We start from the raw sequence: 55,633 nt of genomic DNA, 5'->3' as shown, positions 1-55,633 counted from the left end.
GAGGTCCAGCAGGCCGGGCGCGACCTCCGCGTCGCCGTGATGGCCGAGGTCGGGCCCGGCGGGGGTGGGCACGGGTGCCTGCATGGGGATGATCCTGCCGGGGCGCCACCGGCGGCGGCCAGCGGGCGACTCGGGCGGGATCGGAGGCGATCGACGCGATCGGCCCGAGGACTGACACATTCGCGAATCTTTATCATGTTTTTCTGGGCTTTGTCATACCTTGAAAAGGTGACCAATCCCACCCGCCCCTCCTCCGGTCGAATCGTGTACCTGCTCCGCGCCGGGCTCATCGCCGGAGTCGTCGTCGCGGCGGCGGCGTTCCCGCTGGTCGCGGTCGGCGGACTCGCCGCGAAGGCCGGCGCCGACCTGGTGGACAAGACCCCGGCCGACCTGCTCGCCTCGGCCCCCGCCCAGACCAGCTACGTCTACGCCGCCGACGGCACCACCCTGATCACCACCTTCTACGAGGAACACCGGCGGTACGTGCCACTCGCGCAGATGTCGCCGTACATCCAGCAGGCGATCGTGGCCTCGGAGGACTCCCGGTTCTACGAACACAACGGGGTCGACCCCAAGGGTGTGGTCCGGGCCTTCGTCGCCAACCAGCAGGCCGGCGGCGTGTCCCAGGGCGCCTCGACCCTGACCATGCAGTACGTCCGGATGGCCCTGCGGGACAGCGCGAAGACCCCGTTCGAGGTCCAGCAGGCCACCGAGCAGACCCCGCTGCGCAAGCTCCGCGAGATGCGCCTGGCACTCGACCTGGAGAAGGAGGCCAGCAAGGCCCAGATCCTGGAGCGCTATCTCAACTCGGCCTACTTCGGCCACCGGGCGTACGGGATCTACTCCGCGTCGGAGATCTTCTTCTCCAAGCTGCCGAAGGACCTCACCCCGGTGGAGGCGGCCACCCTCGCCGGCCTGGTGAAGGCGCCCACCGCGTACGACCCGGCCAGCTCGGACCGGAAGGCCGCGACCGACCGGCGGAACTACGTGCTCGACCGGATGCAGGCGATGGGGTACCTGTCCCCGCAGGCGACGGCGACGGGGAAGGCCGAGCCGATCCAGCTCCAACTGAGCAGCCCACCCAACGACTGCATGTCGGTGCCGGAGGAGCACAACAGCTGGGGCTTCTTCTGCGACTACCTGAAAGCCTGGTGGAGCGCCCAGCCCGCGTTCGGCGCCAACCCGCTGGAGCGGCTGGACAAGCTCCGCCGCGGTGGGTACACCATCATCACCAGCCTCGATCCCAAGATCCATGATGCGGCCGAGGATCGAGTGCTGACCTCGGAATCCGCGGGCAGCCCGTTCGCACACGGTCTGGTCGCGGTCGAGCCGGGAACCGGGTACGTCCGGTCGATGGCGGTCAACCGGGTCTACTCGCTGGACCAGAGCGGGAACGGGGCACACTCCGACCCCAGCAGGCGCGGCCGGATGAAGGGCAACTACCCGAACACGGTCGTTCCACTGCTCGGCGGCGGCGACCTCCCCGGCTACCAGGCCGGATCGACGTTCAAGATGTTCACGATGGTCGCCGCGCTGGACGCTGGGCTCGGCCTGGGCACCGCGTTCGACTCCCCGCACAAGATCGTGTCGATCTACCCGGACGGCAGCGGCGGGCCGACCGACTGCGGTGGATTCTGGTGTCCGTCGAACGCCAGCGGCGCGATGAGCGGCCGGCAGACCATGTGGTCCGGATTCGGCAAGTCGGTCAACACCTACTTCGTCTGGCTGGAACAGCAGGTGGGTGCGGAGAACGTGGTCCGGCTGGCCGAGCGGTTGGGCCTACAGTGGCGCACCGACATCGACAAGCGGCAGGCCTCGCCCAGCCAGGCGAACAAGTGGGGCTCGTTCACCCTCGGGGTCTCCGACGTGACACCGCTGGAGATGGCCAACGCGTACGCCACGATCGCCGCCGACGGACGGTTCTGCGAGGCGCTGCCGGTGGTCTCCATCACCAGTCCGGACGGAACGCCCGCGACGTACCGGAGCGGGTCAGGAATGGATCTGGAGATCGCCCAGCCCCGGTGCAACCAGGAGATCGATCCGGACGCGGCGCGGGCCGCCACGGACGCCGCCCGGTGCCCGACCGGAGACACTCCGGCCCGGGGCTCCTGCGGAGGCTGGTCCACCGCCGACCGGGTCCGGGGCATCGTCGGCAGGCCGGTCGCCGGCAAGACCGGAACCACCGACAGCGACCGGGCCGCCTGGTTCGTGGCGTACACCCCCGAACTGGCCGCGGCGAGCTTCCTCTCCGACCCGGACAGCCCGATGAACCCGGTGGGGTCGGGGCAGGCGAACAAACCGATCGACGCGGTAGCCGGATTCCTCAAGGACGCGTTGAAGGACCAGCCGGTCCGTCAGTTCACGCCACCGTCACCGGAGATCAGTGCCTGACCGAGGTCGACGGTCGACCGCCCGATGCCTGACCGAGGTCAGCGGTCGAGCGCCCGATGCCTGACCGGTGCCCGGCCGCGACGCTCAATGCTGCAGGTCGGCCGCCACCAAGGACCAGACCTCCAGGTCGACCCGGCCGCTGTGTACGTACCCGGCGTTGCGCAGCAGCCCCTCGTAGGTGAAACCGGCCTTCTCGGCGACCCGGCGCGACGCGGTGTTCCCGGGCGCCACCCGTAGTTCGAGGCGCTGGAAGCCGTGCTCCAGGATCAGTGCCACCGCCAGCGCGTCGACCGCCTCGGCCGCCATACCGAACCCGCGCGCCTCCGGTGCGATCGCGTACGACACCTCGGTGACCCGGCCGCCCCAGTCCGTACGCTTTGTCCAGAGGCAGCCGACCAACTGCTCGTCCTCGCGCCTGATCACGCCGTAGTGATCGCCGCTTCCGCTGTCGCGCCGCTCCTGCGCCATCTCGGTGCACCAGGCCTCGCCGTCGATCTGTCCGAGTTCCCGTTGGAACGGCAGCCAGCGCTGGGTCTGCTTGTCGGCGAAGATCGCGGAGACCGGCTTCGCGTCGACGGCGAGCAACGGTCGTACGTGCACCCGCGGCGTCGACACGGTCAGGGTCGGAAAGCGGCGAATCGCCACCTCGCCGCTCATCGCGCCGAATCACCCCACTCCACGTCGGAACAGGGCACGACTCCGCAGAGCCGGCCGGTCACGTCGTCGGCCGCACGGGTTGTCCGGACTGCGCCGATCCGGCCCTCGGGTCCGGTCCGGACGACGGCACCGGCCCGGACGCGTTGACCGTCGGGTCGGAGTCGGACCTGGTGCCTGCCGACGTCCCGTCCGATCCGTTCGCTCTCGCGGACGTCCGGTTGGCGCCGGCCGACGACGGCGGTCCGTGATCGGCGGGTGCCGCACCCGGCCCCGGCACCGTGGACGCGGCAACCGGCATCGACTGCGCCGGCACACCGGACGGCGGGGCGGCAGCGGGGCCGACGGGCCGCGCCCCCGGTCCTCGACCCCCGGCGATCCGGTCCGCGACGACCCGCTCGTCGACCATCGGGGCGGGCGGTCCGGCCGGAGAGGTCGGTACCGCGTCCGCCGGTGCGGCCGACACCGGCCTGGCCGGGATTCCCGAGGTCGGGGCGACCACCGGAGCGAACGCCGCAGGAGCGGGCACGGGCGCCGGAGCCGGCCGGGTCGGAACCGGCCCGGCCGAACCAGCTGGCGCGGCCATTGCCGGATCTGGCGTTCCGGTCGGAGTGGGCGTTCCGGCCGGAGCCGGCTGCGCGGGCGACCCGGCCGGGCCAGCCGGCCCGGACGATCCCACCGGCCCGGACGACGCGGATGACCCGACCGGCGTGGGTGCCCCGACCGGCGTGGGTGCCCCGACCGGCGAGGGCGACCCGACCGGCGAGGGGGAGGGGGTCGGCGACGGCGACGGCGACCCGGAGGATCCGGCCGGAACGGCTGGTCCCGGCCCGGCTGGCCCGGTCGGGGTGGACTGGGCGGATCCGCCCACGCCCGGAGATCCGGCCGGCGCCAGCGGACCGGTCTGACCTGACGGTGCGGCCGAGGCCATGGCCGCCACCAGCCGGCGGGCGATGGCGGGGCTGCTCGCCCAGTGCAGGGTCAGCTGAGACGCGTGGACCCGCCGCCACACGAAGCCCTCCGGCGGTCCACCGCCCCAACTCCACGCCGGGGTCTGCCCGGCCCGGGGCGTCAACACCCCCCGATGGTGTTTGTAGCCGACCATCCGGGCGCCGAGCCGGGCCACCGGCGTGTCGGCGCGAGCCGTCGCCTCGCGGTAACCGACCACGGTCCGGTCCAGGCTCACCCCGGTGGCGTCCAGCACCCCACACATCGGGCGGCCGTCGAGTTCTCGGGCCAGCCACAGCAGGCCAGCCCCCTCGGCGATCACCGGCCGACCGGTACGGGCCAGTTCCGCGACGGCGATGCACAGCCGACGGTTCGCCGACAGTTCCTCGGCGTACGCCTCCGGAAGAGCGCCACCGATCACCAGGGCGCCGGTGTCGGCCGGCAACGTCTCGTCGCGCAACGGGTCGACGGTCACCACTTCGGCACCAGCCGCAGCCAGCAGCTCGGCGGTCTCCGCGTACGAGTACGACAGCGCCGGTCCGCCGGCCAGCGCCACCACCGGGCGCCGGGCCGGGGCATCGCCGGCCGCCCCGGACGGGTCCAGATCGCCGAGCGCCTCCGCCGCCGACCACGCCGTCACCGAGACCCGGGGCGCCGACCGGGCCAGCGCCAGCAGCCGGTCCAGGTCGACCGCGCCCCCGATCGCCTCACCGAGCCGACGCACCCCCCGGTACGCCTCCACGCCGAGCTGCATCACCGGCACCACCCCATGCTGCCGGGACGGCAGGACGGACGGCAGATCCCGGCGGCGCAGCGCCCCGAACACCGGTACGCCGATGTCGTCGAGCGCGTCGCGGAGCAGTTGCTCGTGCCGGTCCGAGGCGACCCGGTTCAGGATGACGCCACCGAGCCACAGCATCTCGTCGTACGCCCGGAAGCCGTGCGCCAGCGCCGCGACCGACTGGCCCATCGACCCCACGTCGACGACCAGCACCACCGGCGCGCGCAGAGTCGTCGCGATCGCGGCGGTCGAGTCGCTCTCGGGCCTGCCTGCCAGGCTGTCGAAGAGGCCCATCGTCCCCTCCACCACCGCGACCTCGGCACCGGCCACGCCGTGGGCGAAGAGTGGGGCGATCCGCTGTGCGCCGACGAGCCGGGGATCGAGGTTGCGGCCCGGCCGCCCGGCGGCCATTCCGAGGTAGGCGGCGTCGGTGTGGTCGGGGCCGACCTTGAACCCGGCGGGGTTCAGTCCACGGGCGGCGAGCGCGGCGAGCAGGCCGACCGTGATCGCGGTCTTGCCGTGCCCGGACGACGGTGCGCTCACCACTACGCGCGGCACGGCGATCATGGTCGGCTCCTCGGTACGCGGACACCAGCCCGGTGCGGGCGGTGCGAATGACAATGACGGCAGGTTGGTGCTGCGGACGGTGGTGCTGCGAAGCTGGCGCGGCCCGACCCGTCGATCGGACCGACGCGCGTGAGGATACCCGGCGACGGGCGTCGGGCTGGACCGCCGAGCCGGCCACCTGGGGAACCGCCCTGACCGTCCGGGTAGCCTCATCGGTGTGTACCGGTTCCTGCTCACGCCCCGCTGGCTGGGCATTCTCGCCCTGACCCTGGCTGCGGCCGCGGTGATGGTGCTGCTCGGCAACTGGCAGCTGAGTCGCTACCAGGAACGGGCCGCGATCAACGAGCGGATCGACACCACCGCGAAGGTCCCGCCGGTACCGGTGGACCAGGTCCTGCCCGACCCCGGCGGCACGGCCGGCACGGCGGGTCAGGCACCCCCGGCCGACGCGGCGTGGACCCGGGTCACAGTCACCGGGCGGTACGACAACACGAACGTGATCCTGATCCGCAGCCGTACGGTCGAGAGCAAGGTCGGATTCGAGGTGCTCACCCCGTTGCTCCTCACCGACGGCAGTGCCGTGCTGGTGGACCGGGGATGGATCCCACCGGCTCCGGGCGGTAGCGCGCTGGCCCGGCCCGAGGTGCCCACCGCCCCGTCCGGCGAGGTGACCGTGGTCGGCCGGGTGCACCTGTCGGAGAGCAAACCCGACGCCATCGTCCGTCGGGACGGCCGGATCGAGACCCGGCGGATCGCCGTACCCGCGTTGGCGCGCGAGCTGCCGTACCCGATCTACCACGGCTACCTGCTGCTGGACGAGCAGACGCCGGCCGCCGACCCGATCTTCTCGGCGATACCGATCCGGCACGAGAACGACTGGCAGAACGCCGGGTACGTCGTCCAGTGGTGGCTGTTCGCGGTCCTGGCGCTGGTCGGGTTCGGCTGGGCGGCCCGCCGGGAGGCACGCGGCGGCCCTGGCAACGACAGCGGCGATCGGGACCGGGCAGGCCGGGACCGGCTGGGCGAAGACCGGCTGGGTCAGGACCGACTCGGTCGGGACCGACGGGGCGAGGACCGGCTGGGTCAGGACCGACTGGGTGAGCCGGCTTCCACCCCTCGGCCCTGAGCATCCCCTTCCGAACTACTCGTCTTCCCCGTTCAGCCTGATCCGGACGCCGGGCGCATACCTACCGATGTCACAGCACGCCGGCCCGGGTTAGGGTCTGCGGAGCGCGTGGTGACACGGGTAGGTGGGACAGGAGCGAGCGGAGCGAGGTGGGGGCATGAGCGTGGACCCGACCGGGTCGGCGGATGTTCCGCCACCTACGGATCCGTGGCCGACCGACGCCTCGGTCTCGCCGGCGTATCCGCCCACCGAACCCCTACCGGCGACCCCACCGGATCCGCAGCCGCCGGCTCCGCCGTCCTCGTACCCGGGGACCGGTGACCCGTACGCCGGATCGGCACCGCGGTATCCCGCCCCGACGCAGCCGTACCCCGTTTCCGCGCAGCCGTACCCCGGTGGTGGGCAGCCGGTCGGTGGCCCGCCGTGGCAACCGGCGACCGGGCCGGAACCGGTCATCGCGCAGATCGGTGAGATCGCGGTGACGTCGTCCACGGTGCGGACGCCGAGTGGCGACATTCCCCTGGCCGGCACGCAATGGCACGTCGCGGACTACTGGCAGAGCGAGCAGAAGACTCCGACCTGGGCGATCGTCGTAGCGGTCGTGGGCTTCTGCGTGTTGACGGTGTTCAGCCTGCTGTTCCTGCTGATCAAGGAGACCGTCCACCGTGGCACGGTGCAGGTGACCGTGACCAACGGACCGAGGCAGTACGTCGCCCGGATCCCGGTCGCCAGCGAACCGCAGGTCCAGCAGATCCATCAGCAGGTCAACTACGTGAGGTCGCTGGCCGCGATCTGAACGACCCGGTGCCCGGGAAGACCCGTCAAGCGGGGCGCTGACCGGCGTGGATGGCCCGTACGGTGTCGATGGTGTCCGCCTCCGCCGCGGTCTTGTCGTCGCGGTACCGCAGTACCCGCGCGAAGCGCAGCGCCACTCCACCCGGGTAACGCGGGCTGCTCTGCACCCCGTCGAACGCGATCTCCACCACCTGCTCGGGCCGTACCCGGACCACCCAGTCGCCCCGGTCCACCGCCAACTCCTGGAACCGCTCCGTCTGCCAGCGCAGCAGCTCGTCGGTGAGCCCCTTGAACGTCTTGCCGAGCATCACGAAGCCGCCGCTGTCCGGGTCCCGTGCGCCGAGGTGCAGATTCGACAACCAGCCCTTGCGCCGCCCGTTGCCCCACTCGACGGCGAGCACCACGAGGTCGAGGGTGTGCCTCGGCTTCACCTTCACCCAGGCGGAACCCCGCCGCCCCGCGTCGTACGGCGCGTTCGGGTCCTTCACCACGATGCCCTCGTGGCCGGCGTCGACCGCGTCGGCGAACGCCCTGGATGCCTGCTCCGCCGTGTCGACGGTGATCCGCTCGACGAGTTGGGCCGGCGACAGGATGCTTGCCAGCGCCGCCCAGCGCTCGTGTCCCGGCGCGTCGAGCAGGTCGACGCCGTCCAGGTGGAGCAGGTCGAAGAAGTACGGGGTCAGCACCGTCGCACCGCTCGTGGTGGCCGCCGCGAGCACCGACGGCGCGGCTGCCACCGGTCGGTCCGGCCCGGGAATCGTCGCGGGCGCCGTTCCGGAGGTGCCGATCCGGGGCAGCTCGGAGATGTCCACCGGCGCCCCGCCCGACGTACGTGCCGAACCGGCTTCTGGCGATTCGACCGGTTCGGCCCCGAAGCTCCGCGCCCCGTCCTCGGCGCCACCGCCGCTGCCGTGGGCGCCCGCCGACTCCTCCCGGACGGCCCGCCGGGCGCCTCTGGTGGCTGCCCGGCTGGCGGTCTCCTGGAACGGTCGTGGCCGCCCCGAGGCGTCGAGCGCGATCGCCTCGCCGTCGAGCACCAGCTCGCGGGCCGGCAGGGCACGCACGGCCGCCACCACCTCCGGAACCCGGGAGGTGATCTCGTCAAGGCTGCGGGTGAAGACCGCGATGTCCTCGCCGGAGCGGTGCACCTGGATACGGATCCCGTCGAGTTTCACGTCGACCACCGCCGGCAACCCGACCGAGGTGAGGGCGTCGTCGACCGACGCCGCGCTCTGGGCGAGCATCGGAGAGAGTGGCCGACCGACCTGCAACGCGAACTCGGTCAGCGCTCCCGCGCCCGTGGTGAGCGCGGCCACCGCCACCGTCTTCAGGTCACCGGCCAGCAGCAGAGCCCGGCGGACCGTGGGGAGCGGCACCTCGGCCGCCCGGGCGATGGCCTCCGTCAGCAGTCCCGCCTGGGCGCCCTGGCGGATTTCGCCGCTGAACAGGCCGAGCAGCATCCGGCGCTCGTCGGCGGTGGCGGCACCGAACAGCGCGGCCAGCAGCTCGCGGCGGCGGGACTGGGAACCCGGCCCACGGACCTCGGCGAGCCCGGCGATGGCGGCGTCGACGCCGGCCACCGTCAGCGAGGGCTGCTCGGCCGCCGGAGGTAGCTCGCGGAGGCTGGCGTACCCGACACCCGTCTGCCGCTGCCGCACCTCCCCCGCCAGGTACGCCGAGCCGGCCGCGATCTCGTCGGGCGCGAGATTCCGCAACGCTCCGGCGAGCAGCTCGACCTTGGCACGCCGGCCGGAGGTCGCGGCGACGGCGGTGGAGGTGGCTGCCAGGTCAGCGAAAAGCACGGTTCCATCCTGGCAGCACCGACCGACAACTTCCCGCTGGTCCGGCATCGCTGGTCCGGACCGCAGCGTCAGGCGGGAACCGGCTCCTCGATGCGTAGGCCACGGGCGCGAACGCCGTCGGCCACCCGGGCGAGGGCGGCATCGAGCGCACAGAGAACGGTGGAAAGCTCGCCTAGCTGGTCCCGGAGCGCATCCTCGGACCACGCGGAGACGTCGACGTCCCGCAGCGCACTGACCGCGGCATCGAGCCGCGCGATCGCCTCGTTCGTACTCATGTTCGAAATCCTACCGGCTCGACGTCCCGCCCGGGCGCTTTCTCCACTTTCTCCCCACGGGTACCCGGAGATTGAGAAATTCGACTATCTTCCCTCGTGGACGTACCTGTCCCAGTCGAGTCCCCTCAGCCGAAAGACGCGTCCGTCGATCGGAGGCGCTTCGGCCACCGGATACCGGAGCGTCATGACCATCTCCATGTTCCGCCCGGGCAGGCGTGTCGCCGCGGGCGTCGCCGCGATACTCGCGGCGCTGGCCCTGACCGCCGTACCGAGTCCGGCGCACGCCGAGGACGGCCAGCCCGTACTGGCACTGTCCAATGCCAACGACGCCAACATCGACAACGTCGGCACCTCGATCGGCTTCTACCTCTACAACTACGGAGACGCCCCGGCCACCGACGTCACCGTCACCTATGACGGCAGCAGCCTGACCGACGACGTCGTCGTGACGGTGGAGGACTTCGTCGAGGGATGCCGCCAGACCGGCAAGACGGTCACCTGTGACCACGGCGACCTGCAGCCGGGACAGACCGAGCTGGTCTACTCGATCAACCTCGCCAGTCGGCCGGGCTCCACGCCGGGAGACGCCGGCAAGGTCGACGTCACCCTCAAGGGCAGCGGTCCCGACGGCACCGCCTCCACCGCCACCTGGGCGTTGCCGGTCATCATCATGCCGGCCGGCCCGAACCTCGTGGCGTCCGCCGAGGACATCGGATCGGAGCAGGCCCGGGTCGGCCCCGGAGACACCCGGCCGCTGACCGCCTCCCTGGTCAACAAGGGGGACACGGCGGCGGAGGGCTTCTACGTGACGTTTGACCTGCCGACCGGCGCGACCTTCGCGGAGCGGTACTCGGACTGCGTCTACAGCAACGACTGGCCCGGCGAGCCGCCGGCGGGATACGTCTACGGTCCGACCAGCGTCACCTGCAAGACGACCCTGGACCTCCAGCCCGACGAGGGGCTCGCGCTCTTCGATCCGGAGACCGGCGAGGCGGTCTTCAACGCCACGTTCGGCAAGAACCTGTCCGGACCAGAGCGGCACCAGGGCTACTTCGCGGTCGGCCTGCTCGACGAGCAACAACTGCCCGACGTGAGGGCCAGGGCCAAGGCGGCGAGCGGCGGGCCGTCCTTCGCCGACAGGGTGGCCGAGCTGCACGCCCAGGCCAAGGATTCCCGCACGGTCGAACCCAGCGAGTCGGCGCCGGCCAGCAACTCGGAGCCGGCCAGCAACTCGGAGCCGGCCAGCGAGACGGCGGCGGCCAGCAAGCCGGCCAGCGAGTCAGTGGCGGCCAGCGAATCGGCGGCGAACGGCAACCTCGCCGAGTTCGACATCTGGGCCAAGGCCAACAGCCACGACTTCGAGGTCTCGACCACCGCGGTCACCGGCGATGTCGGTGACACCGTCGAGGTGCCGTACACCATCACCAACCACGGCCCGTCGGACGGCGGCGCCGGATGGCGGATCGTCGCCCCGAGTGGCACGGTGCTGCTGCCCAGCGACTGGTGCTCCTTCCACGACGAGGACGGCGACCCGGTCGCCGAACTCCCCGAGGTGAACTGCCACACCGAGAGCGAGTGGCCGGCCAAGGCCTCTGGTGCCGGCGTCGTCTCGTCCACCATCCGGGTGAAAATCAACTCCACCCCGGGCACGAACGGGACGATCACGGTCAACCCCAGCGGACCGTCGGAGGAGCTTGAGCCGGAGAACAACACCGCCAAGATCGTGATCAACGGGTCGAGCGGCGGTGGCGGTGGCGAGCTGCCGATCACCGGTGTCCAGGTCAGCCTGATCGCCGCCATCGGTGGAGGCGCGCTGGCGCTCGGCGTGGTGCTCTTCCTGGTGACCCGCCGACGCCGCGACGTCGTAGTCCCGCCGTCGGAGTAGTCCGCCCTCGGAGTGGTCTGCTGACGTTCCACCCGACGACACCGCCCGGGGTCGTGATCGGCATCAGCCGGTCACGACCCCCGCGCGTCAAGCCCTGCTCAGCGCGTCAAGCCCTGCTCAGTCGGCCGCGACCGTTTCCGCGACCTCCGCAACCTTGGCCAGCAGCAGCGCCTCGGCCAGGCAGACCCGGGCGAACTCCCCGAGGTTCAGGCTCTCGTTCGGCCCGTGCGCCCGCGCGTACGGATCCTCGACCCCGGTCACCAGGATCGCCGCCTTCGGGAACATCTGCCGGAAGGTGTCGATGAACGGGATCGACCCGCCGACGCCGATGTCCACCGGGGCGACGCCGTCCCAGGCGGTCTGGAAGGCGGCCCGTGCGGCGTCGTACATCGGCCCCGTCGCGTCGATCACGCACGGCTCACCGTCGTGCTCCAGCGTCACCGTCACCGAGGCGCCGAACGGGGCGTTCCGGCGCAGGTGCTCGGTCAGCGCCGCGTACGCCTTCGCGGCCTCGTCGCCCGGCGCGAGCCGTACGCTGAGCTTCGCCTTCGCGGTCGGCACCAACGCGTTCGGCGCCTCGCCGGTGGCCGGCGCGTCCAGCCCGATCACCGAGATCGCCGGCTTGGTCCAGATCCGTTCGGTGAGCCGACCGGTGCCGATGAACGACACTCCGTCGAGCATTCCGGCCTCGGTCCGCAACCGGTCCTCCGGATAGTCGACGGTCGCGCCGCCCGTGCTGACCAGTCCCTCCACCGCGACGTCACCGGCGTCGTCGTGCAGGGTGGCGAGGAGCCGGCAGAGCGTGGTCAGGGCGTCCGGTACGGCGCCGCCGAACATCCCGCTGTGCACGGCCTGCGACAGGGTACGGACCTCCACGAAGCAGTTGACGACGCCGCGCAGCGAGGTCGTCAGCGCCGGTACGCCGATGTCCCAGTTCATCGAGTCGGCGATCACGATCACGTCGGCCGCGATCTCCTCCCGATGCTCCTTGAGCAGCCGTTCCAGGGAGTCGGAGCCGTACTCCTCCTCGCCCTCGATGAACAGCACCACGCCGACCGGCAGCGCGTCGCCGAAGGCCCGCAGCGCGGCGATGTGCGCCATCACGCCGGCCTTGTCGTCAGCGGCGCCCCGGCCGTAGAGCCGGCCGTCGCGTTCCACCGGCTCGAACGGGTCGCTCTGCCACAGCGACAGGTCGCCGACCGGCTGCACGTCGTGGTGCGCGTACAACATCACCGTGGGGGCGCCGGGCGGCGCCGGGCGACGGCCGATCACCGCCGGCTGGCCACCGGACCGCACCACCCGCACGTCGAGGGAACACCCGCGCAGCAGTTCGGCGACCGCCTCCGCCGAACGCTCGACCTGGGAGTGGTCGAAGCCGTCGAAGGCGATGCCGGGGATCCGGACCAGCCGCTCCAGGTCGGCCCGTACGCCGGGCAGCTCGCGCTCGATCGCGGCGCGCAGTTCGGACTCACTGCGGATAGTCGTGGTCATGGGAAGGATCGTAGGCGCCGTGACGGCCGTCGATCGGCCGAGCCCTGCACCGCAAGCCGATGGCGGCGTCGGCGGGCTAGGAGCGGTCGTCAGGCTAGGAGCGGTCGTCGGGAGCGTCCCGGCCGGTCGAGTCGGCCCCGTCGTCCGGTTCCGGGTCGCCCGCGCCCGACGTACCGGCATCCGGTCTGCCGCCCCGGCGGGTACGTCCGGCGGCCCGGGCGGCGGCTTCCCCGGCAGCGTTCATCCACGAGCGAGCCCGTCCGGCGCCCCCACCGGCCCACTCGCCGACATCGCTGGCGCCGTCGCCGAGCCGGCGCAGCAGCCCGACGAGCGGGTCCTGGGAACGGCCGAAGGCCTCCCGGTACGACTCGGCGGCCGCCTTGATCTCGGCGGAGACGGACGTCAGGCCGTCGTCCTCCCGGCGCGGGTAGTCACCGCCGAGCAGTCGGGCGTACTCGCCGGAGTCGACCCACCGCCGTGAGTCGGCGGCTCGCGCCACCGGAACCGGGTGGGTGCTCCAAGCGGTCATCCGGACCTTGTGCAGGCTGTCCCGCAGGTCGCCGCCCCCCTCGTACTCCGAAGCCTGCTCCAGGAAGGCGGTGGTGTCGATCTGGGTCAGGTCACCGCCGCCGGCCATCTTCATCAGCACCCGCAGCGCCGCCGCCGGATCCTGCCCGGCGAGCAGCCCGGCCCGGTCGCCCGACAGCTCCGCCTTGCGCCACCATTCCAGCATCGCGGCGATGATCGCCCGGAGCGCGATCGCTCCGACCGGCAGCCAGCTCAGGTTGGCGGCCCACCGGGTCAGGATCGTCAGAATGGTCTTGTAGACGGCGTGGCCGCTGCCCACGTGACCCAGTTCGTGGCCGAGCAGGAACCGCAGTTCGTCGTCGTCGAGCTGGTTCACACAGCCCGAGCTGATCACGATGAACGGCCGGTCGAGGCCGATCGCCTCGCCGGTCAGCCACGGTGACTGCGTCACGAAGAGTTCCGGCAGTTCGGCCACGTCGAGCGCGGCGCCGGCCTCGGCGTAGAGCCGGTAGACCCGTGGATACTGCCGGTGGTCGACCCGGATGGCGGCGGCCAGGTAGGAGAGCCGGAAGCCCCGCTCGTTCCACATCCCGAAGAACGCCTTCACGACGTCGTCGAAGCCGCGCAGCTCCCGCAGCGCGGTCAGCGCGCCCCGATCGGCCGGGTGCTCCCAGGCCCGGGAGCTGATGCCGGTGAGTACGACCCGCCGCCGGGCCGGAGTGCCGGCCGTACCGCCTGTCGTCATGCTGCGCCCCCCGCTCGCGGTACGTCGGCCTGTCCTGCCGATCGTGCCGCAGTGGCCCGGATACGTCCATGGGCCGGCACGGGTCAAGTCTGTCCAACAATCCGGACGAACCGCCCGGCGGCGTCCTGCGCCGGGCCGGCGGCGCCGTCCACCACCAGGTCGGCACGCTCGGCGGTACGGTCCGCCGCGAAGTGCACACGCTCGGCACGCCGCCAGACGGTGAGCTGTGGCAGTAACGCGGCGCCGTCCCGGGCGAGCGTACGGCTGCGCCGCAGTCGCGCGGGAGCGGTCACGAAGACGGCGAAGGTCAGCTCGGCGGCGATGGCGGTCCGGGCGCTGGACACACCTTCGAGGATCACCACCGGGGCGGGTGGGACCGGAATCCAGTCCTCGGTGAAGCAACCGGCGTCCCAGTCGTAGCGGCGGTAGCGCCCCGGCCTGCCGGCGCGGAGCGGGGCGAGGACCCACTCGTCCAGTCGGGGCCAGAAGCTGAACTGGTCCGCCCAGCCGTCGAGCAGGTCGTCGGTGTTCACCACGGGTGCCCCGGGCAGCTCCGCCGCCAGCCGTCCGGCGAAGCTGCTCTTGCCGGCGCCGCTCGGCCCGTCCACCGCGACCAGCCGGGTACGCCCCAGCCGGGCGGCCCGGCCCAGGATCCGCGCGGCCAGGTCCGGGTACGACTCGACCACGTACGGCATCTGCCCGACCCTACTGCCCGGCCGTCCTGACCAGGGAGAGAATGGCTCGGTGGAAGATCAGGATCGGGGTGTGGCGGCGCTGCTGGCCCACGCCCGCGCGGGGGTACGTCGGCTGACCCCGGAGGAGACAGTGGCGGCGATCCGACGCGGGGCGCTGCTGGTGGACACCCGGACCGACCCACAGCGTGCCGAGCAGGGTGAGCTGCCCGGGGCGCTGGTGATCGACCGTACCGTGCTCGAATGGCGGCTCGACCCGGCGAGCGCGTGGCGGATTCCGGAGGCGGTCGACTACGACGTCGAGATTGTCGTGGTGTGCCGGCAGGGTTACAGCTCCAGCCTGGCGGCGGCCAGCCTGCGCGCCCTGGGCCTGTGGCGGGCGACGGATCTGATCGGCGGCTTCGAGGCCTGGCGGCGGGCCGGACTGCCGTGCGGTGACGGCCCCGCCGACGTCCGGCGCTGACGACCCGAAGCCGGATCGGCCTGGCTCGGGGCGGTCCGGTTCGGGCCGGCTCGCCAAGGCAGCATTACTTCGCGATCACTTCGCGCGGATGACCAGGGTGTCCGTCGCCGCCCGGGCCGGCGGGCCCGACGACGGTGCCCCGGGTGGCACGAACGGCAGTCCGGCGGGCGGGCCCTGCGCGATGAGCCGCCACAGCGCGTCGGTGTCCAGGTGTTCCTCCACCAGGTCACCGATGAGGTCCAGGGTGCGTTCCCGGGCGGCGGCGAACGAGGTGTCCGGGGCAATCTGGAAGCCGTGCCGGCCAGCCAGCCGGGCCGCCTCGGTGAGGAACCTGCGCCGGAAGTCGTCCGACGAGAACGCACCGTGCCAGTGCGTACCGAAGAGGTGGTCGACGGCGGCGCCCTCCGCCCGACCGTCCGCACAGCGGATCAGGGGTGGCAGTGTCGGGTCGGCGTCGGAGACGTACCCGTGGTGGATCTCGTAGCCGCGCACCGGCACCGACCCGAATGCCGCGCCCACCGACCGGGTCACGGTCTTGGCGGCACCGAAGGTGATCTCGACCGGTAGGAGTCCGAGCCCGGCCACCCGGCCACGTCCACTCTCCACCTCGTCGTCGATGCTCCGGGCGAGCATCTGGAAGCCGCCGCAGATGCCGAGCAGCGGCCGACCGGCGGCGGCGTGCGCGCGCACCACGTCGGCCAGTCCGGTACGGCGCAGCCACTCCAGGTCGTCGACGGTCGACTTGGTCCCCGGCAGTACGACGAGATCGGCGGCGGCCACCTCGGCCGGCTCGACGGTCAGCCGGACCCGTACACCCGGTTCGGTGGCGAGCGCCTCGACGTCGGTGGCGTTGGAGATCCTGGGTAGCCGGACGACGGCCACGTCCAGCCATTCGCCGCCGACGGGTGGCGCCGGCCGACCCAGCACCCGGCCGTACGCGAGCGAGTCCTCGGCGTCCAGCCACAGGTCGACCTCCCAGGGCAGCACCCCGTACGTCGGCCGCCCGGTGACCTGGGTCAACATGTCGAGCCCGGGACGCAGCAGCCCCAGGTCACCCCGGAACTTGTTGATCACGAAGCCCGCGATGAGGTCCTGGTCGGCGGCGTCCAGCAGGGCCACCGTGCCGAACATCGACGCGAAGACGCCGCCCCGGTCGATGTCACCGACCACGATCGTCGGCAGTCCGGCATGTCGGGCCAGACCCATGTTGGTGTAGTCGCTGTCCCGCAGATTGATCTCGGTAGGACTGCCCGCCCCTTCGCAGATCACGACGTCGTACTCGGTGCGCAGCTCGGCGAGCGCCTCGAAGGCGGTCGCGGCCAGCCGGGGGCGGAGACTGCGGAAGTTGCCGGCGGTGACCGTGTCGACCGCCTGGCCGAGCAGGACCACCTGACTGGACCGGTCGCTCCCGGGCTTGAGCAGCACCGGATTGAAGCGCAGGTCCGGGGCCAGCCCACAGGCGGCGGCCTGCATCGCCTGCGCCCGGCCGATCTCGCCGCCCCGGCCGTCCGGCCCGATCACCACCGCCGAGTTGTTGGACATGTTCTGTGCCTTGAACGGAGCGACCCGGACACCCTGGCGGTGCAGCCAGCGGCAGATGCCGGCGGTGAGCACGCTCTTGCCGGCGTCCGAGGTGGTACCCGCCACCAACAGCCCACCACTCACCGGGCCCGCCACCAACCGCGCGCCACTCACCGGGCCCGCCGCAACCGCTCGGCTGACCGGGCTGGCAGCCACCGCTCGGCAATCCAGCGCAGGCAGGCGCGCCGGGGGCGGCTGCTCGCCGCGTACGCCACCGTGACGCCGAGCGCGGCGAGCCCGACCGTGCCAGAGAGCCGGGCGGCCCGGCTGATGTGCCGCGCCTCCGGCCGGGGCCCGTCACCGAGGAACGGCCGTACCTCGGCCCGTCCGAAGTAGACGTTCCGGCCGCCGAGCCGGACGCCGAGAGCGCCCGCCATCGCCGCCTCACACTGGCCGGCGTTCGGGCTGGGATGGTCGGCCCGGTCCCGCCGCCAGACGTGCCAGGCCCGATTCCGGTCGCCCCGGACCAGCGGCGCGGCGGCGACGGTGAGCAGGCCGGTCAGCCGGGACGGCACCAGGTTGAGCAGGTCGTCGAGGCGCGCGGCGGCGGTGCCGAACCGGGCGTACCGGTCCGAGCGGTGTCCCACCATCGCGTCCAGTGTGTTCGCCGCCCGGTAGCCGAGCAGGCCCGGCAGCCCGGCCACGGCGCCCCAGACCAGCGGCGCGACCACCGCGTCGGAGGTGTTCTCCGCGACGGACTCGACGGTGGCACGGGCGAGTTCGGCCTCGTCCAACGCCGACGGGTCGCGCCCGCAGAGATGACCCAGCCGGCGCCGTGCCGCCGGCAGGTCGGCCCGGCGCAGCGCCCGGCTCATCGTCTCCGCCTCCCGCCGCAGGGTGCGCCCGCCGAGCACGGTCCAGGTGCCGGCCGCGACCAGCGCCGCACGGGCCAGCGGCCGGTCCCGGGTCGCGGCCGCCGCCGCCCCGGCCAGCAGCACGGGTACGCCGACCGCCAGCGCCGTGTACGCCACCCCGGCCGACCGCCGTGGCTGGTAGATCCGCCGTTCGAGTGCTCCGGCCAACGTGCCGAACCCGGCGACGGGATGGCCTCGGCGGGGATCGCCGATCAGCGCGTCCAGGGCGTAGCCGGCGGCCAGCCCGGCCGCGTTGGCCACGCCGCCGCTCAGCCAGCTCGACGCCCTGGCACGGCGGCCGGTACGACCGGTACGCACCGCGATGTTCTTCGGCCGCACGGCGACCACCTCCCCCGCCGGGAGCCTACGGCGTGTTTTAGAAGTGTCGGTGGTGTGGGTGATAGTCGGTGGCCGTGGGGAGGTTCACGGCGTTTCGGTTCACGATCGACGCGTCAACGGCTCAGTCGGCCAACCCGCACGTCCGGTTCGGGAGGGCGGCATGGAGAAACGGACCGGGAGCAATCCCGGAACCGCGCTCCATGCCGACCCCGCCACGCCCAGATCCGGGACCCCGACGCACGGGGCCCGGTTACCAACGCCTCCCGAGAGGACGGCTCTGGCCCACGCCACCGCGCGGGCGACACCAGCCTCGATGACGGAGGACCCCACCTACGCCACACGGCGAGGTGAGGACGCCCGAGAAGGGCGGTGTGACATGACCCCACCAGGAGTTATGAAGCACGCGGTAGTCGCGCCCGATCGGGGACGATCCACGACATCCGGTGACCAGGGCCCCGTCAGCTCTACGCGCAGGAGCGCGGTACCTGCCCCGGCCGTCCTCGCCCCCGGAGCGCGATACGTGCCACGGGCCGTACCCGGCCGTACCGGATAGGGTCGCCAACGGACCCGCGGGAGCGGGCATACCCAGCCGGGATCCCGCACGACCGGACATCTCGGGACAACCAGACCGATGGGAGACGTAAGTGCTGGCCATCGTTGTGCCCGCCGGGGAGTGGAGATGACCAGCGGACCGCCCATCGGGGAGGTCGGATGACCAGCGTCACGACCCTCGCCGAGCCGGTGCCGGCGACGACGCGTACGCCGCTGAGCCGGTTACCGTCGCTGACCGGCCTGCGCTGGGTGGCCGCGATGCTGGTCTTCGGATTCCACGTCGGGACCATGCAGATCGTCACCGAGCCCGACTACAAGGCCGTGATCGACTGGGTGTTCACCCTAGGCCTGTCCGGGGTGCAGTTCTTCTTCATCCTCAGCGGGTTCGTCCTGGTCTGGTCCGCCCGACCGGGCGACACAAAACGGGCGTTCTGGCGTCGCCGGGCAGCGAAGATCTATCCCAACCACCTGGTCACCTGGGCCGTGGTCATCGCGCTCTGGCTCTATTGGGACAACCCGATCAACATCAAGGCAGCCCTGGCCAACCTGTTCCTGATCCAGGCCTGGCTGCCCATGGACGGCTACTTCTACAGCGTCAACAACGTCAGTTGGTCGCTCGCCTGTGAGATGTTCTTCTACCTCTGCCTGCCGTTCGTCCTGCCGCTGATCCGCCGGATGCGGCCGTGGATGCTCTACGCCGTCGTCATCGGCATGCCGCTGCTCATCGCGTCGATGTGGCCCGGGCAGGAGTTGGTGCCGGAGAGCGCCCGCTGGTGGTTCACCCAGATCTTCCCGGTCGTACGCTCCTTCGAGTTCTGGGTGGGCGTGGCCGCCGCCGAGCTGCTGTTGCGGGGCAAGTGGCGCGGGCCGGGGCTGCTGCTGTCCACCGGCATCTTCGTCGCGATCTGGGTCGCGTCGATGGAGTGGATCCGCGCCGAGCTCTGGACCACCGTGCTGGCCTTCGGATACATCCTGGTAATCGCCAGTGCGGCGCGGGCCGACACCACCGGGCGCTGGTCGCCCTGGCGCTCACGGCCGCTGATCTGGCTCGGCGAGGTGTCCTTCGCCTTCTACCTGGTGCACGTGTTCCTGATCAAGGCCATCCTCCGGTTCGCCGGTCATCCCGGTGGGTTCTCCGGATGGCGTGGACCGGTCGTCACGATCGGCCTCCTGCTGGTCAGTCTGCTCGCCGCCTGGCTGCTGTTCCGGTTCGTCGAGACACCGATGATGCGCTTCCTCAATCCCAGGCGGCGCGGCCGGGGCGGCGAGTCCGACGCTAGCCCCGATCCTCTCCCTGCACCGCCACCGCCACCGGCACCGGCAGCGCCGCGCCTCGTCCGGCAACGCCGCCCCGATCAGGTGAATCAGCCGGGCCCGGCGGTCGAGACGGTGGCCGAGAATGCACCCGCCCCGACCCCGGTACCGCCACGCTGAGGGGCCTCGATGGCCCGGCTGGTACCGTTCGACCTATGTCGCGTCTGGCCCTGGCTGTCGCGCTGGTGGGGATCGTGCTCTGCGGCGGCTGCGGGGAAGAGGAGCTGCCCAAGCGAAGGCTGGGCACATCGGTGGACCTCCCCGTCTCGGTCCTGAACGATGTCGACGGCACCATTTCTGTCACTCCGTTTGGGGTCTGGCGGGGTAAACCCGATGACCTGATCGGACTCAACGTCCGGCACAACGACGGCACCGAGGAGCCGGCGCCATCGGGGACGCCGTACTACGTGCCGACATCGTTCGGAAACCACAGCCCCGGCATCATGCCTAAACCGTCGATCCACAGGTGGGTGCGCGCCGTCGACACCGACGGAGAGTACGTGGTGCCGCTTGACGACCCGCAGTGGCAACCGGGCAAGGACCCGTGCGAGGGCTTCACCTTCCGTGAGGGTGATTCGGCAGTCGAGGTGCTCGACGTCTGCCTTGTCTTCGTCCTACCTGAGGGGGCCGAACTGGACTACCTGAGGACCGCCGCGCCGGGCGAAGAACGGTTCGCCTGGGCCGTACCGCGCAACCACTCCACGGCCCCGCCCCGCCGTTAGCGGCACGACCAGGGTGGCGGCGTGACGGAGACGGGGGCCACCGGCTATGACGGGCTGTTGTCCCGCCTGGTTCCGGAGATCGAACTGCGCACGTTTCTGCTGGACTGCTTCCAGATTTCCGAGCATGAACTGTTCGTGAGCCATGAGGACCGAGTCGCCGAAGGACTGCGGGGCATTCCGCAGGAGGTGGTGTTCGCGGCGTTCTGCACCTACCAGCAGGTTTCCGGTCACTTCGCGATGTCCCTCAGCGTCGGGATCGAAGGCCGGTTGGCTGATCGGGTCGGGCGTCGGGAGTTCGCCGAGCGGATCACCGCCCGCTTCGACGCGTACATGCTGTACGGCGATACCGAGCCACCCGGCGTGTGGACGGTGACCCTGGCGGACGGTACGCATCAGCTCGCCGCGATGGACGAGGAAGACGACCGGATCCTGCTCTACTCGGCTACGGCGCCGGTGCCGGGACTGCCCGAGGTCCGGGTCAGCGAGGAACTCTGGCAATGGCGTTGAGTCCCGGCCCATGGCCACCGGCTGCCCCAGCACAGCGCCCCGACCGCCCGAGTTGATCGGGCAGCCGGGGCGCTGGTCGTGTCTCCGACGGCGCTACGGCCCTCCAGCCTGCTACGGCCGACGGGCGAGGTCGCCGACGAACGCGCGCCACGCCTCGGGGCCGAACGCGAGCAGCGGGCCCTGCTGGTCCTTGCTGTCCCGGACCAGCACCCGGCCTGCGAGGTTATCGGCCACCTCGACGCAGGCGCCACCGTTTGAGCTGCTGCGACTGGATTTCCGCCAGGTCGGCTCAGCTGTACTCATCGATCACCTTCAGCATGATGTCGCGGGACTGGTCGCGCGGGAGCGCCACCGCACTCAAACTCTCCCACGTTCTTTCCAGGTCGCCTACCTCGTCGACGTCCGAGACGACCCGTCCCCGCAACTGGTCGTCCAGGTAACCGAGGCGGGAACCGCCGGGCAGCGTGGCGACGACGAACGCGCCGGCCAGGCCGGCGTGCAGCCCGACGTCGCCGGGGATGACCCGAAGGTGGACGGTCGGGCGGTGACCGATGTCGACCAGATGCTCAAGCTGGTCCTTCATGATTGTCGGACCGCCGTACCGCAGCGCGGGTTCGCCGATGATCGCGGCAAGGGTCGGAGGGTCGGGCCGTTCCAGGGTGGCGGCCTGGCGGGCCAGCCGACTGGCCGTCATCTCCGCCACCTGTTCCGGGGTGTGCGGCCCGACCGTCAGGATCGCGCGGGCATAGTCCTCGGTCTGCAAGAGTCCCGGAATCACGCTGTGCTCGAACCATCGGAGCAGCGTGGCGCGGCGCTCGTTGTCGGTCCAGGGACGCAGCCACGGGGCCTGCGCCTCCTCGCGGGCCTCGGCCGACAGGCGCTGGATCTCGTCACCGGTCCCGAACAGGTCGTCAAGGGTCTTCGCCGTGTCGGGCATCGGAACCATCCGGCCGGACTCGAAGCCGCCGATCGACGATCCGCTGACTTTGATTGCCGCTCCGGCCTGATCCTGTGTCATTCCGCGTTTGGTCCGCTCCCGTCGGAGTAACTCCCGAAGATCGTTCATCAACTGCTCCCTGACTCCGGCTGATTAGGAATAGTCGCTGACCATTTCCCCACCACTACTCTCGCAGCATCTTCCGTTGCGCTCCGTGGTCCATCCAGGGTGGAGGGCACGCGCACCCGCTCGGATCCAAGCCAAGGAAGGCGCCTGAAGGACGGGCGGGTGCTGCCCGGCGGGGGCGACGTCGAGGGACATCGACCTCGGCGGCGTCCCCGTTCCATTTCGACGACGGAGGGCACATGAAACGGATACCTCGAAACAAGCCACGCCACCGCCGGGACTGGCGTCGACTGTGGCGGTACTGCCGCTGCGGATTCCGTTGGCGCTGTCCGGATTCGATCCCGCTCGTGCCGATGCCCTATCCGCCCCGAGCGGACGTCGTCCACACCATGGCGGTCACGCCCGACCCTCCATCCTCGCCGGTCCGGCCACGTGCGACGAACCAGCTGCTGGGCGAGGCCGCGCCGGCCCGCTCGCAACTGGCCAACGGTCGCACCGGCTTGTTGGCTCCCGGCCGGACCGCGCGGGCGCGGACGCCCCGACAGACAACGACCGGCAACACACGGTGATCAACCGGCAGCCGGGCAGCCACCCACATCGGGTCACGTGATGCTCCGCCCGCACGCGCGATTCCGCGCCCATACGCACATGCGTCCCCTGTTCCTTTGCCGCGCGTGCGGCGCGAACTGGCCGTGCTCGGCCGCCCGGCTGGCACTGCTGGTCATCTATCGAGACAACCTGGCCGGGCTGCGGAAGTGCCTGACCGGCCGGCTGATGATCGCCATCTCCGACCAGCCCCGGGTGGATCCCGTCGTGTTGGCTACGCGCTTTCTTGGCTGGATACCGCCCGACCACCCCTGACCGCCTCATCACCCATCCGACCCGCCTCGGTCCGTCGCGTCCGGCAACGTGACGGCCCGAGGCGGGTCTCCTCTCTGCCTCAGACGGAGGCGGGGGTCCGGCCGCGCCCGCCCCGGCCTCGTCCGCCAGCGCGCCCGGTGGCGTCGGACGGGACCTCGCGGCCGTCGTCGGGCTCGTCGCGGAGCAGACCGTGGCTCTCGCCCTCTCCAATCCCCTCGCCTTCGAGGCTGTCGTCGGCGTCGGGCCGGTGGTCGGGCGGAAGCCCGGTGTCGTGGCCCGGCCCGGACACCTCGCCCGTGGGCGGCCCGTCGAGGTCGATCCGGCCGTCGAGGTCGATCCGCCCGTCGAAATCGTCGGCCGGGAGGTACGTCGGTCCGTATCCGGGACCCGACTCGTAACCCCGGCCCGCCGGCACCGCCAGCCGTCGGTACTCGTCCTCGTCCTCGAGCGCGCGCTCGTCGAGCGACACCGGAGCCTCCTCGATCGGCACGGACTCGGTGGCCTCGCCGTGCACCCGGGCCTCGGCGTCGGCATCCTCCACCGACGAGGTCGACACCGTCGGGCGGTTACGGGCGAACCGTCCCCGTCCTCGGGCCAGGTCGTGGCCGACGGCCACCGCCTCCAGCTCGTACATCGTGCGGTGGTTGCCGGCATCGTCGGTCCAGTCCCGGGTGTACATCCGGCCGACCACGACAACCGGGTCGCCGACCATGACCGAGGAGGCCACCCCCTCCGCCAGCTTGCGCCAACAGTTCACCCGTACGCGCAGGCTGTTTCCGTCGACCCAGCGCCCGCTCTCGCGATCGAGACGGCGGGCGGTCGACGCCACCTTGAAGTTGGCCACCAGGGTGCCACTCTGCGTAGTACGCCGCCATTCCGGTGCAGTTAGAACATTTCCGACAATAGTTACATAGGTATCGAACATCGTCCCTCCCCAGGGATCCAGGTTGTTCCCGTCCGAGCCGACTCGACCGACAGCGTGGCCGCCACGCCTCGACCGCCGCCACCAACCAGGACCGGTCTGTGGACAACTGGGCGCCCTGTGGAAAAACGCCTGATCAAGGATCGATCTGGTATTGCGGAGTAGCGTCAGACGGGTGGAGCCGGACCTGCTCGGGCCGCCGTACGAGCGGCAGGTGATCGACCTCGGTCGGGACGAGGAGGGGCCGGTCACGGCCACGCTGGTCCGGCGCCGGGCGCCCCGGCACAGCGACCGGGCCGTGCTCTACGTACACGGATTCGTCGACTACTTCTTCCAGACCCACCTGGCGGACTTCTTCGTCGAACAGGGGTGGCATTTCTACGCGCTCGACCTGCGTAAACACGGGCGCAGCCTGCTTCCGCACCAGACGCCGAACTTCTGCTCCGACGTGGCCGAGTACTTCCCCGAACTCGACGCGGCGGCGCGGATCATCCGGGAAACGGACGGCATCCGGACCCTGCTGGTCAACGGGCACTCCACCGGCGGCCTGATCACCGCGCTCTGGGCACACGCCCACCGGACCGCCGGCACCATCGACGGCCTCTTCCTGAACAGCCCGTTCTTCGACCTGAACCTGCCCTGGCTGGTCCGCCGGCCCATGGTGGCCGCCCTGAGCGGCCTGACCCGGCTGGGCCGCCGGCTGCCGTACCGGGCCATCCCGTTCGGGCTATCCGACGTGTACGGCCGCAGCCTGCACGCCGAGCACCAGGGCGAGTGGCGCTACGACCTCGAATGGAAGCCCGTTGCCGGCTTTCCGATCCGGGCCGGCTGGCTCGTCGCGATCCGCCGGGCACAGCGCCAACTGCACGCCGGTCTGGACATCCCGGTACCGGTCCTGGTCAGCTCGTCGAGTCGCAGCTTCCGGGGCCGGAGGTGGCACGATTCGGCGACGGCCGCCGACGCCGTACTCGACGTGGCGCACATGGCCCGCTGGGCACCGAAGCTTGGCCGGCACGTCACGCTGATCCGGTTCGACGGCGCCCTGCACGACCTGACCCTGTCCGGCCCGGCCGTGCGTCAGCAGGTCTTCACCGAGCTGAACCGTTGGGCCTCGGCCTACGTCGTTTCGAGCGGCGCGCCGGAGTCCGCTCCGGCCAGTCCGTCGTCCCGCCGTCACCCGAGCGCTGCCGGGGCAACCGGTACGGGCTCCGCTCCGGCTCCGGCTCCGGCGGCTCCTCCTCCTCAGGACGCGCCCACCGGGCCGCCCCGGGCTCCCGGGCCGTCCCCGGACCAGTCCAGCGCTCCCGTTCCGCCTCTGGCTCCGGCTCCCGCTCCCGTTCCCGTGCCGATCGAGGACCCGCCATCGGAGGACCCGAGGCCCGAGGACCTGGCGTCCGAGGACCCGCCATCGGAGGACCCGTCATCCGGGGAGCTGTCTCCCAGCGCTCCGGCTCCGGCTCTGCTTCCGGAACGTCATAGCGGCTCCGCTCCCGCTCCGGCTCCGGCTCGTCCCACTGCTCCGGCTCCCGGCCAGGGCCGGCCCAGCGATCCTGTGGCGGCTCGGGCTCCGGCGTCGTCCGCCGATACGCCGACCAGGCGCCCTGCCGCCACACCAGCAGATCGGGACTGAGCAGATTCTGGTCACCCGCGAAGAAGATCCGGTCGACCGCTCGGCGTACCTTCTCCATGCCCGGCCGTGACTCCGTACCCGTGACGATCACCACGTCCCGGGCCGGAACGCCCACGACCAGTTCTCCCGGCACGGACCGTTGCAGGTCCTCCCAGACCTCGGCCGCGAGCAGCACGCTCGACTCCAGTCCGCCGAACGAGAGCATCGGCGCGGGCGGCTGCCCGTCGATCCGCAGCCGGGGCAGCAACCGGTAGAGGTTGTCCACCGCCACCTGGCGCAACTCACGCTGGCTGACCTCAAGCTCGTCGAGGTCGTCCCAGGTGACAAGGCGATTGCCGTACGGCGGGCCGAACGAGTAGCCGACGTCAAGATCCTGGGTGAAGTCTTCCAGCACGTGGTCCGCGCCATAGCGGGCGTCGTCGGTCGACACCAACAGCGGTAGAAACATTGTGCTCGTCAACTGCACGCTTCGAAACCTAGTATGTGCAGGCCAGAACGTCACGCCCTGAGCCGATCGTTTGTTCCCGACAACGGTAGCCTGCTGGGGCGTACGACCGGTCCCGCGCCCGTAGCTCAGCGGATAGAGCAGCTGCCTTCTAAGCAGTTGGCCGCAGGTTCGAATCCTGCCGGGCGCACCTCCGGAAGACCCGGCTCGGGGGCTGATTCCCGAGCCGGACTCCCGATCACTTCTTCCTCCGTTCCTCCCGGATGCCCGTTACCTGCCCGCTCCCGCGTGATCTGCTCGTCCACGCGGAAGCGGTCCGCACGGTCTGGCCGTTGCGGGCCCTCCCCGTCCGATCGGTGACCCGCCCGATCTGCCCGATCGGGGTGATCCATACTTGTCCGGACCTGAGCCGGCCATGGAGGTAGGGACAGTGAAGCTTGCCGAGGCGCTGGCGGACCGCGCTGCCGCGAGCCGCCGGGTGGAACAGCTCCGGACGCGCATCGTGAGCAATGCCCGGTACCAGGAGGGTGAGTCACCCGCCGAGGACCCGGCGCAGTTGCTGGCGGAGGTCGGCGAGGCGCTCGACGAACTCGAATCGTTGATCCGCCGGATCAACCTGACCAACGCGGCGGTGGCGGTCGGCGACGGCACGCTTACCGACGCGCTCGCCCGGCGCGACGTGCTGCGGATGCGGCACGCGGTGGTCACGGCGGCGGCGGACGCGGCGGCCGGCCGGGATCAGCGCGGGGTCGGCCGGCAGCTCCGGTCCGAACTGAAGATGCTCGCCGCGCTACCGGTCGCGGAGCTGCGCGGTCAGGCCGACGTACTCGCGCGGGAGATCCGTGAGCTGGACGTACGGATCCAGCGCACCAACTGGGAGGCGGATCTGCTGGGCTAGCTTCGGCGATAGGGACGTGGAGCAGGTAGTCGTTCCGGAGGCGTGCACAACCGTGGGTCGGCGGTTTCCGGCCACTCTTTTGGCGCGCGAAGGGCAGCGCGGGGGTTCGACTCCCCAGCACACAGTGCAGCCCAGCACGGCGCACAAGTGATCGCGCATTGCGCACAGCACATCACCAACGTGCAGATCCGGAACGGCGAGGGCGGGATCGGGGTATCTCCACGTCGTCGACGCCACGCCAGGTCATGGCGGCGACACCGGCGCGATTCCGCCGAGGGCGCAAGCCGTGCGCTGACAGCGAAAGCGTGCGCCTTTCCGGCGGCTCCGTCACTACGTTGAGCCTATGACTGACCTGCACGCCCCTGTGGCACGTGGCGGAGACCCCTCGCCCAGCTCTCTCGACGACTCGGTATACAACCGACTGCTCAAGGAACGCATCATCTTCCTCGGCAGCGAGGTCACCGACGAGTTGGCGAACCGGGTCTGCGCCCAACTACTGCTGCTCGCCGCCGAGGATTCCGAGCGCGACATCAACCTCTGGATCAACTCTCCGGGCGGCTCGGTCTTCGCCGGCATGGCGATCTACGACACGATGCAGTTCATCGACAACGACGTGTCCACAGTGGCCATGGGGATGGCCGGCTCGATGGGCCAGTTCCTGCTCTGCGCCGGAACGCCCGGCAAGCGGTACGCGCTGCCGCATGCCCGGATCATCATGCATCAGCCGTCCGGCGGGATGGGCGGTACGGCGTCCGACATCGCCATCCAGGCCGAGCAGATGCTGCACACCAAACGGATGCTGCTGGAGATGATCGCCCGGCACACCGGGCAGACGTACGAGCAGATCGTGGCCGACGCCGACCGGGACCGCTGGTTCACCGCGACCGAGGCCCGGGACTACGGCTTCATCGACAAGGTGGTTGCCGGTGCCGGTCAGGTCCCCGAGAGCGCCGAGGCCGCCGGATAGCAGCCATCGGGGCGGCAAACGGTCAGCAGCCGTCGGAACGGCGACGCCACCACCTCTCACCTGCACCGCGCCCGAACACCGGGACAGCGCCGACCGTACGTAGACGCCCATGGATCGCGCGTGTCAGCATTGATCCGCGGATCTGGAGGTGGGCGTGCAGGTTCGGGGCGTGCTCGTGCAGGTGCTCGGTCCGGTCCGCGGCTGGCGCGACGGCCAGGAGATCGACCTCGGTCCGGCGGGGCGGCGCGCCGTGCTCGGCCTCCTCGTCCTGGCCCGGCGTCATCCCCTTCCGCGCGCCGAACTCATCGACGCGCTCTGGGGTGACCATCCGCCACCCACTGCGGCGAACATCCTGCAGACGCACGTGAAACACCTGCGTCGACAGCTCGAACCCGACCGCCGACCGCACTCGCCCAGCACGGTGCTGCCGGGCGTGGGCGACGGCTACGCCCTCCGGTTGTCCGACGAAGAGGTCGATCTCGGCAGGTTCCGTAGTCTGGTCGGCGCGGCCACCACCGCTCACCGGCAGGGTGACGTGCGGCGCGTCGCCGCCCTCTCCGGTCAGGCACTCGCGCTCTGGCGGGGCAATCCGATGGCCGACGTACCGCTGCTCGCCGACCATCCGAAGGTGTTGGCCCTGACCGGTGAACGGCAGGCGGCTCAGGCCCGGTACTGCGACGCGATGCTCGAACTCGGCGCGGGTGCCGAGGTGCTGTCCATCGTGGCCGAGGTGGCGGCCGGTCAGCCGTTCGACGAGGAGGCCCAGGCGCGGTTGGTCCGGGCGTACCACGCGATCGGGCAGCGGGCCCAGGCGTTCGCCGCGTACCGGGCGGCCCGGACCCGGCTCGCCGACGAACTCGGGGTCGATCCGGGCCCGGTGCTGGCCGCGGCCCACGCGGCGCTGCTGCGTCAGCCGGGACCCGACCGCAAGGTATTGGCCGAGACGGAGCCGGACCCGCCGGCCGGCGCCGAGGTCGCCACCCAGCCACCGGATCCGCTCCCGGAGCCGGCACCGACGCCGGCAAAGGTGCCACGACAGCTTCCCGCCGACGTGTACGGCTTCACCGGGCGCCGAACCGAACTCCGGGACCTCGACCGACTGCTCGCCGGGGGGTACGACTCCGAACCGACACCGGAGGAGTCGTCTGATCCACTGTCGACGGTCGCACCCGCACCCGCCACCCCGATCGTGGGACGCCGGACCACCGACGCGCCGCCGCCGGTGGTGATCGTGGCCATCTGCGGTACCGCCGGGGTCGGCAAGACCGCACTGGCCGTGCACTGGGCACACCGGCTCCGGTCCCGGTTCCCGGCCGGGCAGCTCTACGTCGACCTGGGCGGCCACGACGACGGGCAACCGATGTCCGCCGGAGACGCCCTGGCCCGGTTGCTCGCCGCACTCGGCGTACCCAGCGACGAGATCCCGCTCAACCTCGACGAGCGGGCCGCCCGGTACCGGACGGAGTTGACGGACCGGGCGATGCTCGTCGTGCTCGACAACGCCGCCTCGGTCGAACAGGTCCGTCCGCTCCTGCCCGGCACGGCGCCGGGCATGGCGCTGGTGACCAGCCGGGACACCCTGGCCGGTCTCGTCGCGCTGCACGGCGCCCGCCGGCTCGCCCTGGATCCGCTGCCACCGGCCGACGCCGTCAGCCTGCTCCGGTTGCTGATCGGTTCCCGCGCCGACGTCGAGCCGCAGGCCGTCGCGGAACTGGCCGAGCAGTGCGCCCGGCTGCCCCTCGCGCTCCGGGTCGCCGCCGAGCTGGCCGGGAGCCGGCCGGACGACCTGCTCGCCGACCTGGTCGACGAGCTGGCCGACCATCGTCGACGGGTCCGGCTGCTGGACACCGGTGGTGATCCGCGCGGGGCCGTCCGTACCGTCTTCTCCTGGTCCTACCGGCATCTCGCGCCGGCAGACGCGGTGCTGTTCCGCCGGCTCGGCCTGCATCCGGGTGCCGACATCAGCGGGTACGCCGCCGCGGCGCTCGCCGGCCTGGACGTGACCCGGGCGGACCGGGTGCTCACGGTGCTGGCCAGGGCGCATCTGGTCCAGTCGACCGGGCGGTCCCGGTGGGTAATGCACGACCTGCTGCGGGCGTACGCGGCCGAGGTGTGCGGCGCCGAGGATCCGGAGCCGGAACGGGCGGCGGCGCTGACCCGGCTCCTCGACCACTATCTGGTGACCGCCGCCGCGGCGATGGACGCCCTCTATCCGGCCGAGCGGCACCACCGGCCCGAGGTCCGGCAACCGGACGCGGACCACCGGGTCCCGATCCCGCCGATGGACGACCGCGACGTGGCGCGCGACTGGCTGGACGGCGAACGGGCGTCGCTGGTGGCGGTCTGCGGTTTCGCGGCGACCCAGGGCTGGCCGGCGTACGCGGTGTCGCTGTCCAACACGCTCTACCGCTATCTGGAGAGCGGTCACCACCTGGACGCGCTGGACATCCACACGCACGCCCTGCACGCCGCCCGGCGCTCCGGCGACGAGGGAGGGCAGGCACACGCCCTGACCAGCCTCGGTGCCGTACACCGGCTGCGCGGGCGGTACGCGGACGCCATCGAACACCACGAGCGGGCGCTGGCCATGCACCACCGCAGCGGCGACCGGTACGGCCAGGCGCGTACCCGGTCCAACCTCGGCATCGTGTACGAGCGCCTGGGTCAGCGGGATCCGGCGATCGAGCACCAGCGTCAGGCGCTCGACCTCTACGGGCGCCTCGATGACCGGTACGGCGAGGCCGGCGCGCTGACCAACCTCGGCAACGTCTACAGCGAGTTGGGCCGGTACGAGGAGGCGGCGGAACTCCTCGGCCGGTCGTTGGGCCTGTTCCGGATCCTCGGTGACCGGGTCGGCGAGGCCATCGGACTGTGCAACCTCGGTGACGTGCAGCGCGAGTTGGGCCGGTACGACGAGGCGGCGGCCACCCTCCGGCGCTCCCTGACCCTGTTCCGCGAGGCCGGGCACCGCAACGGCGAGGCGACCGCGCTGTCCAACCTGGGCCGGGTACACACGTCGATGGGCCGGTACGACCGTGCCGCCGAGGAGTTCGGGCAGGCGCTCGGCTGGTTCCAGGAGACCGGCCACCGGTACGGGGAGGCGAGCGTCCTCAACAGCCTCGGCGACGTGCGGTATGCCGGTGGACATCTCGCCGAGGCGGGCGCCCGGTACCGGGCGGCGCTGGCGATCGCCGTCGAGACGGGCGACCGCGACGAGCAGGCGCGGGCACAGCTGGGTCTCGCCCAGGTGGATCGGACCGCCACCGCTGCCCCGACCGGCCCGACCGGTTCGAACGGCCCGACCGGTTCCACCAGCCCGACCGGTTCCACCAGCCCGACCGGTTCCACCAGCCCGACCGGTTCCACCGGCCCGACCGGTTCGACGGGCCCGGCGGGTTGGCCGGGGCAGCCACCGCTCGGCGACGATATCGGCTTGTCGACTCCGGGGCGCCGCCACTAGCGTCGCGGCGTGCTGATTCGAAGGTTCGCCGAGGCCGACTGGCCACAGGTGTGGCCGATCGTCCGGGAGGTCGTCCGGGCGGCGGACACGTTCCCCTACGACCCGCGGATGACCGAAGAGCAGGCGCACGAGATCTGGGTCGAGGCCGGACCCGGGCTGACGGTCGTCGCGGTCGAGGACGGGCGGGTACGCGGCACCGCCAAGATGGGCCCGAACCGTCCCGGCCCGGGAGCGCACGTCTCGACCGCCAGCTTCATGGTCGCCGCCGATGCCCGGGGCCGGGGCGTGGGTGGTGCGCTGTGTCGGTTCGCGCTCGACTGGGCCCGGTGGCACGAGTACGCGGGCATGCAGTTCAACGCCGTCGCCGCGTCCAACCACACGGCGGTCGCGCTCTACGAGCGGCACGGCTTCGAGGTGGTCGGGACGGTTCCGGGCGCCTTCGCGCATCCGACGTTGGGCCGGGTGGGCCTGCACGTCATGTACCGGGAACTGGAAGATCTGTCGGACGGCGGCCATACGATCACCGCATGACGCAGTCGACGGACCCCACGCTCGCCGCCGGCACCGAGGCTCCGGCCCCCGGCACCGAACCGTTCGCCCCCGGCACCGAATCGTTCGCCTCCGGCAGCGAGATCACCGCCGAGTTCGAGGTCACCGGATGGGACGAGCGGGCCTACGACGAGCCCGCCGAGGGCGGGACTCTGGCCCGGGTGACCGTCCGGAAGGCCTTCCGCGGTGCCGTCGACGGGACCAGCGTGGCCGAACTCCTGACGGCGGCGAACCGGGCCTATGTGGCGTCCGAACGCTTCACCGGCAGCATCGCCGGCCGGCACGGCTCGGTGGTGTACCAGCACGGCGGGGTGGACGACGCCGAGAATCCCCGCACCTTCGGGCACATCGTCCCGGGCACCGCGACCGGTGACCTCGCCGGGCTTCGCGGCACGATCACCTTCCGGCACGACGACACCGGGCACCACGTCACGCTCGTCCTCGGCTGACCGGGTTGACCTCGAACCGGTGCCCCGGGAAGGTGGTCGGATGACGGGCAAGGACGAGGTACGGGACGGCGTACCGCTGACCAACCTCGATCAACCGCTGTTCGACGGCGCCGACGCCACCAAGCGGGACCTGGTGGAGTATCTGGACGCGGTCCACGACCAACTGATCGGCCAGCTACGGGACCGGCCGCTCTCGGTGATCCGGGTGCTCCGAGGCCAGGCGCCGTTCATGCAGAAGAACGTGCCGAAATACACCCCGGACTGGATTTCGACGGTCCCGGTCTGGGCGGAGGCCTCGAAACGCGAGGTGTCGTACGCACTCTGCAACGACCGGCGCACCCTGCTGTGGTTCGGCAACCAGCGCGCCGTCGAGTACCACCCCACGCTGGCCCAGGTCGCGCACCGGGAGCATCCGACCCACCTGGTTCTCGACCTCGATCCGCCGGGATCGGCCGCGTTCCCGCTCGTCGTCCGGGCCGCCCACCTCGTCCGTCAGGCCCTCGCCGAAGCCGGTCTGACCGGCGTGGTCAAGACCAGCGGGGCGAAGGGCGTGCACGTCTTCGTCCCCGTCGACCGGTCGGCACCGATCGACGATGTCGCCGCGGCCACCCGCGCGCTCGCGGCCCGGGCGGAACGGCTCGATCCCGCGCTGGCGACCACCGCCTTCATCCGGGAGGACCGGGACGGAAAGGTGTTCCTCGACTCGACCCGGGCCGGCGGCGCGACGGTGGTGTCGACGTACAGCCCACGGATCCGGCCGGGGGTGCCGGTGTCGTTCCCGCTGGACTGGGAAGAACTGGAGCACGTCACTCCGGGCGACTTCACCCTGCGTACCGTGCCGGGGCTGATCGGCGACGGCGATCCGTGGGCCGACCGGATGCCCGAGCCGCAGCGGCTGGACGCCGGACTGATCGAGGAGGGACGCGCCATCCCGATCGCCCGGGTGCAGGCGATGCACGAGGGCAAGCGGCGGGCCCGCGCGCGCCGCGAGGCGGCCGGCTGATCCTCCGCCACACCCCGCTCATCCGGTCGTGTAGTAGGAACTGACCGCGGGCTGGCCGGTGTAGTTCGGTCCGGCACGGTCGTCGGCACCGAGATAGCGGTACGGCAACGCGCCCGCACCGGGACCGGTCCGGCCGATCCGCCGTCGCCGTGCGTCGACGGTGAAGCCCGCCGCGCGCAGTTGGGCGTTCAGCCGGCGCCCGGCGGGCCGACCGTCGGCCAGCCGTACGGCCCGCAGATCGAGATCGGCGACGAACCGACCCTCCTCGGCGAGCCAGCCGGCGACCCGGTTCAGCAGGCCGAGCTTGTCACCGACGTAGTGCAGCCCGTGCACGCAGGTGATCAGGTCGAATTGGCGCGTCGGTGCCCAGGTGCCGACCGGGGCGCACACCAGTTGCGGCGGCACGCCGGTGCTGGACGGCGGGTCGAAGAAGTCGACCAGGTCCACTCCGACGAGACTCACCCGGTCGTCGAGCCCGGCCCGGTGCAGCCGCTCGGCGGTCTGGTGCAGGGCGCGGGCGCTGCCGCAGCACAGATCCAGCCAGCCGATCGGGATGTCGCTCCGAGCCCCGGAGCCGTCCGGGCCTAGTCTGGCGACGAGCCAGTCGAGCGGATTGAATCCCAGTTCCCGGGTGTAGCTGTTGACGCCGTCGAGCTGGCGTTCCCGGTTCATCGCCGAGTTGGCCACCACGGCCGACAACTCCAGCGCCCCGTCGTCGAGCAGTCCCCCCATGTCACCGCACTCTTCCAGCACCCGTGCCGCCGATCGCGCGCGGTACGACGATCGGCCACGCCGGGGGGCGCGCCGATCGTCGTACCGGAATCGGGTGGTTGGGGCCGGTGGTCAGCTCGGGTCCCGGCGCCAGGTGGGAACGGTGGCGTTGGTGACGGCGCGGAGGCAGAACTCGGCGGGGCCGTAGCGGTACCTGCCGAGCCACCACGCACTGGCCAGCAACTGGACCAGGAAGATCGGGACCGCGACGAGGACGGCGACCAGCGGCGAGACTAGAAGACCCGGCTTCCCCGCCGGCCCCGAGAAGCGGGGCGGCGGGTTGCCGGCGGGGGATCAGCCGCCGGCAACCCGCCCGTCCCTCGCGGCCCGGCCCTTGACCTGCGAGTGGGTTACTGCTGGTGGTGCCCGGGCATGCCGGGCCGGATCAGGTGAGGGCGCAGTTCACGCCGTTGAGGGTGAACGAGGAGGGCCTGCCGGTGTTGCCGGTGTGGTTGGCCTGGAAGCCGATCCCGACCGAGGCGTTCGGGCCGATCGTGCCGTTGTAGCTGGCGTTGCGGGCCGTCACGGCGCCACTCGTGGGGCTGTAGGAGGCGTTCCATCCTGAGGTGATGGTCTGTCCGGACGGCAGCGTGAAGGACAGCGTCCAGCCGTTGATGGCGCTGGCGCCCCGGTTCGTGATGGTGATCGCGGCGGTCAGGCCGGTGCTCCAGGCGTTGACGGTGTAGCCGACCATGCAACCGCTGGGCCCCGGCGGGGTGTTGGTCGGCGGCGGGGTCGTGGTCGGCGGGGGCCCGGTCGGCGGGGTGCTGGTCGGCGGACGCGGGGTGGTGGTCGGCGGGTTCGTCGGAGTGTCGGTGTTCAGCCCGAAGAACCGGATCGCCTCGGCCGCGTTGACCGGCAGGTTGTGCGGTACGCCCTGCATGCTGATCGCCTCGACCGGCGCGGTCCCGCCACTGCCGCCGTAGCGGGTACGGGTATAGCCGGACTGGGGCGTGTCGGTGAAGGTCGGCGTCTGGCTCAGCCCGTGGACGTTGGTCCACTGCTTGATCTCTTCACCGAAGTTCGGATACCGCAGGGTCTCGTCGTTCGTACCGTGCCACAACTGCATCCGGGGCCGCTGGCCCGTGTACCCGGGATAGGCCCCCCGGACCAGGTCGCCCCACTGCTGGGCGGTCCGGATCACCTGCCCGTTCGCACACTCGCTGTTCCACGTGGAGCCTCCGGTGGTGGCGAAGCAACTGTGCGGCACCCCCGCGAAGGCAGCACCGGCGGCGAACACGTCGGGATAGTTGCCGAGCAGGACGTTCGTCATCATGGCGCCGGAGGAGACGCCGGTGGCGAAGACCCGCGCCGGGTCGGTGTTGTACCGCTGCTGGACGTAGCGGACCATCGACAGGATCGACACCGGGTCGCTGCCACCGTCGCGGCGCAGCGCCTGCTGGGAGTAGACGTCGAAGCACTGGCCACTGCGGGTCGCCGAGGGATAGATGACGATGTACCCGTACCGGTCCGCCAGCGAGGCGAACTGGGTGCCGGAATAGAACGCCGGGCCGGTGCCGGTGCAGTAGTGCACCGCGACCAGGATCGCGGGCCGCGCCGCGACCCGGTCCGGCACGTAGAGGTGCATCCGAAGATTGCTGGGGTTGGTGCCGAAGTTGGTCACCTCGGTCAGCGTCGCCGCCGAGGCGGGCGTGGCCACCGTGAGGCCCAACAGGGCCAGGGCCGCCGCGACCCCCGCCGCGCCGAGCACTTGTACGAGCCGTCTCATCCCGATCCCCTTCCAGTCCACCGGTCCCCGGCGACGACAGCGGTCGTCGGACGTGCCGAAGACCCGAAACATTCCGAAGTATCGATGGGAATATTTCGAGGCGCAATACATAGACGGGTCCTGATTTAGTTCGGGCTCCGGCCAGACCGGCGACAACCATTCCCCGACTCGGGGTTACCGCAGCTCAGAGCGCAGATACCCGACCCGGAGCCCGGCCGCTCGGGCGCGGCGGTGCGGTGCTCTCGCGTACGACGAGTTCGGTGGCCAGCTCGATACGGTGCTGCTCCAGCGGCCCGCTGTCCGCGAGATCGATGATCATCCGCGCGGCGGTCGCCCCCATCCGCTCCAGCGGCTGCCGGACGGTGGTCATCGGCGGGCCCGACCAACGGGTGAAGGAGAGATCGTCGAAGCCGACCACGCTCAGCTCGTCCGGGATCCGGACCCCCGCCTGTCGGGCCGCCTCGTAGACGCCGAACGCCTGGAGGTCGTTGGCCGTGAAGATCGCCGTGGGCGGGTCCGGCAGGTCGAGCAACTCCCGACCGTCGGCCAGGCCACCCTCGACGTACAGCCGGCTGATCCGGACCAGTTCGGGATCCACGGGTACGCCCGCCGCGTCCATCGCCGCCCGGTAACCGTCCAGCCGGGCCCGGCAGCACGGCCACTGGGTCGGGCCGCTCAGCATGGCGATCCGGCGGTGGCCCAGGTCGAGCAGGTGTCGGGTGGCGGCGAGCCCACCGTTCCAGTTCGTCGCCCCGACCGAGGGGGTCTGGTGCAGCGGCTCGCCGGTCGGATCCACCACGACGAGCGGGATCGACCGCGTCGCGAGCTGCGACTGCTGCGCGACGGTCAGCTCGGAGAAGACCGCGATCACCCCGGTCGGGCGCCGGGTCAGCACCTGCTCGGTCCAGGCTCGACCCGGCGTCAACCGACCCTGCATCTCGGTGAGTACGACGGCCAGGTCATGCTCCCGGGCCACCTTCTCCACACCTCGGATGATCTCCAACGCCCACAGGCTCTCCAGGGCGTGGAAGACCAGCTCCAGGATGGCGACCGAAGTGGACGCCCCCGGTCGGCGGTAGTCGTGCTCCCGGAGAATCGCCTCGACCCGCTCGCGGGTCTCCAGGGCCACCCCGGTCTGTCCGTTGATGACCCGGGAGACCGTCGGTGCGGACACCCCCGCCAACCGGGCGATCTTCGCAACCGTCAGCACCCTGCCACGCCCGCCGCTCCGGGTGGGCTGCGAATCGATGCCGGTCATCGCCGCAGCCTACGCGAAACATCTGGGACGATACCGACCCGGAACCGGCACACGGGTCATGATCCGGCGCGGTTGCACCGACGACGGTGTTCAGCCGTCCCCGCTGCCGGGGACGGCGAGATGATCGAACCATTGGCGTGCCGCCGCCACACCACCGTCGGAACCGAGGGCCACCATCAGCGCGACCCGTGCCTTCTCCGGGGCCAGACCACGGGCGCCGATAGCGCCGATCTTCGCGGCCAGCCCGGCCGGGGCCGGCAGTTCCGACAACCCGACCGGACGGGTACGACACCGCGACGCGACCACCACCGGGATGTCCGATCCGGTCAGGTCGCCGATGGTCACGAAGAGGTCGACCGGGATGTTGCCCAGCCCCGTGCCCTCCAGTACGACGCCCCGGGCACCGGCGTCGACGACGGTGGTGAGCAGCACCGGATCGATGCCGGGGTAGGTCTTTATCAGGGCGACGTCGGACTCCGGCCCGCCGTGCGCCTCGGGCGGCCGGGGCGGCGGCGTACCCAGCATCTCGACCCGGGTACCGACGACCCGCCCGAGTACGCCAGCCGGCGCCGACGAGAAGGCGCGCACGGTGGTGGCGTCGACCATGCTGACCCAGCGCGCGGCGTGTAGTTCGTCGTCCACACAGACCACCGCGCCGGCTCCGGCCAACGTCGGATCGGCGGCGGCGGCGATGGAGGAGGCCAGGTTGCGCGGGCCGTCGGCGGAGAGTTCGTCCCGGTGCCGCACCGCGCCGGTCAGGACGATCGCGCCCCGCGACGCGGCGGGGCCGGCCATCAGGTCGACGAGGAAGGCCATCTCCGCCAGGGTGTCGGTGCCGTAGCTGATCACCACACCGTCGAATCCGTCGTCGGTTATCGCCGCCCGGACGCGTCGGCCCAGTCCCAGCATCGTCGCCGGGGAGACGTCCCAGCTCGGCTCGGCCAGTACGTCCTCGACCACCACGTCGGCGGCGAGCAGATCCCGGGGAAGAGCGTCGAGCAACTCCGCGCCGGACGCCACCGCCTCCCCACCCGGCCGGGTCGAGTAGGCGATGGTGTCCTTGGCCGCGAGCAGCAGAACACGGCTGACCATTTTCCGCTCCCGCTCCGATCAGTTCTCGCCGGTCACGCCGGCCCGTTCCTCCAGCCGCTCGATCCGCGCGACGATCGGCTGGACCTCCCGGGCGACGGCGGCGGCCAACATGCCCGCGAGTTCCGTCGGCGTCCCGGCGGCGCCCGCCTGTGCGGGCGGCGGCTGGGCCTGGGCCCGCAGGTGGACGTAGCCGGCCAGCGCCGCCGCGACCGCCCGCCGGGTCAGTCGGAGTTCGGCTCCCCGGGACCGGAGCAACTGCCCGGCGACCCCGTCGGGCTCGGCGACCAGTCCGAGCAGCAGGTGCTCACAGCCGACGTAGTTGTGGCCGAACGCGGTCGCCTCGGTGACCGCGAGTTCCAGCGCGTTGGCCGCCGGACCGCTGAAGTGCTGGGACGTGCTGTCGGCGGCGACTCCGGGTTCGGCCGTCGACTGGCCGGCGAGGTCGCTGGCCAGCCGCTCGGGCTCGATCTCCTCCACCCGGAGCACGTGCAGGGCCAGGTTGCCACCCTCGGCCAGCAGGCCGTCGAGCAGGTGTGCCGTGCTGACGCCGGCCGACCCGCCCGCTCGGGAACGCTCGATGCCGAGCCTGACCGCTGTCCGGGCCCGCGCGGTGAAATGCGGCAGCCGGGCGGCCAGGTCGGCATCGTCGAGTTCGCCGAGGGCGGTCTCCCGAATGGCGGTGACCCGCCGTACGGCCTGCTCCAGCGCGCGTTGGCAGACCGCCGACACCGGTACGCCCGAGGCCCGCACCGCCTCGGCCAGTTCGTCGGGCAGGTAGACGTTGATCTTCGGCATCACGGCCCCTCCATTCATCGGTCCCGCCAGGAGCACCGACACTATAACCCCGTTGGGGTTACAACAATACCCCCAACCCCGATCAGCGCAGGTCCGCCTCGTCGTCGGCCACCGGACCACCCAGCTCCCCGGTCCCGTACCGGTCGAGGACCTCCAGCACCCGCCTGCCCCAGCGCTCGTGTGCGGCCTGCCGACTGACCCCCGCCGCCCGCGCGATCAGTTCCCAGGTCACCCCCCAGCGCCGCAGTCCGACGACGCTGGGCAGCGGGTCGACTCCGGCGGTCAGGATGATCCGGAAGTGCAGCAACTGCGCCGCCACCTCGCGCCAACGGCCGGCATCGCCGTCCTGCTCCGCCAGCCACTGTGGACTGCCCGGCACCGGCCGCCCACCGATCAGCAGGTCAGCCTGTCGGCTCGCCTCGTTGACGGCGGCGTCGACGGATGCCGTGACGGCACCGGACACGTCCACGGCGAGCGCGGTCTCCACGAATTGATCCATATCTGTCAGGGTAGCCTTGACGACACATCGCGTCAAGGTAAACCTGACAGAACTGGCGCCACCTCCGGCGAATTGCATTCCGGCACCGGACCGGCCGTGCGCTATGGTCGGTGCACGGACCGGGCCGGGCGGCGCCAGCGGGCGAAGCGGGCCAACAGGTCGGTCAGGACGATTCGGAGCGGGCTGATGGCCACGGTGGGGCGGCGAGCTACTTACGCCGAGCTGGGGAACGAGGACAGCGTCCTCGCCTGACCCCCTCGGCCCGGCTCGGCGTACGCCATTTCGGCCCGCCCATCCGTCCTCCGCGCGAACGAGCCCCGGACGGACACCGCGAGGACCCGTCACGACCACCGGCCGTACGGGTTCCGGTGCGCGTTCGCCACCCCGCCCGACAAGGCCAGTGCCATGCGCTCTTCCGACATCCGCCGGACCTTTCTCGACTACTTCAGCGACCACGGCCACACCCGGATCCCGTCGAGTCCGCTGATCCCCGACGACCCCGGACTGCTGCTCACCATCGCCGGGATGAACCAGCTCAAGCCGTACTACCTCGGCGAGAGCCAGCCGCCGCAGCCGCGCCTGACCAGCGTGCAGAAGTGCGTCCGTACCTCCGATATCGACAATGTCGGCCGGACCACCCGGCACGCCACGTTCTTCGAGATGCTCGGCAACTTCTCCTTCGGCGACTACTTCAAGGCCGACACCATCGCGTACGCCTGGGAGTTGTTCACCCGGCACTATCCGCTCGACCCCGACCGACTCTGGATCACGGTGTTCTCCGACGACGACGAGTCGGTACGCCTGTGGCGCCGGGTGGGCGTCCGCCAGGCCCGGATCCAGCGGCTCGGGATGAGAGACAACTACTGGTCGATGGGCGTACCCGGGCCGTCCGGACCGTCCTCCGAACTCTGCTACGACCGTGGCCCGACGTTCGGCCCCGAGGGCGGGCCGGCGGTGAACGACGAACGGTACGTCGAACTCTGGAACCTGGTGTTCATGCAACACCTGCGGGGCGAGGGCGACGGCAAGGAGGACTTCCCGATCCTCGGCGACCTGCCCACCCGCAACATCGACACCGGGCTCGGTCTCGACCGGCTCGCCGCGATCCTCCAGGACGTCGACACGATCTGCGAGACCGACCTGCTCGCACCCACCCTCGACGTCGTCCAGGAACTCGCCGGACGGCCGTTCCCCGGCCACGACGGCAGCCCGGAATCGGTCTCCTTCCAGGTCGTCACCGAGCATGCCCGGTCCACCGCGTTCCTCATCGCCGACGGCGTACTACCCGGCAACGAGGGACGGGGCTACGTGCTGCGCCGGCTTCTGCGCCGGGCCATCCAGCACGCGCGCAGCCTCGGCATCGGAACGCCGGTGCTGGCGGCGGTGACCGGCAGCGTCGTGGAGAACCTCGGCGGGGCCTGGCCCGAACTCGTCGCTGGCCGCGCGCTCATCGAGGCGGTCACCCAGCACGAGGAGGAGAGCTTCACCGGCACCCTGCGGCAGGGCGGGCGCCTGCTCGACGCGGCGATCGGCCGGATCCGTGGCACCGACACGACCCGCCTGTCCGGCGAGACGGCGTTCGAACTGCACGACACGTACGGCTTCCCGATCGACCTCACCATCGACGCCGCGCGGGCGGCCGGGCTCACCGTGGACGAGGAGCGGTACGCGGTGCTGCTGGACGAACAGCGCCGCCGGGCCAGGGGCGGCGGCCGGGGCCGGACCGCGACGCAGGAGCGCCGCCTGGACACCTACCGGCGGTTGCTGACCCGGCACGGGCGTACCGACTTCGTCGGCTACACCGACACCGTCGTCGAAACCGAACTCCTCGCCGTACTGCGGGACGGCCGACCGGTGGAGACGGCAGGCGTCGGCGACCGGATCGAGCTGGTGCTCGGCCGCAGCCCGTTCTACGCCGAATCCGGCGGGCAGGTGGGCGACCACGGCAGCGTACGCGCGACCGACGGAACGATCGTGGAGATCACCGACACCCGGTACGGCGTCGACGGCTTCCACGTACACGACGGTCTGGTACGGCACGGCGAGGTCCGGTCCGGCCTGCGGGTCGAGGCTGGGGTCGACGGCGAGCGGCGGGCGGCCGTCGCCCGGTCCCACTCGGCCACCCACGTGCTGCACGCCATGCTGCGGCGGGTGCTGGGCGACCACGCCCGGCAGCAGGGCTCCCTCGTCGCACCCGGACGACTGCGGTTCGACTTCGCCCACTTCTCCCCGGTCGACGGTGCCGAACTCGACAGCATCGGCACCCTGGTCAACGACTACCTGCTGGACGATCCCGAGGTACGGGTCTGGCACGCGAGCCGGGTCGAGGCCGAGGCGGCGGGCGCGACCGCCTTCTTCGGCGACCGGTACGGCGAGCAGGTCCGGATCATCGACATCGGCGATGCCTCCCGGGAGCTGTGCGGCGGCACCCACGTCGGGCACGGCACCCAGGCCGGGCCGGTCCGGATCGTCGGCGAATCCTCCGTCGGCGCCGGACTCCGCCGGATCGAGGCGCTGACCGGCCGGGACGCGCTGCGGTACGCCGACACCGAGCGGCGGCTGCTCGCCGAGGTCGGCCAGCTCGTCGGCGCCCGACCGGACGACCTGCTCTCGACCCTGGCCAAGCGGCTCGGCGCGCTCGCCGAGGCGGAGGAGGCGCTGCGCCAGCACCGCCGGCACGAACTCGACACGATCACCGGATCGCTGCTCGGGCAGCGCCGGGCGGTCGGCACCGGCTGGCTGGTCAGCGCGCTCCGCGACGACCTCACCGGCACCGAGCTGCGGTCGGTCGTACTCGACATCCTGGCGCGGTGCCCGGTCGACGAGCCGACGGTCGCCGTACTCGCGGTCGTGGACGACGGAAAGGCGCAGCTCGTCGCCGGGCTCAGTCCCGCGTTGCTGGACCGGGGCGGCCAGGCCCGGGACGTACTCGTGGAGGCGGGCCGGGTGATCGGCGGCGGGGCCGGCGGGACCGGCAACCTGGCCAGCGCGGGTGGCCGCCAGTCGCACCGCATCCGCGAAGCCCTCACCCGGGCCGAAGCGGCGGCGGGTGAACTACTAACCCAGATCTGATGCTCCCGTGATCACGTAGCGTCCGGCCGGTCGGGGCAGGCCGGACGTTACGTGATCAACAAGCTCGACAACGTCAGCGGCGGGAGTGGCGGAGGGTGGTGGTGAGGAAGGCGATGGCGAGGAGGGCTAGGGCGAGGGCGCCCACCGCCAGCGGTGCGGGGCCGGTCTGGCGGCCGTCGACGCGTACCGCGCCCATGAAGTCGAGCGCGGCGATGCCGTTCAGCACCGCATACCAGAGCGGGAGGTAGCTGGCCTGGAAGAGCCGGTGGGTACGGCTCAACACCCCGCACACCAGCGCCAGCGACGGTACGAAGACCAGTCCGGCGCCCCAGGCCGCCAGCCCGGCGACGTCCTGGGCGAGCAGCATCCGCAGCATCGGCACGAGCCCGGTCAGCCCGGCGATGGCCAGGCCGGCCCCCCATTCCGCCAGCATCCGCCGCCGGGCTCCCGGATAGGCGCCGAGCAGCGCGTCCACCCCGTACTCGTGGCGTTGGGTGCCCAGCCGGGACCAGAGCAGGACCGGCCAGATCCAGGCCAGCGGCAGGATCACCGCCGGTACGGCCGCGATCGGCGCCACCGCCCCGGCCGCGCCGAGCAGTCCGGCGCCGAGCCACCACCAGCGCGACCCGGAGCGGCGCAGTACCCGCACCTCCCCGCCGACCAGTCGACCGAACCCGTCCACGGCGCGCAGGCGCGGACCACGGGCCGAGCCCCGGTGGGAAGCCAACCAGGACGGCACCGTCCCGATCCTCCGCGTCCCCGGCACACCGACCGCCACCGCCCCGGGCATCCCGGGCAGCGGCATCCCGGGCAGCGGCATCCCGGGCAGCGGCATCCCGGGCAGCGGCATCCCGGCCGGCGCGGGCTGGGGCGGGCCGGCGGTGGGCTCCGGGCGTCGACGGGTACGCGCCGGGTCGAACCGGCCGAACCACAGCACCGGCAGCAGCGCTATCCCCGCCGCGACCAGGACCAGCAGCAGCCGCTGCGCGACGAACCCGAAATCGACGTCGGGACCGGACCACTCGAATGTCCGCAGTGGATGTTCCAGGTACATCAGTCCCAGGCTGAACTCTCCATCCACCGGCTCGACCTGTGCGGCGGCGAGGCTGGCCCGCAGCGATCGGGCCACCCACTGCACGCCGAGTCCACCCAGCGGAGCGTCCGGCCCCTGCCCGACGATCACCCCGACCATGGCGCCGAAGAACCAGACGATGTTGCCGAACCCGCCGCGCAGCGGGCGTACCGAGTCGAACAGCACCGCCGTCGCGGCGGCCACCGCCAGCACGGGAACGGCGAGCAGGCCGAACGGCATCAGCAACGCGACCGGGTCCACCGCGCGGTCCTCGCCGCGGGCCAGTTGCATCACCAGCCCGGTCGCCGCGAGCACGCCCGCCATCGAGCCCAGCACCATCAGGTTGCTGAGGAACTTGCCGAACAGGTAGCCGGAGCTGCGCAGCGGAGTCGCGGCGAGGACCTGCCCCACGCCCGTGCGCTCGTCCCGGACGACGCTGCCGCGTACGACGTAGAAGCCGGCGACCGTCAACCAGAGCGCCCCGGCCAGCGCGGTCACCATGCCGACGTAGGCGCTGTTGTAGACGCCCCGGTGGTCACCGGCGTTCACGATCACCCAGCGGCTGTCGACCTCCGGCACCGCCAGGTAGCCCAGGCCGACCGCGGCGGCCAGCACCACCGCGTACGCCGGTCGGCGTACCCGCTCCCGGAAGTCGGCCACGGCGACGGCGAGCGGCCCGCGTACCGTCATCGGGACACCGTCCACGGCGTGCCGCCGGTCGGTTGGCCCGGCTGGTGGATGGCGTCGAGATAGGCGTCCTCCAGGTCGGGCGGTACCGGGGTGGCCGCCGGACCGGGCGAACTTGGCGACAGCACCCGGACCCGTACGCCGGACGGCGTCCGCACCATCCGGCTGACCACGTGCCGGGCCTGGACCCGGGTGACCTCGGCGGGATCGACCAGCAGCTCCCACACCCGCCCCGCACTCGCCCGGAGCAGTTCCTCCGGGGTACCCCGGCGACGGATCCGCCCCTGGGCGACGATGGCGATGTCGGTGGCCACCGACTCGACGTCCGAGACGATGTGCGTGGAGAGTACGACCACCCGGTCGGCCGCCAGCTCGCCGAGCAGGTTACGGAACCGCACCCGCTCCTCGGGGTCCAGCCCGGCGGTCGGCTCGTCGACCACCAGCACCCGTGGATCGGCCAGCAGGGTCTGGGCGATGCCGACCCGGCGCAGCATCCCGCCCGAGTACTTCCCCAGCGGCCGCTTTCCGGCCCCGGTAAGGTTGACCAGCTCCAGCAGTTCGTCGATCCGGGCCCGGCCGGTCCGCGCCGGCAACCCCTTGGCGGCGGCGAGATAGCCCAGGAACTCCCGGGCCGTCAGGTTCGGGTAGACCCCGAAGTCCTGCGGCAGGTAGCCGAGACATCGGCGCAGCAGATCCGGCCGGGCCAGTACGTCGACGCCGTCGAACGTGACCTGCCCGCTGCTCGGCCGGGTCACGGTGGCGGCGATCCGCATCAGCGAGGACTTGCCCGCCCCGTTCGGCCCCAGCAGCCCCAGCACCCCGGCGCCGAGTCGCAGCGTCACCCCGTCGACCGCCCGATGGCCACCCCGATAGACCTTCACGATGTCTCGCAGTTCGAACACGTTCCGCTCCCCCCATTCCTGCTCGATCCGGGCCGGACGAGCAGACCATTCGGGCCGGCCGTCGGGCACGGGGCGCAGGCACCGGAATCGGGGTAGGGCTGGGCATACCTTCGGACTATCTCCAGCCGGATGGGCCGCGCCCACCCCGCCGGTTAGCGTGGTGGGCGTGTCCCGGCGGAACCCTCGTACGCTGCTGGAATCGGTGACCCGACGCCGGTTTCTGCTGACCGGCTGGCCCTGGCGGGCCCTGGCGTACCTGCTGACCACCCCGCCGGTCGCGCTCGCCTGCGCGATACCGCTCGGGCTGCTGGGTCTGCCGTGGCTGTTCCTGCTGAGCCGGGGCGCCGAACTGGGCCGCCTGCCGCTCGGTGTGCTGGTGTTCCTGCTGCTGCTCGGGGCGGTTCTGCTCGCCGGGTTCGGGCCGCTGCTCGCGGTGCCGCTGGGCGGGCTGGAGCGGGCCCGGCTGCGGCTGGTCGACTCCCGCCCGGTCGGCTCCGGGCACCGTACGCCGCCCGCCCCGGACCCGTGGTCCTGGCTCCGGACCCGCTACACCGAGCCGGCCACGTGGTTGACGCTCGGGTACGCCGGCCTGATGGCGACGGTGGCGCTGGTGCTCTCGTCCGCCGCCCTGGCGCTGCTGCTCCTGATCGGGGTGCTCGTCGCCAGTCCGCTGCTGGTGGCGAGCGGCGAGGGCGCGATCTCGATCGGTATCGCCGAGGTCGACACCGTCGGGCAGGCGCTGCCGTACACGCTGCTCGGGCTGGCGTTGCTGGTCGTCGTGCCGTACCCGGTGGCGCTGCTGGCCGGCGCGCACGGCCTGCTGACCCGGGCGCTGCTGGCCGGCGGTACGCACGCGCGGTTGCGCACCGAACTGGTCGAGGTGTCCCGGTCCCGGGCCCGGCTGGTGGACGCGTTCGAGGCCGAGCGCCGCCGGATCGAGCGCGACCTGCACGACGGGGCCCAGCAGCGGCTGGTCAGCCTCACCCTGCAACTCGGGCTGGCGCGGGTGGAGATCCCCGCCGACTCGCCCGGTGCGGTGGCGGTGGCGGACGCCCACGAGCAGGCCAAGGTCTTCATGATGGAGCTGCGGGAACTGATCCGGAACATCCATCCGAAGGTGCTCACCGATCGCGGGCTGCCGGCGGCGGTACGCGACCTGGCCGACCAGTCGGCGGTTCCGGTGACCGTCGACGCCGAACTGCCCGGACGGCTGCCGAACGCGGTGGAGGCGACGGCGTACTTCGTCGTCGCCGAGGCGCTGACCAACATCGCCAAGCACAGCGGCGGCACCGCCGCGCGGGTCTGGCTACGCCAGCGGAACGACCTGCTGACCCTGGAGGTCCGCGACGACGGGCGGGGCGGGGCCGATCCGGGGCTCGGCACCGGATTGACCGGGCTGGCGGACCGGGTCGCGGTGATCGACGGCAGAATGTTGCTGTCCAGCCCGCCCGGCGGGCCGACCCTGCTACGCGTGGAGCTGCCGTGCAGCCGCAACGACCCGTGATCCGGGTAATCCTCGCCGAGGACGGTGTGCTGCTCCGCGAGGGGCTCGTCGGCCTGCTCGGCCGGTTCGGGTTCGAGGTCGTGGCCGCCGTCGGGGATGCCGAATCCCTCGGTAGGGCCGTCGCCGAGCACGGCCCGGACCTGGTGCTGACCGACATCCGGATGCCACCGGACTTCACCGACGAGGGGCTGCGGGCCGCCGTGGAACTGCGTCGTGCCCATCCCGGGCTGGCCGTGGTCGCACTGAGCCAGTACGTCGAGCAGAGCTACGCCGCCGACCTGCTCGACGCAGGCGGTGGCCGCCGGGTGGGCTACCTGCTGAAGGACCGGGTGGTCGACGTGCCGGAGTTCGTCGGCGCGCTGCGCCAGGTCGTGGACGGCGGCACCGTCGTCGACCCCGAGGTGGTACGCCGGCTGCTGCGCCGGCAGCGGGATCCACTGGCCCGGCTCTCCGCCCGGGAGCGCGAGGTGCTGGCGCTGGTCGCCGAGGGCCGCTCGAACGCCGCCATCGCCCGCGTGCTGGTGGTCTCCGAGGCGGCGGTGGGCAAGCACGTCGGCAACATCCTCGCCAAGCTCGACCTGCCCCCGACCGAGGACACCAACCGCCGGGTCCTGGCGGTGCTGGCGTACCTCACCGGTCAGCGCTGAGCCGCCGGAGGTGTCGGGTCAGAACTGGCCGGGGTAGAAGCCGTGCCGGGACAGCGGGCCGATGAGCTGCTGTTCCTCGTAGGCGAAGTGCGACAGCAGGGTGTCGGTGAGCAGGTCGATCGCCTCGGTGATCGGGCCGTAGTCGGTGGGGTTGCGGGCGAGGTGCACGAGCGCGTCGTCGATCCCCTCCAGCACCTCGTGGATGGCCAGATGCTCCTCGTGCAGCCGGTCGAGTACGGCCGACAGGTCGCGCTGGCTGCGCCGCAGGTGGGGAAAGATCCCCTCGCTCTCCATGGTGTGGTGGTTTGTCACGGAGCGGCACTGCGCCTGGCAGACCCCGCCGAGGGTCCAGTCGTTGGCCCGGATCGTCATCACGTTGATCTGGCTGCGGGCGTCGCCGAGCTGTGCCGTACCCTCCTTGACCTGCCGGAGGATGTCCCGCATCTGGGCCAGCTCCGCCCGGTAGTGGTCGTGTACGTCGACGAGGTGCCGGCCCGCGTACAGGCCGTGCCGCGTGAAGGTGACCTCCGGGGGCGGCTCGGCCGCCATCGGCCGGGTCGCCTCGTTCAGCACGCTCTTCGGGCTGAGCCGCTCGGTCGGCGCGGCGCTCGGCACGATGCCCGTACGCCGGGTCAGCCAGTCGTTCTCGGTGGTCATGGCCTGCCTTCGTGATCTTTCCTGGAGTGGTGATTATCCTCTGACGATCTAGGCGAGGATCCGCAGCACCAGGGCGGCGATGGCGACCGCGAGGATGACCAGCGGGGCGTTCAGGCCCTTGAGGTCACCGGCCCGGACGTGGGCGATGACGGCCCCGACGAAGTAGAGGATGACCCCGATCGCGGCGGCGATGCCGAGCGGCGCGATCCAGATTCCGGCGAGGAGCCCGAGGGCGCCGGCGATCTCGCACGCCGCGAGCGGTGGGAACCAGCTCAGCGGCACGCCGGCCTTCTGGAGGCCGGGGGTGACCCGCTCGCTCCTGGTGAGCTTGCCGTGGGCCGAGCCGACGAGCCCAAAGGCGAGGAACGCCGCGACGATGATGTACCCGGTGAACATCGGGGTCTCCTTCGAGGGTGGAGTGAGGGGGTGGAGTGAGGGGCTCCGCCACGCTACCAGATAGTCGTGAAGCCTCAACTATTTAAGCGTCCCGACTATTTGTTGCTGGTAGCATCCTGGGCATGAGCCGAGGTAGCAGGCGGTCCGGGGAGACCGAGCGAACCGGCTTCCTACTCGCCCGGCACGGCGGCATCGCCAACGCGCGGCTGCGCCAGGCACTCGGCCTGGCCGGGCTCAGCCCCCGGCACGGGATGACGCTGACCCGGCTCGCCGAGACCGGCTCGATGACCCAGCAGAGCCTGCTCGACATCCTCGGCGTCGACGCCAGCGTCCTGGTCACGCTGCTCAACGAGTTGGAGGACGAGGGCCTCGTCCAACGGCGCCGGGATCCGGCGGATCGGCGCCGGCACATCGTCGAAATCACTCCCGCCGGTTCGGCCGCGCTCGATAAGGTGGACGCCGCCGTCGACCAGGTCGAGCGCGACCTGTTCGCGACCCTCACCGCCGAGCAGGTCGGCCAACTGCACGAACTGCTCACCCGGGTGCGCACCTCGGTCAACGACCCGGCGTGCACGGAGGACTGACCGGCCCGAGCACCGATCACCCGATCAGCAGGAGGCTCCCCGTGGCGAGCTGGCGAGACATCGAACAGGACGCTCCGGACTTCGCGGCGCGGGTCCGGGAACGGTTCGGGGCCGGCACCAACAAGACCATTGCCACGCTCCGCCGGGACGGATCGCCCCGGATCAGCGCCTCGGAACTCGAGTTCAGCGACGGGGAGATCACCCTCGGCATGATGGGCGGTTCGATGAAGCTGCTCGACGTCCGGCGGGACCCCCGGATCGCCGTACACAGCCCGACCATCGAGCCGCCCGCCGACGCCCCGGAGAGCTGGCCGGGGGACGCCAAACTCGCCGGTACGGTCGTCGCGATCGACCCGCCGGCCGACAATCCGCACGAGGGCGCCGGGTTCTTCCGGATCGACATCACCGAACTGGTGCTCACCTACGTCGGCACCCCCGCCGACCACCTGGTGATCGAGTCGTGGCATCCCGACTCCGGCTGGCGACGCCGAACCCGCCGCTAGAGCCGCTCGGCGGCGAGATCGCTCGCCAGCCGGCGGAGATCCGCGCTGAATGCCGCGTCGGCCTCTCCGGCGAGGTCGTATTCGAGGCGGTCGAGCAGCCGCAGCAGGCGGCCGACGGCCTCGTTGCCGGCGTCGGCGTGGGCCTCGCCCAGCTGCGCCAGGGTGCCCAACAGGCGGTGACCGCCCCGCTCCACCCGCAGCGTGCCGTCCATGATCTGGGCACAGATGCTGGCGCTGGCCAACCGGGCGGCATGTCCGGGATCCGGCTCCGGGATGCCGAGTTCGACGAGCATGTCGCGGAGCATCCGCTCGGCGGCGTACGGCGGCAGGGACCTTGTCGACGCGATGGCGAGCCGCACCGTCGACTCCCCGTCCACGTCGGCTGCCAGCAGGTCACAGGCGAGCATCACCGCCTCGGCGGGCTCGACGTCGTCGACGACCAGGTGGGCGTAGGCCAGTTCCGCACGCCGGCGCAGATCGGATCTCAGCTCCACGTTCCACGCTCCCGTCAGGTGGCGAGGTACGTCCCGTGTCCCCGTACGACGAGCGGGCCGTCGAAGACGAGGACCTCGTTGACCAGGCCACCCTTCTGGTTCCGGTAGTTGATGACCACCGTATCGACCCCGACATAGGTGGCCACGACCTCGAAACGCAGGTCAGGAATCCGCCGGAGGCCCTCGGCCCAGTACGCCCGCAGCGCCGCCTTGCCCCGCACCACACCGTCGGAGCCCTCGATAAGCTGGGCCGCGACCGGCGAGGTGAAGACGACATCGTCGGCGTAGTGCGCGAGAAGGCTCTCCAGGTCGTGAGCGTTCCAGTCCCTGACCCACCCGTCGACGAACCCCTGGATGGCTGTTCTGTCCATGGTCCGATCATCACCTACCGGTCGCACGTCGTCGTCCCCACGGTAGGTGGCCAGCCGGGAGCGAACCAGTGAGCCTGCTTCCCTTCGCGATCGACGTCGCACACCGGGCCGGGGCGATCCTCGCCGAACTGCGCGGCCGGGTCGACGTCGAATACAAGAACGGCGTCGAGCCGGTCACCGAGGCCGACCTCCGCTCGGACGCGCTGATCCGCGAGGCGGTCGCGGCGACGTACCCCGGTCATCGGGTGCTTTCCGAGGAGGGTGCCGGCCCGGCGGACCTGGCGGGCCCGGTCTGGGTGGTGGACCCGATCGACGGCACCGCGAACTACGCCCGAGGTCACCCGTACGTCGCGGTCTCGATCGCGTACGCGGTCGACGGCGTCGTCCAGGCCGGTGTCGTACACGCGCCCTTCCTGCGCGAGACCTTTACCGCGGTCCGGGGTTCCGGTGCCTGGCTGGATGGCGTACCGATCCACCCGAGCGATCCGCCACACCTGCGGCAGGCGATCGTCAGCACCGGCTTTCCACACCACAAGGGAGATCTCGACCCGCTGGTGGAGCGGGTCCGCCGGCTGCTGACCGGATGCCAGGACATCCGCCGGGCCTCCTGTCCCAGCCTGGACATCTGCTATGTCGCCGCGGGGCGACTGGACGCGCACACCGAGTCGCTGGCGCCGTGGGACGTGGCCGCGGCCGGACTGATCGCGGTCGAGGCGGGCGCGGTACGCAGTCACCTCGAACCGGACGACTTTCCCACCGACCTGGCCGGCAACGGCTTCCTGGTCGCCGCGCCGACGGTCCACGATCCACTGGTCCGGCTCCTGGGCGGCCCGCTGCGCCCTGCCGGCACCCCGGTACGGTGAGGCGATGCCGGATCCCTCTGTCACCGATGGCGACGCCGACGGCGGTTTCCGAGGCGATGTCCGACGCCGCGATGGGCTCCACAGTGGAGCCTCCGGTCCGGATGGTCCGTCGTCCTATGTGGTGACCGGTGGCGGCCGGGGCATCGGCCGCGCCCTGGTCGAGCGTCTCCTCGGCGACGCCGACCAAGTCGTGGTGATCGAGCGTGACCCCGCCGCGCTCGGCTGGATCGCCGACCATCCCGCCGCCGCGCGGCTGGTGGGGGTGACGGGCGACGCCGCCGACGAGGCCGTCACCGAGCACGCCGCCGATGCGGCGAGCACCGCCGGACGGTTCGGTGGCTGGGTCAACAACGCGGCCGTCTTCCGGGACGCCTCGATCCACGACACACCGGCCCGTGTGGTGCTGGACCTCATCGCGGCCAACCTCGACGCCACGGTCGTCGGCTGCGGTACGGCGATCCGCCGTTTCCTCGCCGCCGGCACACCGGGCGCGATCGTCAACGTTTCCTCACACCAGGCCCAGCGGGCGGTGCCGGGCTGCCTGCCGTACGCGACGGCGAAGGCGGCCATCGAGGGACTGACCCGGGCGCTCGCCGTGGAGTACGGCCGGCACGGCATCCGGGTCAACGCGGTCGCCCTGGGCTCGATCGAGACCGAGCGCTACACCGACCTCCTGGCCCGGCAGGATCCGGCCGGCGCCGAGCGGATCGAACGCGACATGCGGCTGCTCCATCCGGTCGGCCGGGTGGGACGACCCGCCGAGGTAGCCGCCACGATCGCACACCTGCTCTCCGCCGAGGCGAGCTTCGTCACCGGGGTCGTCCTGCCGGTGGACGGCGGACGAGCCGCGCTGGGCCAGGATCCCGAGGCGTAGTGCCGCGCCGGGGTCAGCCGGCCCGCGCCGCCCGCCAGCGCCGTACCGGTCGTGGCCGCCGGACCGCCTCGCTCGACGAACCACTCGACGAACCGCCCGACGATGCGCCCGGCCTCCGCGTCGGCGGCAGCCAGCGTCGTACCTGTGCCGTCCGGCTGGCGGCGGCGAACGCCTCCTCCCGGAGACTCCGGGCCGCCGCGGCGGCGACTTCGGCATCCCGCCACGCCGCCCGCTCGCGCTCCGCCGCCGCCGCGTGCGCGGCCAACAGACTGTTCCGGGCCGCCCGGCGGAGCACGATCTCCTGCTCGGCCGGGTGGCGCCGGGGATCCCAGCCGTTGCGGTTCGCCAGCGCGTCGCTCAGTTGCAGCACCGACAGTTCCTGCCGGGTGGCTGCCGCCATCGCGGCGCGGTGCAGGTAGCGCTCCCGATCGGCGTACTCGGCCGGGGTACGCGGAGTACGCGGCTCGGGAAGCACCGCAGCGGCAGCGACCCGGCGCGCGGCGGCATCGGCGACCTCGTACGCCTTCCAGGCCTCCTCGGCCTCCTCCTGCGCCGCCAGCCACTCGTCACGGCGCCGACGCGCGGTGACGGCCGACCGCTCGGCGGCCACCGTCACCTCCTCGGCATAGCGGTTGAGTTCCGCTGCCCGGACCGCCAGCCGCTCGCGGCGTCCCTCGGCGTCCCGGACCGCCACGTCGTAGCCGGTCCCGGCCTGGCGACCGGTCACGTCGCGGCCCGTTTCGTCCCGCCGTGGACGTACGACGAGCGCGATGCCCCCAGCCAGTGCGAGCCCGATCAACACGAGCCAGATCGTGGCGGCTTGGGGCACATTGATCAGGAAGTTGAACAGCACCTTCTCCATCAGAAAACCTCACAGGGTGGCCGATGCGAACAGGGTCGACGGATCCGGACCGGACACGGTCAGGCGTGACCGGTCCTCACCCCAATGGCGGTGCGCGCGGTCCGATCACCCGGGCGTACGCGTCGCCGGCTGGCCGCGATCCCGCCCCGGTCCCCGGCCGGACCTCCGAGCGCGCCGGTTGTCCGAGTACAGGGACGGCCCCGGCCACGACCGCCGTGGTGTCGCTGTCCGTGGTTGACGACTCGTCGGCCTCGACAGCCGTCAGGTCCCCGGCGGACGCCTCGACATCCACAGTGGACGATGTCGCGGTGGCTGCGGCCGCGTCGGGCCGAAGCTCGGCCGCTCCGGTCGCGCCCGGCAGGCCCGTCCGGGCACCGCCGCCCAGCAGCAACGCCATCAGCACCAACGCGGTCACGAACCGCACCGACCGGCACGCTACCCACCAAACGGGGCGGACCAGCGCGACGGGAACCACGACACCCAACCTACTCCTGGTCGGCGGGAACCGCTCGGCAAGCCCGGGTGCCTCCCCTGGCCACCGGCCCGCCGGACGTCACGCCGCCAGGGGCCGGACGGACGTCACGCCGCAGCCGGACGGGAGTTACGGCGCCACCCGAGGGGAGTTACGGCCCGCCCGACGGGAGTTACGGCGCGCCGCCCGACGGGAGTTACGCCGTCAGCGGAGTCCGCCCGGTGGGCTAGGCAAGCCGATCGCGCGACGATCATGCTGGACCCATGACAGAGCGGGGAATCGTCTTGTGGCTGCCGGGTGGCGGCTGGCGCGGATGGTCTGCCGAGGACGGCTCGGCCCTGGCGGGGCACGGGCTGACGGTGGTGCAGGGCCGCTACCGGCTGACCGACGAGGCCCAGTGGCCGGCACAACTGGCCGATATCCGGGAGGCCGCACGGGAACCCCAGGCGCGGGCCCGCGCGGCAGGTCTGCCATTCCTGGTGGCCGGCGACTCGGCCGGTGGTCACCTGGCGCTCCAACTCGGGCTGCGCGGCGTCGCCGAGTCCGGCGACGTGGATGCCGTGCTGGTGTACTGGCCGCCGGTCGACCCGCTGGCCGAGGACTGGCTCCGTGCGCTCCCCGCCCGTGGCGGCGACAACCCGTGGGTGTCGCTGCTCGGCCACCCGGCGGCGGCGGACGATCCGACGACGGTGGACGCGATCCCCACGACCCATGTGGGCAACCGGGTGCCGGTGCTGCTGGTGCACGGCGCCCAGGACGCGGCGGTGCCGGCGAGCCAGAGCGTCGCCCTGACCTCGGCCCTGCTCCGGGCGGGGCATCCGGTGCAGGCGCTGGTCACCCACGGTGGGCACGCGTTGCCCTTGGACCGCCCGGACATCCGGTCCGTCACCGCCACCTTCCTCGACGCCTACCTGCCCGGCTGAGACATCACCTGCCCGGCTGAGACATCGCCTGCCCGGCTGGAACATCCACCTGCTCAGCGGGCCAGCGCTTCGAGCCGGGGCACCAGGTCCGCCGGGGCGGGCATCGCCGCCATCTCCCGACGTACCTCCTCGGCGGCGGTCGCCAGAGCGCGGTCGGTGAACAGCCGCTCCAGCACCGCCGAGGTGATCTCCCGCTCGGATACGGCGAGCCCCGCACCCCGGGCCGCCACCAGGGTGGCATTGTGCCGGCGGTCGCCCGGTCCGGGCAGCACGAGCTGCGGTACGCCGGCGGCCAGCGCGCCGAGCACCGAACCGGCCCCGCCGTGGTGCACCACCCCCACGCAGTTCGGCAGCGCCGCGTTGATCGGTATCCAGCCGACGGTACGGACGTTGTCCGGCAGCGACCCTCGACGGAGTACCCGACGGTCGGGGCGGACCAGTACGAACTCGGCGTCGACCCCGGCGGCGGCCCGGACGACGGCCGTCATCACGTCGCCTCCGCCCGGCCCGGCGACCGTGCTGCGGCTGACCAGGATCCGGGGCCGGTCGCCGGGCTCGCGCAGCCAGTCCGGCAGCTCCCCGACCCCGCGGAACGGTACTCCGCGCATCTGATCGCCGGCCCGCTCGCCCACCACACTGGGCGGCGCGATCGTGAGGGTGGCGGCGTTCGGTCGCAGGTCGCCGATCCCGCTCCGGTGCTGGGCCCGGACCAGCCGGGCGGCCGTGACCCGGACCAACTCGGCACCGTCGAAGAGCGAGTTCTCGTGCAGCACCGCCGGTACGGCACGACGGGCGGCGGCGAGCGCACCGGCCACCGCCAGTGGCTCGTACACGACGAGGTCCGGCTGCCACCGGTCGGCGAGGGTGACCACGCCGTCGGTCAACTGGTCGTTGGCCGCGCCGAACAGCAGTGCCACGCCACGCGTGCCGGCCCGGCCAGCCAACTCGGCGCGGGCGATCAACGGATGTCGCAGCATGACCCGGCGGGCGATCCGGTCGAACCGGAGCGCCGGGGCAACGTCGGAGACCGGCAGCCCGGTCCGGCCCACGTCGAGCCCGTCGCCACCCGTGGCGAGCAGCACCTCGTGGCCTGCCGCCCGCAGCGCCTCGGCGAGCGGCACCATCGGGAACACGTGTCCGAGCAACGGCGCTGACGCGAAGAGCACCCGCATGCCGGTCAGCCTAGTGATCGCGGCGACTTCCGGCGCGCTCCCGCGACGGCGATGAACCCAGCAAGTCCGAGCAGCGACCCGGCCACCTGCACCGGGACCGCCCCGGCCGGATCGCCCGCGCCGACGGCGATCAGCGTCGGCAGGGTGCACAGCAGCCCGAGGTCCCACCCGGTGA

At 71.9% G+C, this 55,633-nt stretch carries 53 protein-coding genes, 1 tRNA gene and 1 pseudogene (2 of these 55 cut by a window edge); 25 read left to right on the top strand and 30 right to left on the bottom strand.

What is annotated here, in order from left to right:
* On the bottom strand, positions 1–84 hold the 5' portion of the coding sequence (cobC, locus tag ACFP2T_RS40930) for an Rv2231c family pyridoxal phosphate-dependent protein CobC (RefSeq protein WP_377432117.1). 1,017 nt of this gene lie to the left of the window's left edge; the window shows 84 of its 1,101 coding nt (coding positions 1–84); the start codon lies at positions 82–84; its stop codon lies off the left edge, out of view.
* Positions 85–195: 111 nt separating this feature from the next.
* Between cobC and ACFP2T_RS40925 the strand changes: the two genes are divergently transcribed.
* Positions 196–2,391 carry a transglycosylase domain-containing protein gene (locus tag ACFP2T_RS40925; RefSeq protein ID WP_377432116.1) on the top strand — a complete coding sequence of 732 codons (2,196 nt, stop codon included), beginning with the start codon at positions 196–198 and terminating at the stop codon, positions 2,389–2,391.
* An 84-nt stretch (positions 2,392–2,475) separates the two neighbouring features.
* Here the strand turns inward: ACFP2T_RS40925 and ACFP2T_RS40920 are convergent, their stop codons facing one another.
* Both ACFP2T_RS40920 and ACFP2T_RS40915 read right to left on the bottom strand, forming a co-directional pair.
* Positions 2,476–3,048 (bottom strand): GNAT family N-acetyltransferase, encoded by a 573-nt coding sequence (locus ACFP2T_RS40920; RefSeq protein ID WP_377432114.1) that lies wholly within the window; start codon positions 3,046–3,048, stop codon positions 2,476–2,478.
* 58 nt (positions 3,049–3,106) lie between these two features.
* Positions 3,107–5,341, bottom strand: coding sequence for a cobyrinate a,c-diamide synthase (locus ACFP2T_RS40915; protein WP_377432112.1), 2,235 nt, complete (start codon positions 5,339–5,341; stop codon positions 3,107–3,109).
* 211 nt (positions 5,342–5,552) lie between these two features.
* Between ACFP2T_RS40915 and ACFP2T_RS40910 the strand changes: the two genes are divergently transcribed.
* Positions 5,553–6,467, top strand: coding sequence for an SURF1 family cytochrome oxidase biogenesis protein (locus ACFP2T_RS40910; RefSeq protein ID WP_377432400.1), 915 nt, complete (start codon positions 5,553–5,555; stop codon positions 6,465–6,467).
* 157 nt (positions 6,468–6,624) lie between these two features.
* On the top strand, positions 6,625–7,263 hold the full coding sequence (locus ACFP2T_RS40905; RefSeq protein WP_377432110.1) for a hypothetical protein: 639 nt from the start codon (positions 6,625–6,627) through the stop codon (positions 7,261–7,263).
* A 25-nt stretch (positions 7,264–7,288) separates the two neighbouring features.
* On the opposite strand, the gene ACFP2T_RS40900 is transcribed toward ACFP2T_RS40905, so the two are convergent.
* Both ACFP2T_RS40900 and ACFP2T_RS40895 read right to left on the bottom strand, forming a co-directional pair.
* The gene (locus ACFP2T_RS40900; protein WP_377432109.1) at positions 7,289–9,064 is read right to left on the bottom strand and encodes an ATP-dependent DNA ligase; all 1,776 of its coding nucleotides are present in this window, start codon (positions 9,062–9,064) and stop codon (positions 7,289–7,291) included.
* A 68-nt stretch (positions 9,065–9,132) separates the two neighbouring features.
* A complete protein-coding gene (locus ACFP2T_RS40895; protein ID WP_377432107.1) occupies positions 9,133–9,339 on the bottom strand; it encodes a hypothetical protein in 207 nt (68 codons plus the stop codon).
* Positions 9,340–9,523: 184 nt separating this feature from the next.
* Here ACFP2T_RS40895 and ACFP2T_RS40890 point away from each other — a divergent pair, with 184 nt between their 5' ends.
* Complete coding sequence (locus ACFP2T_RS40890; protein ID WP_377432106.1) at positions 9,524–11,224, top strand: LPXTG cell wall anchor domain-containing protein; 1,701 nt, start codon at positions 9,524–9,526, stop codon at positions 11,222–11,224.
* Positions 11,225–11,341: 117 nt separating this feature from the next.
* On the opposite strand, the gene ACFP2T_RS40885 is transcribed toward ACFP2T_RS40890, so the two are convergent.
* From ACFP2T_RS40885 to ACFP2T_RS40875, 3 genes are all read right to left on the bottom strand, one after another.
* A complete protein-coding gene (locus tag ACFP2T_RS40885; protein WP_377432104.1) occupies positions 11,342–12,715 on the bottom strand; it encodes a dipeptidase in 1,374 nt (457 codons plus the stop codon).
* Positions 12,716–12,809: 94 nt separating this feature from the next.
* Positions 12,810–13,988, bottom strand: a complete 1,179-nt coding sequence (locus ACFP2T_RS40880; RefSeq protein WP_377432102.1) for a M48 family metallopeptidase — start codon at positions 13,986–13,988, stop codon at positions 12,810–12,812.
* An 83-nt stretch (positions 13,989–14,071) separates the two neighbouring features.
* Entirely contained in the window at positions 14,072–14,683 is a 612-nt protein-coding gene (locus ACFP2T_RS40875; RefSeq protein WP_377432100.1) for a uridine kinase family protein, read from the bottom strand.
* Between the two features lie 49 nt (positions 14,684–14,732).
* Here ACFP2T_RS40875 and ACFP2T_RS40870 point away from each other — a divergent pair, with 49 nt between their 5' ends.
* Entirely contained in the window at positions 14,733–15,143 is a 411-nt protein-coding gene (locus tag ACFP2T_RS40870) for a rhodanese-like domain-containing protein (protein WP_377432099.1), read from the top strand.
* A 75-nt stretch (positions 15,144–15,218) separates the two neighbouring features.
* Here the strand turns inward: ACFP2T_RS40870 and ACFP2T_RS40865 are convergent, their stop codons facing one another.
* Complete coding sequence (locus tag ACFP2T_RS40865; protein ID WP_377432398.1) at positions 15,219–16,808, bottom strand: cobyric acid synthase; 1,590 nt, start codon at positions 16,806–16,808, stop codon at positions 15,219–15,221.
* A 26-nt stretch (positions 16,809–16,834) separates the two neighbouring features.
* Positions 16,835–17,839: a cobalamin biosynthesis protein gene (locus ACFP2T_RS40860; protein ID WP_377432397.1), complete on the bottom strand. Its 1,005-nt coding sequence runs from the start codon at positions 17,837–17,839 to the stop codon at positions 16,835–16,837.
* A 789-nt stretch (positions 17,840–18,628) separates the two neighbouring features.
* Between ACFP2T_RS40860 and ACFP2T_RS40855 the strand changes: the two genes are divergently transcribed.
* The 3 genes from ACFP2T_RS40855 to ACFP2T_RS40845 are packed head-to-tail and all read left to right on the top strand — an operon-like array spanning position 18,629 to position 21,012.
* The gene (locus tag ACFP2T_RS40855) at positions 18,629–19,903 is read left to right on the top strand and encodes an acyltransferase family protein (RefSeq protein WP_377432097.1); all 1,275 of its coding nucleotides are present in this window, start codon (positions 18,629–18,631) and stop codon (positions 19,901–19,903) included.
* 35 nt (positions 19,904–19,938) lie between these two features.
* On the top strand, positions 19,939–20,505 hold the full coding sequence (locus ACFP2T_RS40850) for a hypothetical protein (RefSeq protein WP_377432096.1): 567 nt from the start codon (positions 19,939–19,941) through the stop codon (positions 20,503–20,505).
* A gap of 21 nt (positions 20,506–20,526) precedes the next feature.
* On the top strand, positions 20,527–21,012 hold the full coding sequence (locus tag ACFP2T_RS40845; RefSeq protein ID WP_377432094.1) for a hypothetical protein: 486 nt from the start codon (positions 20,527–20,529) through the stop codon (positions 21,010–21,012).
* Between the two features lie 111 nt (positions 21,013–21,123).
* Here the strand turns inward: ACFP2T_RS40845 and ACFP2T_RS40840 are convergent, their stop codons facing one another.
* Positions 21,124–21,315, bottom strand: coding sequence for a DUF397 domain-containing protein (locus tag ACFP2T_RS40840; RefSeq protein ID WP_377432092.1), 192 nt, complete (start codon positions 21,313–21,315; stop codon positions 21,124–21,126).
* A complete protein-coding gene (locus ACFP2T_RS40835) occupies positions 21,302–22,078 on the bottom strand; it encodes a helix-turn-helix domain-containing protein (protein WP_377432091.1) in 777 nt (258 codons plus the stop codon). The genes ACFP2T_RS40840 and ACFP2T_RS40835 overlap by 14 nt, the downstream gene beginning before the upstream one ends.
* Before the next feature lie 645 nt (positions 22,079–22,723).
* Between ACFP2T_RS40835 and ACFP2T_RS40830 the strand changes: the two genes are divergently transcribed.
* Positions 22,724–22,936: a hypothetical protein gene (locus ACFP2T_RS40830; protein WP_377432090.1), complete on the top strand. Its 213-nt coding sequence runs from the start codon at positions 22,724–22,726 to the stop codon at positions 22,934–22,936.
* Positions 22,937–23,015: 79 nt separating this feature from the next.
* Here ACFP2T_RS40830 and ssb read toward each other — a convergent pair whose 3' ends face one another.
* Positions 23,016–23,861, bottom strand: coding sequence for a single-stranded DNA-binding protein (ssb, locus tag ACFP2T_RS40825; protein WP_377432089.1), 846 nt, complete (start codon positions 23,859–23,861; stop codon positions 23,016–23,018).
* 172 nt (positions 23,862–24,033) lie between these two features.
* Between ssb and ACFP2T_RS40820 the strand changes: the two are divergent.
* From ACFP2T_RS40820 to ligD, 8 genes and pseudogenes are all read left to right on the top strand, one after another.
* Positions 24,034–25,056 (top strand): annotated as a pseudogene (locus ACFP2T_RS40820) (alpha/beta hydrolase); the annotation flags it as partial.
* 994 nt (positions 25,057–26,050) lie between these two features.
* Positions 26,051–26,123: transfer RNA gene (locus ACFP2T_RS40815), tRNA-Arg, on the top strand.
* A gap of 240 nt (positions 26,124–26,363) precedes the next feature.
* Complete coding sequence (locus ACFP2T_RS40810) at positions 26,364–26,831, top strand: DIP1984 family protein (protein WP_377432087.1); 468 nt, start codon at positions 26,364–26,366, stop codon at positions 26,829–26,831.
* A 343-nt stretch (positions 26,832–27,174) separates the two neighbouring features.
* A complete protein-coding gene (locus tag ACFP2T_RS40805) occupies positions 27,175–27,798 on the top strand; it encodes an ATP-dependent Clp protease proteolytic subunit (protein ID WP_377432085.1) in 624 nt (207 codons plus the stop codon).
* 148 nt (positions 27,799–27,946) lie between these two features.
* Positions 27,947–31,258 (top strand): AfsR/SARP family transcriptional regulator, encoded by a 3,312-nt coding sequence (locus tag ACFP2T_RS40800; protein WP_377432084.1) that lies wholly within the window; start codon positions 27,947–27,949, stop codon positions 31,256–31,258.
* A gap of 9 nt (positions 31,259–31,267) precedes the next feature.
* Positions 31,268–31,789, top strand: a complete 522-nt coding sequence (locus ACFP2T_RS40795; protein ID WP_377432082.1) for a GNAT family N-acetyltransferase — start codon at positions 31,268–31,270, stop codon at positions 31,787–31,789.
* Positions 31,786–32,256 carry a DUF3224 domain-containing protein gene (locus tag ACFP2T_RS40790; RefSeq protein ID WP_377432080.1) on the top strand — a complete coding sequence of 157 codons (471 nt, stop codon included), beginning with the start codon at positions 31,786–31,788 and terminating at the stop codon, positions 32,254–32,256. The genes ACFP2T_RS40795 and ACFP2T_RS40790 overlap by 4 nt, the downstream gene beginning before the upstream one ends.
* 40 nt (positions 32,257–32,296) lie before the next feature.
* Positions 32,297–33,259, top strand: coding sequence for a non-homologous end-joining DNA ligase (ligD, locus tag ACFP2T_RS40785; RefSeq protein WP_377432079.1), 963 nt, complete (start codon positions 32,297–32,299; stop codon positions 33,257–33,259).
* An 18-nt stretch (positions 33,260–33,277) separates the two neighbouring features.
* Here the strand turns inward: ligD and ACFP2T_RS40780 are convergent, their stop codons facing one another.
* From ACFP2T_RS40780 to ACFP2T_RS40750, 7 genes are all read right to left on the bottom strand, one after another.
* Positions 33,278–33,991, bottom strand: coding sequence for a class I SAM-dependent methyltransferase (locus tag ACFP2T_RS40780; protein ID WP_377432078.1), 714 nt, complete (start codon positions 33,989–33,991; stop codon positions 33,278–33,280).
* A 111-nt stretch (positions 33,992–34,102) separates the two neighbouring features.
* Positions 34,103–34,255 carry a DUF418 domain-containing protein gene (locus ACFP2T_RS40775; RefSeq protein ID WP_377432396.1) on the bottom strand — a complete coding sequence of 51 codons (153 nt, stop codon included), beginning with the start codon at positions 34,253–34,255 and terminating at the stop codon, positions 34,103–34,105.
* A gap of 160 nt (positions 34,256–34,415) precedes the next feature.
* Entirely contained in the window at positions 34,416–35,759 is a 1,344-nt protein-coding gene (locus ACFP2T_RS40770; protein ID WP_377432076.1) for an extracellular catalytic domain type 1 short-chain-length polyhydroxyalkanoate depolymerase, read from the bottom strand.
* A gap of 184 nt (positions 35,760–35,943) precedes the next feature.
* A complete protein-coding gene (locus tag ACFP2T_RS40765; protein ID WP_377432074.1) occupies positions 35,944–37,017 on the bottom strand; it encodes a LacI family DNA-binding transcriptional regulator in 1,074 nt (357 codons plus the stop codon).
* Positions 37,018–37,107: 90 nt separating this feature from the next.
* The gene (locus ACFP2T_RS40760) at positions 37,108–38,109 is read right to left on the bottom strand and encodes an asparaginase (protein ID WP_377432073.1); all 1,002 of its coding nucleotides are present in this window, start codon (positions 38,107–38,109) and stop codon (positions 37,108–37,110) included.
* A gap of 18 nt (positions 38,110–38,127) precedes the next feature.
* Complete coding sequence (locus ACFP2T_RS40755) at positions 38,128–38,904, bottom strand: Clp protease N-terminal domain-containing protein (RefSeq protein WP_377432071.1); 777 nt, start codon at positions 38,902–38,904, stop codon at positions 38,128–38,130.
* Between the two features lie 82 nt (positions 38,905–38,986).
* Positions 38,987–39,403: a hypothetical protein gene (locus ACFP2T_RS40750; protein ID WP_377432070.1), complete on the bottom strand. Its 417-nt coding sequence runs from the start codon at positions 39,401–39,403 to the stop codon at positions 38,987–38,989.
* 405 nt (positions 39,404–39,808) lie between these two features.
* Here ACFP2T_RS40750 and alaS point away from each other — a divergent pair, with 405 nt between their 5' ends.
* Complete coding sequence (gene alaS, locus ACFP2T_RS40745) at positions 39,809–42,475, top strand: alanine--tRNA ligase (RefSeq protein WP_377432069.1); 2,667 nt, start codon at positions 39,809–39,811, stop codon at positions 42,473–42,475.
* A gap of 73 nt (positions 42,476–42,548) precedes the next feature.
* On the opposite strand, the gene ACFP2T_RS40740 is transcribed toward alaS, so the two are convergent.
* Together ACFP2T_RS40740 and ACFP2T_RS40735 are read right to left on the bottom strand one after the other, a co-directional pair.
* Entirely contained in the window at positions 42,549–44,237 is a 1,689-nt protein-coding gene (locus ACFP2T_RS40740; RefSeq protein WP_377432068.1) for a hypothetical protein, read from the bottom strand.
* Positions 44,234–45,136 carry an ABC transporter ATP-binding protein gene (locus ACFP2T_RS40735; protein ID WP_377432066.1) on the bottom strand — a complete coding sequence of 301 codons (903 nt, stop codon included), beginning with the start codon at positions 45,134–45,136 and terminating at the stop codon, positions 44,234–44,236. The genes ACFP2T_RS40740 and ACFP2T_RS40735 overlap by 4 nt, the downstream gene beginning before the upstream one ends.
* A gap of 166 nt (positions 45,137–45,302) precedes the next feature.
* Between ACFP2T_RS40735 and ACFP2T_RS40730 the strand changes: the two genes are divergently transcribed.
* Together ACFP2T_RS40730 and ACFP2T_RS40725 are read left to right on the top strand one after the other, a co-directional pair.
* The gene (locus ACFP2T_RS40730) at positions 45,303–46,640 is read left to right on the top strand and encodes a sensor histidine kinase (RefSeq protein WP_377432065.1); all 1,338 of its coding nucleotides are present in this window, start codon (positions 45,303–45,305) and stop codon (positions 46,638–46,640) included.
* Entirely contained in the window at positions 46,619–47,287 is a 669-nt protein-coding gene (locus ACFP2T_RS40725; protein WP_465264293.1) for a response regulator transcription factor, read from the top strand. The genes ACFP2T_RS40730 and ACFP2T_RS40725 overlap by 22 nt, the downstream gene beginning before the upstream one ends.
* Positions 47,288–47,305: 18 nt before the next feature.
* Here the strand turns inward: ACFP2T_RS40725 and ACFP2T_RS40720 are convergent, their stop codons facing one another.
* Together ACFP2T_RS40720 and ACFP2T_RS40715 are read right to left on the bottom strand one after the other, a co-directional pair.
* Positions 47,306–47,944: a hemerythrin domain-containing protein gene (locus tag ACFP2T_RS40720; RefSeq protein WP_377432063.1), complete on the bottom strand. Its 639-nt coding sequence runs from the start codon at positions 47,942–47,944 to the stop codon at positions 47,306–47,308.
* A 48-nt stretch (positions 47,945–47,992) separates the two neighbouring features.
* Positions 47,993–48,340 (bottom strand): DoxX family protein, encoded by a 348-nt coding sequence (locus tag ACFP2T_RS40715; RefSeq protein WP_377432062.1) that lies wholly within the window; start codon positions 48,338–48,340, stop codon positions 47,993–47,995.
* A 122-nt stretch (positions 48,341–48,462) separates the two neighbouring features.
* Here ACFP2T_RS40715 and ACFP2T_RS40710 point away from each other — a divergent pair, with 122 nt between their 5' ends.
* Both ACFP2T_RS40710 and ACFP2T_RS40705 read left to right on the top strand, forming a co-directional pair.
* On the top strand, positions 48,463–48,924 hold the full coding sequence (locus tag ACFP2T_RS40710; protein WP_377432060.1) for a MarR family winged helix-turn-helix transcriptional regulator: 462 nt from the start codon (positions 48,463–48,465) through the stop codon (positions 48,922–48,924).
* 41 nt (positions 48,925–48,965) lie between these two features.
* Positions 48,966–49,427 carry a pyridoxamine 5'-phosphate oxidase family protein gene (locus ACFP2T_RS40705; RefSeq protein WP_377432059.1) on the top strand — a complete coding sequence of 154 codons (462 nt, stop codon included), beginning with the start codon at positions 48,966–48,968 and terminating at the stop codon, positions 49,425–49,427.
* On the opposite strand, the gene ACFP2T_RS40700 is transcribed toward ACFP2T_RS40705, so the two are convergent.
* Positions 49,424–49,921 carry a hypothetical protein gene (locus tag ACFP2T_RS40700; RefSeq protein ID WP_377432057.1) on the bottom strand — a complete coding sequence of 166 codons (498 nt, stop codon included), beginning with the start codon at positions 49,919–49,921 and terminating at the stop codon, positions 49,424–49,426. The two genes, ACFP2T_RS40705 and ACFP2T_RS40700, sit on opposite strands and share 4 nt — an antisense overlap.
* 14 nt (positions 49,922–49,935) lie before the next feature.
* Positions 49,936–50,292, bottom strand: a complete 357-nt coding sequence (locus ACFP2T_RS40695) for a nuclear transport factor 2 family protein (RefSeq protein WP_377432056.1) — start codon at positions 50,290–50,292, stop codon at positions 49,936–49,938.
* Between the two features lie 68 nt (positions 50,293–50,360).
* Here ACFP2T_RS40695 and ACFP2T_RS40690 point away from each other — a divergent pair, with 68 nt between their 5' ends.
* Positions 50,361–51,155 carry an inositol monophosphatase family protein gene (locus tag ACFP2T_RS40690; protein ID WP_377432054.1) on the top strand — a complete coding sequence of 265 codons (795 nt, stop codon included), beginning with the start codon at positions 50,361–50,363 and terminating at the stop codon, positions 51,153–51,155.
* Between the two features lie 4 nt (positions 51,156–51,159).
* On the top strand, positions 51,160–52,029 hold the full coding sequence (locus ACFP2T_RS40685; RefSeq protein ID WP_377432052.1) for an SDR family NAD(P)-dependent oxidoreductase: 870 nt from the start codon (positions 51,160–51,162) through the stop codon (positions 52,027–52,029).
* Positions 52,030–52,042: 13 nt separating this feature from the next.
* Here the strand turns inward: ACFP2T_RS40685 and ACFP2T_RS40680 are convergent, their stop codons facing one another.
* Together ACFP2T_RS40680 and ACFP2T_RS40675 are read right to left on the bottom strand one after the other, a co-directional pair.
* On the bottom strand, positions 52,043–52,891 hold the full coding sequence (locus ACFP2T_RS40680) for a hypothetical protein (RefSeq protein ID WP_377432051.1): 849 nt from the start codon (positions 52,889–52,891) through the stop codon (positions 52,043–52,045).
* A 76-nt stretch (positions 52,892–52,967) separates the two neighbouring features.
* Positions 52,968–53,315, bottom strand: a complete 348-nt coding sequence (locus ACFP2T_RS40675; protein WP_377432049.1) for a hypothetical protein — start codon at positions 53,313–53,315, stop codon at positions 52,968–52,970.
* Positions 53,316–53,626: 311 nt separating this feature from the next.
* Between ACFP2T_RS40675 and ACFP2T_RS40670 the strand changes: the two genes are divergently transcribed.
* Positions 53,627–54,286 carry an alpha/beta hydrolase fold domain-containing protein gene (locus ACFP2T_RS40670; RefSeq protein WP_377432047.1) on the top strand — a complete coding sequence of 220 codons (660 nt, stop codon included), beginning with the start codon at positions 53,627–53,629 and terminating at the stop codon, positions 54,284–54,286.
* A gap of 53 nt (positions 54,287–54,339) precedes the next feature.
* On the opposite strand, the gene ACFP2T_RS40665 is transcribed toward ACFP2T_RS40670, so the two are convergent.
* The gene (locus tag ACFP2T_RS40665) at positions 54,340–55,458 is read right to left on the bottom strand and encodes a nucleotide disphospho-sugar-binding domain-containing protein (protein WP_377432046.1); all 1,119 of its coding nucleotides are present in this window, start codon (positions 55,456–55,458) and stop codon (positions 54,340–54,342) included.
* A gap of 5 nt (positions 55,459–55,463) precedes the next feature.
* Positions 55,464–55,633 carry the 3' end of a DUF6297 family protein gene (locus ACFP2T_RS40660; protein ID WP_377432045.1) on the bottom strand. Its footprint extends 1,372 nt past the window's final position, so the window shows 170 of its 1,542 coding nt (coding positions 1,373–1,542); the start codon falls outside the window, past its right edge; it ends in the stop codon at positions 55,464–55,466.

The organism is Plantactinospora solaniradicis (assembly GCF_042658085.1).
GTDB classification, from domain to species: domain Bacteria; phylum Actinomycetota; class Actinomycetes; order Mycobacteriales; family Micromonosporaceae; genus Plantactinospora; species Plantactinospora solaniradicis.
Note: the sequence above shows the minus strand (reverse complement) of the source record. Positions and strands in the feature narration are given on the sequence as shown.

Coding starts and splice junctions, on each gene's coding strand:
- ACFP2T_RS40925 (WP_377432116.1), top strand. CDS start 196: ATGTTTTTCTGGGCTTTGTCATACCTTGAAAAGGTGACCAATCCCACC.
- ACFP2T_RS40920 (WP_377432114.1), bottom strand. CDS start 3,048: ATGAGCGGCGAGGTGGCGATTCGCCGCTTTCCGACCCTGACCGTGTCG.
- ACFP2T_RS40915 (WP_377432112.1), bottom strand. CDS start 5,341: ATGATCGCCGTGCCGCGCGTAGTGGTGAGCGCACCGTCGTCCGGGCAC.
- ACFP2T_RS40905 (WP_377432110.1), top strand. CDS start 6,625: ATGAGCGTGGACCCGACCGGGTCGGCGGATGTTCCGCCACCTACGGAT.
- ACFP2T_RS40895 (WP_377432107.1), bottom strand. CDS start 9,339: ATGAGTACGAACGAGGCGATCGCGCGGCTCGATGCCGCGGTCAGTGCG.
- ACFP2T_RS40890 (WP_377432106.1), top strand. CDS start 9,524: ATGACCATCTCCATGTTCCGCCCGGGCAGGCGTGTCGCCGCGGGCGTC.
- ACFP2T_RS40885 (WP_377432104.1), bottom strand. CDS start 12,715: ATGACCACGACTATCCGCAGTGAGTCCGAACTGCGCGCCGCGATCGAG.
- ACFP2T_RS40880 (WP_377432102.1), bottom strand. CDS start 13,988: ATGACGACAGGCGGTACGGCCGGCACTCCGGCCCGGCGGCGGGTCGTA.
- ACFP2T_RS40875 (WP_377432100.1), bottom strand. CDS start 14,683: ATGCCGTACGTGGTCGAGTCGTACCCGGACCTGGCCGCGCGGATCCTG.
- ACFP2T_RS40855 (WP_377432097.1), top strand. CDS start 18,629: ATGACCAGCGTCACGACCCTCGCCGAGCCGGTGCCGGCGACGACGCGT.
- ACFP2T_RS40850 (WP_377432096.1), top strand. CDS start 19,939: ATGTCGCGTCTGGCCCTGGCTGTCGCGCTGGTGGGGATCGTGCTCTGC.
- ACFP2T_RS40840 (WP_377432092.1), bottom strand. CDS start 21,315: ATGAGTACAGCTGAGCCGACCTGGCGGAAATCCAGTCGCAGCAGCTCA.
- ACFP2T_RS40835 (WP_377432091.1), bottom strand. CDS start 22,078: ATGAACGATCTTCGGGAGTTACTCCGACGGGAGCGGACCAAACGCGGA.
- ACFP2T_RS40830 (WP_377432090.1), top strand. CDS start 22,724: ATGCGTCCCCTGTTCCTTTGCCGCGCGTGCGGCGCGAACTGGCCGTGC.
- ssb (WP_377432089.1), bottom strand. CDS start 23,861: ATGTTCGATACCTATGTAACTATTGTCGGAAATGTTCTAACTGCACCG.
- ACFP2T_RS40805 (WP_377432085.1), top strand. CDS start 27,175: ATGACTGACCTGCACGCCCCTGTGGCACGTGGCGGAGACCCCTCGCCC.
- ACFP2T_RS40790 (WP_377432080.1), top strand. CDS start 31,786: ATGACGCAGTCGACGGACCCCACGCTCGCCGCCGGCACCGAGGCTCCG.
- ligD (WP_377432079.1), top strand. CDS start 32,297: ATGACGGGCAAGGACGAGGTACGGGACGGCGTACCGCTGACCAACCTC.
- ACFP2T_RS40780 (WP_377432078.1), bottom strand. CDS start 33,991: ATGGGGGGACTGCTCGACGACGGGGCGCTGGAGTTGTCGGCCGTGGTG.
- ACFP2T_RS40770 (WP_377432076.1), bottom strand. CDS start 35,759: ATGAGACGGCTCGTACAAGTGCTCGGCGCGGCGGGGGTCGCGGCGGCC.
- ACFP2T_RS40765 (WP_377432074.1), bottom strand. CDS start 37,017: ATGACCGGCATCGATTCGCAGCCCACCCGGAGCGGCGGGCGTGGCAGG.
- ACFP2T_RS40760 (WP_377432073.1), bottom strand. CDS start 38,109: ATGGTCAGCCGTGTTCTGCTGCTCGCGGCCAAGGACACCATCGCCTAC.
- ACFP2T_RS40755 (WP_377432071.1), bottom strand. CDS start 38,904: ATGCCGAAGATCAACGTCTACCTGCCCGACGAACTGGCCGAGGCGGTG.
- ACFP2T_RS40750 (WP_377432070.1), bottom strand. CDS start 39,403: ATGGATCAATTCGTGGAGACCGCGCTCGCCGTGGACGTGTCCGGTGCC.
- alaS (WP_377432069.1), top strand. CDS start 39,809: ATGCGCTCTTCCGACATCCGCCGGACCTTTCTCGACTACTTCAGCGAC.
- ACFP2T_RS40740 (WP_377432068.1), bottom strand. CDS start 44,237: ATGACGGTACGCGGGCCGCTCGCCGTCGCCGTGGCCGACTTCCGGGAG.
- ACFP2T_RS40720 (WP_377432063.1), bottom strand. CDS start 47,944: ATGACCACCGAGAACGACTGGCTGACCCGGCGTACGGGCATCGTGCCG.
- ACFP2T_RS40715 (WP_377432062.1), bottom strand. CDS start 48,340: ATGTTCACCGGGTACATCATCGTCGCGGCGTTCCTCGCCTTTGGGCTC.
- ACFP2T_RS40710 (WP_377432060.1), top strand. CDS start 48,463: ATGAGCCGAGGTAGCAGGCGGTCCGGGGAGACCGAGCGAACCGGCTTC.
- ACFP2T_RS40695 (WP_377432056.1), bottom strand. CDS start 50,292: ATGGACAGAACAGCCATCCAGGGGTTCGTCGACGGGTGGGTCAGGGAC.
- ACFP2T_RS40685 (WP_377432052.1), top strand. CDS start 51,160: ATGCCGGATCCCTCTGTCACCGATGGCGACGCCGACGGCGGTTTCCGA.
- ACFP2T_RS40680 (WP_377432051.1), bottom strand. CDS start 52,891: ATGGAGAAGGTGCTGTTCAACTTCCTGATCAATGTGCCCCAAGCCGCC.
- ACFP2T_RS40670 (WP_377432047.1), top strand. CDS start 53,627: ATGACAGAGCGGGGAATCGTCTTGTGGCTGCCGGGTGGCGGCTGGCGC.
- ACFP2T_RS40665 (WP_377432046.1), bottom strand. CDS start 55,458: ATGCGGGTGCTCTTCGCGTCAGCGCCGTTGCTCGGACACGTGTTCCCG.